Genomic DNA, 57671 nt, shown 5'->3' with positions numbered 1-57671 from the left:
AGTGCACGGTATTGGTGGCGGCGTACTAAAGCACAAAGTGCCTCAGTACTTAGTACAGCACCCTGACGTAATAGCGATGCACCAAGCCCCTCTCGAATATGGTGGTAGAGGCGCTGTACTTATTTTAATTAATTTACCGCAAAGTGATGAATTTAGACGCTAACTTTAGCTATTACTAGGATGTAACTACGTGCATATTTTTTCAATTATTTTTCCGCTCATTTTTATTGTTGCGCTTGGTTATAGCTGTTGCCGATTAAAATTTTTCGACAAGCAGCATATCGCAGGCCTGAGTAAGTTTACTTTTTATATTAGTTTGCCAGCTTTTTTATTATTAAATATGTCGCAAATTAACTTACAGCAAAGTATTAGCCTTTTTGCATTTTTGAGCTTTTACATACCTGTTTTGAGTGTATTTGGGGTGGGTATATTAATTGATCGCTTTTATTTAAGTAAAAAACATTTAAAAAACTACCAACAACACGGTGTATTTGGACTTGCTTCTAGCTATTCAAATATGGTGTTAGTGGGTATTCCTATTATTATTGCCTCGCTTGGCAAAGAGATGATAGCCATTGCATTTATGATCATTACTTTTCATAGCACATTGTTATTCGCACTTACATTTTTAATAGGCGCTAAAGGTAGCAGCGATAAATTTTCGTGGTCGCACTTTGGAAAAAGTATGGTACTAAATCCTATTGTACTGAGTATTGGGTGCGGGCTTATATTAAACATATTAGGAGTTACACTGTTTAGCGACTTAGCAAATAGTTTGGAGCTATTAGCTAAACCAGCAATTGCCTGTGCGCTATTTGTACTTGGTGCAAATTTAGCTTTTTATAAAATAGCTGCAAATTGGCAACCGGCTTTAATAGCATCAATTTTAAAAATATTTTTATTGCCTGCATTAGTTTTATTGGTAGGCACTTATGTATTTAAGCTAGACACGCAAATACTTAATGTATTGGTACTTTTAAGTGCGTCCCCTGTTGGCGTAAATGCTTATCTTATTGCGACTCAAATAAAGCAACATGAAGCTACTCTTGCTGGGGCTGTCGTACTTTCTACTATCTTAAGTGTTATTAGCTTTACGTTTTGGCTAGCTTTACTACTTTAGCTTACAAACCGCCGGCTACATCAACAAAGCTACCCGTTGTAAAAGAAGCGTGCTCTGAAGCTAAAAAGTAAATTGCTACAGCAACTTCCTCGGGTGTACCGCCTCTGCCAAGGGGTAATTTACTTTTAAGACGATCGACTCGATTTTTTTCACCGCCATCGCTATGCATATCAGTGTAAATAAGCCCAGGTCTAACCGAGTTAACTCGAATACCTTTACTTGCCACCTCTTTTGCCAAGCCAATAGTAAATGTGTCCATTGCACCTTTAGATGCTGCATAATCAATGTACTCATTAGGAGAGCCCGTTTTAGCGGCCCCCGATGAAACATTAACAATACTACCGCCATTTCCCATTCGCTTTATTGCCTCACGGCTACATAAAAAAGCACTGGTAATATTTGTAGTCAAAACTTCGTTTATGCGCTCAGCACTCATTTCTAACAAGGGCATTTGTGGTTTTAAAATACCGGCGTTATTTATTAGTACATCAAGTTGGCTAAATTCTTTATCAATAAAATCAAACAACGCCAAAACATCTGCCTCTTTCGATACATCTGCTTTTATAACTTGAGCTCTAACGCCAAAGCTTCTTACTTGATCGGCTACTAGCTTCGCACTAGCTAAATCAGCTTTATAATTAATGCAAACATCATAACCATGCTTTGCAAAATATAGTGCGGTAGCTGCGCCAATACCTCGGCTAGAGCCTGTGATAAGTACAACGGGGGGAGCGATTCATTAAAGCTATTATTCTTTTAAAGCTGCGACTACTGAAATTTCAACAAGTAGTGCTTCACGTGCCATTTTAGCTTCCACACAGGCACGTGCTGGTGCATAACCCTCGGGTACCCATGCATCCCATACTGCATTCATATCAGCAAAGTATTCCATGCTCTTTACATAAATAGTCGCGCTAAGCATATGTTCTTTTGAACTCCCTGCTTCATCAAGCAGCGCCTCTACTTTATCAAGCATAGTTTGAGTTTGCTCTTTAATACCTTTTTGCGCGTCGGCGCATACCTGCCCACATAAATACACAGTGCCATTATGTTTTACTATGCGGCTCATGCGCGCACCTGTTTGTAAGCGTTCTATCGTCATAATACTTTTCTCAATTATTTAAAGGTTTTCTGGGGCATTTATACTTATATAACTACTACGCTGGGTTTGCTCATCATAACTAATAACAGCAACAGCACCTGTATTAAAAATTGGCATATTACCAGGGCTTAATTGATCCACTAAATAACTTACAATAGGCATGTGTGCCACTATAAGCCATGTATTGCATTGGGGATGAGTAGCAATAAGCGTTTCAAGATAGTCAGCAGCAATTTGAGGTTTGCCTTCGGGGATAATATCGGACGTGGTTTCGCTAAATTTAAATACGTTATTTTTAGCCACACCTGCAGCTGTTTGCTGTGCACGAATGTAAGGACTAACTAACAGTGCATCAGGGCAATGTGCTTTACTGAGCCAAAGGCCCATTTTTTCAGCTTCATCGTGCCCTGTTTGGGTTAAATTTCTACCTGCATCATCAGCCTGCATGGGTGTTGCTTCGCCGTGGCGCATTATTAGGATTGTTTTCATAAAAAATCAACCGATTAAAGAATATAAAACAGTAGCCAGTTTGCCCATTTGTCAGCTATATTAACAACATAAATCTATTTATTTCTAAATAATTCTTTCATGAGATTCAGGTAAATCTTTAAGCTGTATTTCGCTTTCCTGAAGCCATCATCTGTTGTTAACAAGTAAACGTTTAGTTTCAGGAGCATCATTTGAATATCAGCCGCAATGATAACAGAGCATACCGCGCCTTTACACTGGACAATGGTCTAAAAGTACTATTAGTGCAAGATAAAGATTCTACAAAAGCGGCAGCATCAATGGCAGTTAACGCCGGGCATTTTGACGATCCTCTTGATAGGCAAGGCCTAGCACACTTTTTAGAGCACATGCTTTTTTTAGGCACTGACCAATACCCAGATTCAGGCAGTTTTAATAATTTTGTTTCGCAAGCTGGCGGGAACACTAATGCGTGGACTGGCACTGAGCATACCTGTTACTTTTTTGATGTTAATAACCAAGAATTTGAACAGGCGCTTACCCAATTTAGCCGTTTTTTTATTGCGCCACTTTTAAATTCAGCCGAAACAGAAAAAGAACGCAACGCAATTGAAGCCGAGTTTAAACTAAAAATAAAAGACGATGGTCGCCGTATTTATCAAGCCCACAAAGAAACGGTAAATCCAGCTCATCCATTTGCTAAATTTTCTGTAGGAAACCTACAAACCTTAGCTGACAGAGAGCGCTGTATTAGTGATGAGCTTCGCGACTTTTTTAATAGCCAGTACCAAGCTCAGTGGATGACTTTAGTTATTTGCGCAAACGAAACATTAGACACACTACAAAGCTGGGCACAAACTTACTTTGGCGCAATTAAGGGTAATAAAAACCTCAAAAAGCCAGAGATCAGTGAGCCCCTCTATCGCAAACAAGACATAGGAAAAATACTCCATATTGAGCCGCATAAGCATATGCAAAAACTTATCATAAGTTTTGCTATGCCTAATATTGACGACTTTTATCGCCACAAAACAGTGAGTTTTATTGCCCATTTACTTGGCTATGAAGGCGCGGGTTCTCTTTATTCTATTTTAAAAGAGCAAGGCTGGATAAACGCGCTTTCTGCTGGCGGTGGTATTAATGGCAGCAACTTTAAAGACTTTAATATTAGTTTAGCGCTTACCGATGAAGGTATTGAATACTTCGAAGACATTATTGAAATGGTGTTTGAATACATTTGCTTAATTAACGATAACACCGAAAAATTGCCGCGTTTATATCAAGATAAAAAAAATCTATTACAAATAGCATTCGATAACCAAGAAAAGTCACGCTTGATTGATTGGGTCAGTAATTTAAGCATTAATATGCAGCATTACGATGAAGCAAACTACGTGCAAGGCGACTATTTAATGGAAGGCTTTAAAAAAGCGACCCACGAAATGGCCATGCAGTGGTTAACGCCACATAATATGCGCATCGTACTTATACATCCAGATGTAGAGCCTGAACATAAAACCGCATGGTACAACACACCATATAAAGTAGAACATATTTCACCTAGTTGGCTTGATGCACTTAGCGAGATAAATAAACCGCTGAGCGAAATGCTGCTGCCTACCGCTAATCCTTATTTAACAAAAGAAGTGGTGTTATTTGATGTCATAAAACCACAAACAAAACCCGAGTTATTAGTAAAAGAACCCGGTTTTGATTTTTGGTTTAAACAAGACAACACATTTCGTGTTGCTAAAGGCCATTTTTATTTGGCCATGGATTCTGATTTTGCCGTAAAAGATGTAAAACATATGGCACTCACCCGCTTATTTACAGATTTATTTATGGATAGCGTGGGCGAGCAATTTTATCCTGCAGAACTTGCAGGTCTTAGTTACCACTTAACCTCGCATCAAGGTGGGTTAACTCTACATACCGCTGGGCTTTCATCTAGCCAGTTAGAGCTTGTTGATCAATTAATAGATGCTTTATTTAATGTAGAAATTTGTGCAAAACGCTTTGCTGAATATAAAAAACAGCTTGTAAGGCATTGGCGCAATAGCAACCAAAACAAACCAGTCAGTGAGTTGTTTAGTATTTTAGGCGCAAAAATAATGCCTTGGAACCCACAACCTGGGGAGCTTGCATCGGCATTAAAAAACACTTGTTTTCAGCAATTTAATGAGTTCAGAACAGACTTTTTTAAAGCACTACATGTTGAATCATTTTTACATGGTAACTGGCAGCAAAGTGATGCATTAGCCTTTCAAAAAAAGGTCGCCGAACACCTAAAAAACGCAGCCATAATTGAAGATTTAAGACGCCCTCTTTTTGAAATTAAAAAAGTAACTCGCTATGAGTTAGAACTTCCTTGTAGCGACCATGCCATGGTTGTTTACTATCAAGCGCAAACGGATTGCGTGGCCGAAAAAGTAAAAATGATGGCGTTAAATCATTTAATTAATCAAGATTACTTTAACGAGTTACGAACAACACAACAGCTAGGTTATTTAGTGGGCGCAGGTTATGCACCTTTTAACACACGTGCTGGAATAGCATTTTATGTGCAGTCACCTAAGTTTGATGCAAAAACATTATTGCATCGACATAACAGCTTTATTAAAAACTACCTTGATAACATCGATGCACTTGATGAAAACGATTGGCAACAGCAAAAGCATGGCCTTAGTACTCATATTGCAGAAAAAGATAAAAACTTGCGCCTGCGCTCACAACGGTTATGGCTTGCTATTGGTAATAGAGATCACGAATTTCATATGCAGCAGCGACTTTTAGATGCCCTAAACGCGCTAACACTAAGAGAAGTAAAAGTTTATGCACTAAGCCTATTTGATGATGATAGACCAAGATATGAGCTTTTAAGCTCGGCAAAAGTCACTAAATCTCAAAATATGCCCGTTTACTCTCAATCTCTTTGACTCTAGGTTTAGCTTGTTTTAAATTATCATTTGTAAATTAGAAGTAATCAAAAATGATAAAAACAATAATAAAACTAAGCATGCTTGTAGTACTTGCTTACTCATTTGAGCTTTTTGCCTTTGAGTCATCACTTAATTACAACTCTGACAATATACTTATACTAGCAAGCGCCATTATAGCGCTTGCTTTGCCCTACCTGTTATTTGTAATCCACAAACTTAGACGTTCACGCCGCCAACTTCGACTTTCGGAAAAACGCCTTAAAAGTACCGTAGAAGGTAGCGGCGATACACTTTGGGACTGGAACATAAAAACAGGCGAAGTTATTCGTATTAACGATAAGTACTTAATGGACTCAACTACCTTAATGGGGTTTCCACCAAATAAAGGCCTTATCCATCCTCACGATATTAATAACGTTGAGCACTTGTTAAAAGTGCACTTTGCAGAGCAGTCTGCTTTTTTTGAAGCCACCTACCGAATCAAAGATACTTTTGGTCGTTGGCACTGGGTGCTCGACCGCGGAAAAATAATTGAAAAAGACGCCAACTTATCACCCCTTAGAATGACAGGTACCGTTCGCGATATATCACAGTTAAAATCAACTGAAGAGCGCTTAAACCTTTTTGCAAAATGTGTTGAGTCGCTTACTGACGCCTTAGCAATTTACGATAAAAACTTTAAACTGGTTGATATAAACCAGTTTAAAGTTTTTTGAGTCGCTTACTGACGCCTTAGCAATTTACGATAAAAACTTTAAACTGGTTGATATAAACCCTAGCTTTTTAACCTTGTTTGGTGGCGTACGCGAACAATACTTAGGAAAAGAATTTAGCCTATCTGGGTATGAGCCAAGCTACACAAACAGAATTATTGAAATAGTAAAAGAGCGCGAACATATTCAACAAGAAGTGAAGCTTCGTAATAGTGAGCGTATTTTATTACCGATAGAAATATCCATAGATGAAATTAAAAACGATCAAAATCAAATAACTAATTATGTCGTTGTATATTCAGATTTAACAGAGCGTAAAAAAGCAGAATCGCAATTACATAACTTATCGAATCGAGATCGCACAACCAGTCTGCCTAACCGAAATTTATTTTTTACTGATTTGCATAAACTAGTAAAACTCAATTCGCATCACGCCTTGCTTGTATTCGATTTAGATAACTTTAAAAAAATAAATGACTCGTTAGGACATCAGCTAGGTGACAGCTTATTAGCTAAACTAGCAATGCGCTTAAATAAACTAACCCGCGAAAATGATGTGTTTTATCGTTTAGGCGGCGATGAGTTTGCTCTGGTAATGTCTGACACTAACGACATACATGTAATTACACGCATGGCTAAACAGTTTTTAGCGGCCATTGCTACACCATTTAAAATGGCAGGCCACGAACTGGCAATCACCTCAAGTGTAGGTATTGTATTATTCCCTGAAGACGGTAATACGCCTGAACTGCTTTTAAAAAATGCAGATACCGCCATGTATCATGCTAAAAAGAAAGGTAACAGCTACTTATTTTTTAACGACACGATGAACCGTCAAGCCGTTAAACGACTGCAAATTGAAAACCTCATGCGCTTTGGTTTAAAAGAAGATCACTTTGAAGTGTACTACCAACCAAAAATGAATATTCGCACAGGCAAGCTAACCGGAATGGAAGCATTAGTGCGCTTTATTACACCCAAAAAAGGCATTATTAGTCCGGGAGTTTTTATACCTATAGCCGAGGAAACGGGCCAAATAATTGAAATTGGTGAAGTGGTATTAAACAAAGCCTGCAGAGACGTAAAAGAATGGGTAGATAGCGGTTTATTTAGCGGCCGAGTAGCTGTCAATTTATCAGCAAAGCAATTTAGCCTCCCCGATTTAACCTCTCGTATTGACGTTATTTTGCAAAAAAATGAATTACCTTCTTACTTTTTAGAGCTTGAAATAACAGAAGGTACTGTAATGGATGACCCTAAAGAAGCCATTGCAATTATGCGTTCGTTAAGTGCCCGAGGTATTCATTTAGCAATGGATGATTTTGGTACTGGTTATTCATCATTAGCGTATTTAAAGCAATTTCCACTTAATACACTTAAAGTAGATAAAGCATTTATAGATGACATGACCAACGAACGTGGCCGTAATATGGTCGACTCAATAGTCACTATTGCACATAACCTTGATTTACATGTAGTGGCTGAAGGTGTAGAACAAGCTCATCAAATTGATATACTCAAAAAGCTTAATTGCGAAACAGTACAAGGTTATTACTATTCTAAGCCTCTATCAAAAAGTGAATTTACTGAATTTTTAAAGCAACAACAAACTAAAGCAGCCCCAAGCTTAATTAGAAAAAATAAAAATGTGGCGTCAATAAATTAAGGGCGCCATATACACGCATTTATTCCTACATTTCTTACTAAAGCACGACGATAATGTAGATTAAACAAGCACCAGGCTACAGGTCCAAGTAAACCGCCTAAAATCAGCCATCGCTTAATTGGCATGCCTTTTTTAATGGTTTCTAAATACATTAAAGCTATAAATGCACTGCTTAGTAAAAATATAAACAAAATCACCCTTTAAAGTTGCTCAAAAATACGGCGCTTATTCTAACGCTAACGTGATTAAATTTAAAGCAACAAATCCCCCGCGTGCACAAAAAAGCCGAAGCTGTTAAACACAGATTCGGCTTTTAAAATTATAATTTACAAGTTACTTTTCAGCACGACCCATAAATTTGTGTTCAACAGTATTAATACGGATACGGTCACCTGTTGAAATATGCTCTGGCACAGAAATATTTAAGCCAGTTGACATACGTGCAGGTTTTGAACGCGCACTCGCAGATGCACCTTTGATAGATGGGTCTGTTTCTTCAACAACAAGTTCAACACTTGACGGTAAATCAAGCCCTACTGGCGCGCCATCAATAACAATTACGTGTACGCCTTGCGTTTCTTCATTAACAAACTGAATTTCTTCGCTAATAGCATCTTTGTTTAAGTTGTAAGGCGTATAATCTTCATTATCCATAAACACATACTCGTCGCCATCAATGTACGATAGCATTACTTCACGGCGTGTTAAATCAGCCAGCGTTAGCATGTCACTGTCTTTGAATGTTTCGTCAACTTTACCACCGGTTACCACATCGTATAAACGCATACGGTATAAACTACCACCAGCACGACCTTGCGGCACAGAGCGCACAATATCTTTTACAACTAAAACGCGGCCATTGAAGTCAATAGCAGTACCTTTTTTAACATCACTCGCCTTTGGCATGTGTGAATTCCTATTATTTTTTTGATTGGCAGAAACATACCACGAACTGGATTTTGTTCAACTAAAATTACGTTGGTTTTACGCTACATGTTGTATTAGCTTGTAAAATTTTAATTTATACTAAAATACATATAATCAAATGTGAAAAAAACTGCTATGGTAGCTTTACCGAGTATGACTTCAAGGAATGGATCATGGACCAGAAAAAAGTACATGAGTATTTAGTTAAAAAACCACTTGTTCAGGTTACAAAACCATTTGCGCAAGAGGTTGATGTATATAAAGTGAATCATAAAATGTTTGCGACTCTTGCTATTGGCAATGACGGTCAAACTAATGATGATGGTGAGGTTATTTGGTGGCTTAACTTAAAGTGCGATCCTGATGAAGCAATATCATTGCGTGATACTTTCCCGGCAGTGATCCCTGGTTACCATATGAATAAACGCTTATGGAACACAGTAATTTTAGACGGCACAATTGCACAAAGTGAAATTGAGAGAATGATTGATAACTCATTTAATTTAGTCGTAGAAAACATGCCAGAAAAAGACCGCAAAGCTATCGCACTTCACTTGTAGCACTTTTTGGGCTAGGCTACTAGCCCATTAAAACCTTACACCTTAAGCGTATAAATTAAATCGTCGTATAACTTTTCGCCTATTGTATGCACTTTAAAAAGTGTATCGGTATGGGTTAAGCCGCACTTACTAAGCACCTTTTCAGAACCAACATTGCCACGCGTTACGACTGCTTTAAACTGCCTAATACCACATTCTTTCCAAGCCCAATCAATCACAGCTCTTAACGACTCTGTCGCGTAGCCTTTATTAAAATACTCTGGCAATAATAAATACCCAAGCTCTGCGGTTTCTCCGTCATAGGCAAAGCCTGTAACACCCACAGGTTGTTTTGTTTGATTATTAATAATGAGTAAACACAGTGGATGACGTGATTTAGCATTCCACTTAGGCAAGCGTATCTCAAAGCGGTTTCTTACCAGTGACTCCATTGGCATATCAAAACAATACTTAAGGACTTGAGGATCGCGATGAAGCGCTAGAAAAAGAGGCCAATCAGACTCTTCTATTTGGTACATGCTCAATCTTTGTGTAAATAATGTCATTAAGCTCCTCATTTAAATATTAAAAATCATAAAAAAACCGCATTTAAATGCGGTTTTTATAAACAGTAGAAACTTTATTCTTTCGTTTCAATCTCTTTAGTAACTTCAGGCTCAGTGACACTTTGCTCTTGTGGCTCAGTGCTTTGTACTTCAGGAGCTACAACCTCAACAGTTGCTGCATTATAAAAAGTAGTACCAGAGCTTGCCATTGTTACCAGTGACTCACATGGAGCAAAGTTAGCATCGCTGTTAGCTAATGTAGACATATCAGAGCTTATTTTACTTGCGCCTAATTTATCCATATAGCTAAACGGGCCACCTAAAAATGGTGGAAAACCAATACCAAATATTGCACCGATGTCGCCATCACGAGGGCTTGCAATAATACCATCATCTAAACAGCGTACTGCTTCGTTAAGCATTTGCGATACACAACGCTTAGCAATTTCGCTCTTGTTTAAACGTGGAGCCGAGGTAACACCCAATAGTTCGTAAACTGACTCATCAACCTTTTTGCCTTTTTTATCGTATTCATAAAAACCACGACCAGACTTACGGCCAAGGCGTTTTGAATCAATCATACGCATAAATGCATCAGGGCCTTTAAAACGCTCGCCTAATTCTTTTTCAAGAATTGGGGCAATTTTAGAGCCAATATCAATACCTACTTCATCAAGTAGAGCCAGCGGGCCTACCGGAAAACCAAACTCAACAAGCGCCGCATCAATCTTTTCAATTGGCTCGCCTGCTAACATTAAGTTAGCAGCTTCGTTCAAGTAAGGCGCTAAAATACGGTTGACGTAAAAACCGGCCATATCTTTTACAACAATTGGCGTTTTACCTTGCTTACGTGCAAAGTTAACAACGCGGGCAATGGTCTCTTGAGACGTACCTTCGTGTGGAATAATTTCCACTAATGGCATTTTTTCCACTGGTGAAAAGTAATGCAAGCCAATTACATTTTCAGGACGTGCTGCCTGCGCTGCAATTTGCGATATTGGTAATGATGACGTGTTACTTGCAAAAATTGTATTTGCTTGGCATTGCTGCTCTACGTCTGCAACCATACCTTGCTTAAGTGCAAGGTCTTCAAACACCGCTTCTATTACTAAATCAATGTGTTTAAAGCCACTGTAGTCAGTTGTACCTGTAATACGGTTCATCGTTAACTGCACATCAGCTTTAGACATAATACGACGCTTAAGACGCTTATCTAAAATTTTGTAGGTGTAGCTCATTGCATTACTAATGCCCTGCTCTGCTACATCTTTAATACGTACCGGTACTTTAGCTTTAACAGCACTTACGTGCGCAATGCCTGCGCCCATTAGTCCACCACCTAAAACAGCAGTTTTGCTTATTGCGGGTGCGTCATCATTGCGCCACTCTTTTTTCATTTCAGTGGTTGCAAAGAAAATACCGCGAAGCGCTTTCGATTCGTCACTCATTACAAGTGTTGCAAAGCTTTCAGCTTCTGTTTTATACGCTTTTAGCTCATCAAGCTCTACACTAGCTCGCACTGCTTTAATAATAGCTAGTGGTGCTGGGTAGTGCCCGCCCGTTTTTTTAAGTACGTTTTCTTTTGCTTTTTTAAAGATAAAGTTACGACCAAACGGGTTTGACTCTAGTAATTTACTAATATTGTCGAGCTTTGGCTCTTTTGCTTGTGGCTTTTTCTTAGTCGCAAATTCTTTTGCAACTTTTAGCAGCACACTGTGCGGTACACAGTCATCAAGCACACCTGCTTTTTTAGCTTGCTTAGGGCGAATCTGTTTACCTGTTAGCATCCACTCTAGTGCTTTTTGAATACCAACAATTTTAGTTAAGCGTTGGGTGCCGCCGCCACCAGGAAGTAAACCAAGTTGTACTTCTGGTAAGCCAATTTTTGTTAAATCACTGTCGGTACCAACACGGTAATCACATGCTAAAGCAAACTCTAAACCACCACCTAATGCAGCGCCATGAATCGCACTTACTGTTGTGTATGGCAATTTTGTCATATCAAAAAACGCTTGATGACATAGCTCGCTAATAGCTAAAGCATCTTCACGCTTTTGAACGCTATCGAGCATTTTTACATCGGCGCCCGCGATAAAGTTATCGCTTTTTCCGCTTATAAATACCATGCCTTTTACATTTTGCGACTTAGCGTCTTCTAGTAACGCTTTTAAATCATCGGCAAAACTGCTGCGCAGGGTATTCATTTTCTCACCCGGCACATCAATCGTTACCACGGCGATTTTATTTTCATCTACCGCTAAATTAAATACTGAATCTGTCATTACGCGCTCTCCAATACAAAGGCTGCACCTAAACCACCAGCAGCACACGCTGTTGTTAATGCTAAACCGCCACCACGACGTTTAAGCTCGTGTAAGCTTTGCGTAATTAAGCGTGCACCTGTTGCTGCAAATGGGTGACCATATGCTAAAGAGCCGCCGTTAACGTTAAACTTATCCATGTTAATTTCGCCAATTGCTTTGCTGCGACCTAAATGCTCTTGTGCAAATTTGTCTGAAGCAAACATTTTCATATTGGCAAGTGTTTGCGATGCAAACGCTTCGTGCATTTCAATTAAATCTAAATCAGCAAGCGTAATACCCGCTCTATCTAGTGCAATAGGCGTTGAATGAGCTGGGCCCATTAACATGTCTTTTTCTACGCCAATTGCCGAAAATGCAAAGCTACGTACGTAACCTAGTATTTCGTAGCCCAGTGCTTTTGCTTTGCTTTCGCTCATCATAAGTACGGCCGCCGCACCATCAGTTAATGGTGTTGCATTTGCCGCGGTAACAGTACCGTGCTGACGGTCAAAAACAGGTTTAAGCTTGGCGTAGCCTTCAACCGTTGAGTTTTTACGAATGTTGTTATCTTCTGAAATAAAGCTTTTATATGGCGGTAAATGCGCCGTCATTACTTCATCTTTTAACTTTCCATCAGCCCATGCTTGCGTTGCAAGTGAGTGAGAACGATGCGCTAACGCATCTTGATCTTCACGGCTAATATTATGTGTTTTAGCCATTTGCTCAGCAGTTTGCCCCATTGAAAGGCCTGTTGAGTACTCTGCAACTGCAGGAGGCACTGGTAATAAATCTTTTAAGCGCAGTTTTGAAAATATTTTTAAACGTTGACCAAGCGAACGCGCTTTATTTAAATCAACTAAGCTGCCTGCTAGCTTTTTACTAACACCAATTGGCAGTACTGATGACGAATCTGCGCCGCCTGCAATACCTACGCTTACAGATCCCGCCATAATAGACTCAGCTACATTAGCGATAGCCTGAAAGCTGGTAGCACATGCGCGCGATACAGAATATGCATCAACCGATACCGGCATACCTGTGCCCAATACAATTTCACGTGCAATATTTGGCGCTTCTGGCATTTGTACTACTTGACCAAATACAAGTTGATCAATTTCTGACTTATTGAAATTTAATCGTTCAAGCATTTCGTTAACCACCAATTTACCCATATCAAGTGCTGGTACATGGTGAAACGCTGTTGCTTGTTTTGCAAAAGGTGTACGTAAGCCGCTAACGATGGCAATACGGTCGCCCTTTGGTGTTTTTAGTATGTTTTGCTCAGACATTTATGCTCTCCCGCTGACAGGTCTGACCTGTTTGTTTTCCTCGATTCTAAACAACCCGTGCCCTAAAGCCAATAGATAAACACAAATTTATATAAACAGTGTTTAATTACGACTATCACAATAGGCTTTTTTAGACGCATTTACAAAGTTTTGTGGTACGCTAAAAATCGTTAAAAAATAACGAACTATTTTAAAAAATACAGTCTAACTCTTGAGTTACCCAATTATAAACCTTATAAATAGGTCAGTATTTATCACCTAACACTATTAGGTACAAACCCAGCTGACGAGGACAGTCCACTTATTATGGCAGCTAACGCATTTTCACAATTAAAAACGTACTTAGATACACAAATCATTGGCCAGCCAGAGCTTACACAAGCGCTACTTATTGCTATTTTAGCTGATGGTCACTTATTAGTAGAAGGCCCTCCTGGGCTTGCAAAAACACGTGCAGTTAATGCACTTGCTAAAGGTATTGAAGGCTCATTTCAGCGCGTACAGTTTACGCCAGACTTATTACCGGCTGATGTAACAGGCACCGATATTTACCGCCAACAAACTAGCGAGTTTGTATTTGAAAAAGGTCCTCTTTTTCACAACCTAATTTTAGCTGACGAAATTAACCGTGCACCAGCCAAAGTACAATCAGCACTATTAGAAGCCATGGCAGAGCGCCAAGTTACCGTGGGTAAAAATACTTATCCGCTTAGCGAACTGTTTTTAGTTATGGCAACGCAAAACCCGCTAGAGCAAGAAGGGACTTACCCGTTACCAGAAGCCCAGCTGGATCGCTTTTTACTGCACCTAAGTATTGGCTACCCTGGCGCAGAGCATGAGCTTGATATACTACGTTTAACACGTGGCGAAGCGCTTAACGAGCAACAACCAGTAATGCAAAAAATTAGTCAAAGCGATTTATTTGCAGCTCGTAAAGAAATATTAGGCCTTTATTTAGCAGAGCCGCTTGAGCAATATTTAGTACAACTTATTATTGCCACCCGTGAAGGCGCTAAATTAGATGCGCAACTAGGTAGCTGGATTGAGTTTGGTGCAAGTCCGCGTGCAACAATAGCACTTGATAAATGTGCTCGTGCTCATGCATGGCTTCAAGGCCGTGACTTTGTAGCACCTGATGATATTCAAGCTGTTGTGCATAACGTACTGCGTCATCGCATTATTTTAAGTTACGAAGCCCAAGCCGATGGCATTACTAAAGATCAAGTAATAAGCCGTATAGTTGAACTTGTAGCCGTACCATAAGTTATGCAAAAACAATTAGAAACCCAAGCATGGCTCAAACAGAGCCATAGCCACGGTGTTAATTTAGCACTCAAAGAGCTGATGTATTACAAAGCCAAAGCGCAATTGCTTGAACTTGCCCCTAAGGTAAAAATAAAAAATACCTTAACAGGACAATACCTTGCACCGCACAAAGGCCGAGGAATGGAATTTGCCGAAGTGCGACATTATCAGCAAGGTGACGATATTCGCTCTATTGATTGGCGAGTTACTGCGCGTACCGGCGAGACTCACACAAAGCTCTTTCAAGAAGAAAAAGAGCGCCCTGTGTTTGTGTTCACTGATTTTTCAAACTCAATGCTGTTTGGCTCAAAGTTACTGTTAAAGTCGGTGCAAGCTGCGCATATAAGCGCCCTTGTTGCATGGTCGGCGTGTCAGCGCGGCGATAGAATTGGCGGTATTGTGTTTAATCAGCACTCGCATTTAGAGCTAAAACCCAGCGCCCGTGAAAAAGCCGTGCTTAAGCTTTGTCATAATTTATGCGACAACCACCAGCAAGCGCTCAACAATATTGATAAAACAGCCCCTAACAACTTTAGCGATAACCTAAAGCGCCTTAATCATTTAGCAAAACCAGGTAGCTTAGTGTATTTAGTGTCTGATTTTAATGCTCTGGATGATGCCAGCTTTAAGCAACTTGAAATATTAAGCCGCCACTGCGAGCTCATTGGTTGCCACATAAGCGATCCGTTTGAGCATCAGTTACCTGCGTTTAAGCAAGCCGTTACTGTTAATGCAAATGGTCAAGACTTTGCCCTACCATTAATGGATAACAGCTTTAGAGAACGTTTTGCTAAAAATGCTGAGCAAGCATTTAGCGCACGCTTTAATCGCCTAACTAAATCGGGTCTTAATTTAATATCATTCAATGCAGCAACACCGCTTGAGCTGCAATTAGTGAGAAAATAACCATGCAAACCAATCCACTCGATGGCCTGCACGATATAATAGCGCCAAGCCAAGTTAATTGGTGGCCACTCGCCCCTGCTTGGTGGGTTATTATTGCACTGCTGTTTTTAGCACTGTGCGCAGCTATTTATATATTTTATAAAAAACATAAATTTAAAAAGCCTAAACGCTACGCAATACAATTGAGTCAAAGTGAGCAAAACCCTCAGCAACTGCATATTATTTTAAAACGTTTAGTGATTGAATATTACGACAAGCGACTTGCTGCGCAATCTACCTCTAAATGGTGCACAACACTTAATACACTCACCGGTTTAAGCTTTACAGAACAAGAAATACTAAGCTTGTATAACCCCAGCCAAAAAGATACAACACTGTGCGAAAAATTTCGCCAAGGTATTAAGCAATTTAAAATAAAGGAGTCAGTAAATGTTTGAATTTAGCTGGCCATGGTTATTTTTATTACTACCCTTGCCTTTATTACTTTTACTATTAAAACCCGCAGCAAGTAATGCCAGTACGCGTTTACGTATACCCAGTTTTGCAAAGCACAATTTAACCAGCCAATGCATCGAGCCACACGCACGACGTTTAAATCCCCTCGAGTGGGTAATTTGGTTATTACTTGTTACTGCTGCTGCCAATCCAATATGGTTAGATGAGCCAATCTCATTACCAAATGAAGGGCGCGATATAATGTTAGCGGTCGATTTATCGGGCTCGATGACCAAACAAGACATGGCTTACAATGGCCAATATGTTGACCGCCTTACCATGGTAAAAGCCGTACTCAGTGATTTTATAGAACAGCGTCAAGGCGACAGGCTTGGGCTGATATTATTTGGCGACACCGCGTTTTTACAAACCCCCCTCACGCGCGACGTTAAAACTGTAAGTAAAATGCTCAGCGAAGCCCAAATTGGTTTAGTAGGACGCGCAACAGCCATTGGTGATGCATTGGGTCTTTCGGTAAAACGCTTTGCCAATAAAGATGAAAGTAACCGTATTGTGGTGCTATTAACCGACGGACAAAATACCGCTGGTAACCTAAACCCAGAAGATGCCCTACTGCTAGCCCGCGAAGAAGGTATTAAAGTGTACACCATTGGTGTTGGCTCAGATAATCCGCGCGGCTTTAGTCTCTTTAATATGGGTGGCTCAAGTGGCAGTAATTTAGATGAAAGCCTACTTAAAAAGATTGCCGAGCAAACTGGCGGATTATACTTTAGAGCCAAAGATGTAGCTGGCCTTCAACAAATTTACGCAGAGCTTGATAAGCTTGAGCCTATTAGCGCTGATGAACAAACATTTCGCCCACAAAGCTCATTATTTTACTACCCGTTACTTATCGCTATTTTACTTATTAGCTTAAAAGTAATGCTTAGTACACTGCGTGCATTAAAGGAGCCAAACTAATGGATTTTGAATTTATTCGCCCCGCTCTTTTATGGTTACTCATACCTGCTGTGGCATTATTTTTTGTTGCCTTAATTAAGCATAAAATAACGACCAGTGAGCAGCTAATTGCACCTCATTTAGCACAATTTATAATGAGCGAAGCAAATACTAAAGCCAGCCAGCCACTTTGGTTAGTTGCTATGTTTTGCAGCCTTGGCATTTTATTTAGTGCTGGGCCTAGTTTTGAGAAAAAACAAGTTCCTGTATTTCAAAGTAAAAGTGCCCGTGTAATTGTTATGGATATGTCGTACTCAATGTACAGCACCGACATTTTGCCAAATCGTTTAATGCAATCACGCTTTAAAGCGCTTGATATGATTGAGCTATTTAAAGAAGGTGATACCGCGCTTGTAGCTTACGCAGGCACGGCCTATGTAATTTCACCACTAACAAACGATGCCACAACACTCAGTAATTTAATTCCAAGCTTAAGCCCTGAAATAATGCCAGACAAAGGCTCAAACGTTTTAGCGGGTCTTGATATGGCCAAAGAGCTATTAACGCAAGCGGGTTATATTGATGGCGACATTATTTTAGTGACCGACGGTATTGACCAACAAGAACAAAGCGACGTGAGTAGCTTTACCAGTAATACCCAATATAGATTAAATATATATGGTGTAGGTACCGCCCAAGGCGCACCAATTAAGTTACCTGAAGGCGGCTTTTTGAAAGACAGATACGGCCAAATTGTAGTACCTACAATTAATGCCTCTCAGCTTAAAAATTTAGCATCGAGCAGTGGTGGTAAATTTGCTAGTTACCAACCTAGCAATAGCGACATAAATACGTTTGCTCCAAATGCGCAGAGTGAATTATTGAAAGACGAAAAACAAAGCCACGCGCTTTGGCGAATAGATGCAGGTATTTACGGACTCTTGTTATTACTGCCATTTGGTTTGTATTTATTCAGACGCGCTGCCTTGCTAGGCGCATTTTTAGCTTTTGGTTTTTTACCGCAGCAAAATGCGTATGCCGTAGAGCTCCCTACTCTTTTGAAAAATGCAGATCAACGTGCATTAGAGGCTTACAATAATAAAGAATACGATGCAGCAACACAGGCGCAATCGAGTGAGTTAAAAGGCGCTGCGCTTTACCAGCAAGGTAATTTTGATGCTGCACTTAATGAGTTTAGTAATGATAAGTCGGCTACCGGTTTATACAACTACGGTAATGCCCTTGCCAAAGCTGGTAAACTTGAGGACGCAATTGAAGCGTACAAACAAGCCCAAAGCTTACAAGATGACTTTACGCAAGCAGCCGATAACCAAGCCTTAGTTGAGCAATTACTAAATCAACAAGAGCAACAAAACCAACAAGATCAGCAAAGCGACGGCGACGACTCTCAAGACCAAGATGAGAGTCAGAAAAAAGATGAGCAAAACCAAGGGCAAAATTCTGATGAGTCAAAACAGGATCAGCAACAAAATGGTGATAAAAGCGATTCTGAAAAAGGCGAAAACGAAAGTCAAAGTTCAAGCGATGAAAAATCTGATAAAGAATCAGATAAAGAGTCTGAACAATCAAAAGATCAACAAGGTGAGTCTGGCGAGCAATCAGATAAGCAAAATGAACCTGATATGCAAGCCCAGCCACAAAGCGAACAAAGGCAAAATAAAGACGCTGATCAGCCTAAAGAGGATGAGCAGCAACAAAGTAAGCCACAAGCAATAAGTGAGCAACCTGCCACTGATGAGCAAAAACAAAATGCTCAGCAACAAGCGATGCAAGCCCAAGCAAGTGAGCTCACTAATGAAGAAAAAGAAAAAGCACAACAGCTTAATCAACTACTTAGAAAAGTCCCGGACGATCCGGCTATTTTATTACGGAATAAAATGCAATTAGAAGCCCAAAAAAGACAATACAAACGTCGCCCTACAGGAGTCGAAAAATCATGGTAATGCGATTATTTTGCTGTTTATTGCTATTAAGTGCGATGCCTTCGTGGGCTGCCACCAAATTAGAAGCCAGCGTAGATAAAAATCCTGTATTAGCGGGTGAATTTTTTATGCTTAATATATCGGTAGACGATACAGTTAAAGGCGAGCAACCAGACACCTCATCGCTGTTAAAAGACTTTGTTGTAGGCCCAACAAGCTTAAGCTCTCGTACCAACATTATTAATGGCAGCATTAATAAACAAACTACGTGGTCAGTTAAACTAATGACCCGCACAGAGGGTGATTACACGATACCGGCATTTAGCGTTGCAGGGTTAACCTCACAACCTATTAAATTAAAAGTGGCAAAACGCTCAGTTGATGCAGATAAAAATAACGAAATATTTTTAAAAACGTCGCTCTCAAGTAATTCATTATTTGTCCAAGAAGCCGGTGTTTACACTGTTAAGCTCTACCTTGCTAAAGAACTGCTTGATGGCAGCTTAAGCACACCAAGTATGGAAGATGCTCAGCTAACCCAATTAGGTAAACAAACTGAAAGTTATGAGCTAGTTGATGGCAAACGCTACCTTGTTATTACTCGTGAGTATTTGATTCAGCCACAAAAAAGTGGTGCCTACACGATTGCAGGCCCTGCGTTTCAAGGGCGAGTACAGCAAAATTACCGCCAACTGGAGGTATCTGCTCTTGGCGATGATCAGCAAGTAGAAATAAAACCAATCCCGAGTGACTATAAAGGTGCATGGTTACCAAGCGAATTGGTTAACCTTGATGAAGAATGGCAACCTAACGACAACACAGTAGAAGTAGGTACGCCTATAACTCGTACTATTACACTTACCGCGCTTGGAGTTACAAAAGAGCAATTACCTGAAATCTCTATGCCTACTATTGATGGCATACGCAGCTACCCTGATAAAAAAGAAAATAACAATGCAGTGCGAGACGGACGCGTTGTGTCGCAGCAAACGGCATCATATGCCTTACTGCCGCAAAAACCAGGTACTTATACTTTGCCTGAAATAAAGCTGCCTTGGTTTAATACCAAAATGAACCGTATTAGCTTAGCCACATTACCAAAGCGTACTATTACAGTAACGCCAAGTACTACCGCGCCTAATACAGCCATAGCAAACCCACAACCCAGCACAAATAATTCACCTACTCTTGAAAATATTTCGAATCAAGCAACTGGCACACAACCTATTGAAACTAAAAGTGATACTCCTCTTTGGTTAATAGTTGTTGCCGCTTTAGGGTATATTTTATGGATTGGTACTGTAATTTTTTACTTAATAAGCCGTTCTACTAAAAATACGACTGAAAAATTACAGCTAAACACCCGTGGTACTTCTCAGCCAAGCTTAAATGAGCTTAAAGCATTAGCCAAAACACACGATGTGAAAGCCTTTTACACCGCATTAAATAACTTTTCTGTAAAGGTGACCCATAAAAATGTTGGCGCGATTGATGAGCTCTGCATCCGCGTAAACAGCAGCGAGCTTAATGGTCTCATTAGCCAATTGCAGGCACAACTTTATAGTAATAAAGGCGCAAACACGGATCTTAATGCTATTATTAAAATCCTTGAGATCTATCAAACTCAGGCATCAAAGTCGCAACAAGCTGTATTAAAAGACCTTTATGATTAATAACTACGAACCTTAGGTCTTTTTTTGCAATAACTAATAATTTTTAATTAAAAAAGTGCTTATGCTTGGAAAGAAAAAATCAAACAATCAGGTCTTAATCGATATGGCAGAGAAACAAAAGCGTTATGAAGCCTTGGTCCACGTTTACAATAAAGAGCTTTATCGCTTTGCTTATTGGTTATGCCGTGATCCGCACATAGCAGATGATTTAGTACAGGAAACGTTTTTACGCGCATGGCGTTCACTCGACTCTTTACTTGATCAAAAGGCAGCTAAACCTTGGCTGCTTACTATATTACGAAGAGAAAACGCACGCCGATTTGAACGTAAACAGTTTGATTGCAGCGACGTAGAAAACGATACGCTTGTTGATGAAACCAGCCATTCATTAGACGATGAAATGGAACAAACGGTAATTCAACGCCAGATTGCACTGCTATCTGATGAATACCGAGAGCCATTATTACTGCAAGTTGTAATGGGCTGCTCTGGTGAAGAAATTGCAGGCATACTTAATTTAAATAAAAACACGGTAATGACTCGTTTATACCGTGCCAGAAATCAACTTAAAGAGGCTTTAAGCCGTGATGATGAACAACTTAAAGGGGCATCAAAATAATGGATGAACTTGAGTTTCGTCGCCGCACTATTGCGCAGCCAAACGACATTGACAAGGAGCTTATGGAGTTTGCTGACAATAACCCAGAGCGACAAAGTTTTATTAACGATATGAAAGGTTTTGATAAATTCATTCGAGATTCTTTAGATATACCTGTGCCTGAAAATCTTGCAGACCGCATTCTTTTAAACACATCGTTAAAAGAAAAAGCACTCCAAGAAGAACAAGCAACTGGTAAAAACGTGGTTGATGCTCGATCGCGTTTTAAGTTTGATCGTGTACATCTTGCGTTAGCAGCGTCTTTTGTAGTGGCGATTAGTGCCTTCTTTTTTAGTACAGAGCAAAATATTGCACACGAAGCAGGTGAGCATGCGCTTGCCCATGTGTACTACGAAATTAATGCGCTTGATAAAAAAGAGCCCATTAGCCTACAAAGCGTTAACGACAAGCTTGCAGTATTAGGTGGTCACCTTGATGAGCTTCCTGGCGCTGTAACTTATGCCATGTTTTGTGATTTTAAAGGCGAAAAAGGACTGCATTTAATATTTGAGTCTGATTTTGGTCCAATGACGGTATTTATAGTGCCTTCTGAAAATAAATCATTTGGTTTTGGAGATGACAGCTTCCGCGATGAGCGCTTTGAAGGTCACATTAATCGTGGCTCACAAGCTGATACTATTTTAGTAGCAAGTCTTGGAGCACCTCTAGATACTTATAACGAACGCGTTACTGGCGCTATTCGTTGGCTTTAAAATAGACAAATTTACCGCTTAGTTTCTACTGAGCGGTTTTTTTATTAAATACCCTCTAATAAACCCTCCCTTTATACCCAAAACCTCTGATTTTTAAAGTAATTAATTAAATTTCTAAAGAAAGTAAATTATAATCGCGGCTCGATTTTAATTAGGGTATTTCATGAAGAACATCATCGTTATTTTTTCATTATTGGCATTATTATGTACTGCCAGTTTTGATGCACACGCACGTAAAAAGTTTGGCAGTAGTAAACGCGGACAGACACCTGCAACACAACAAACAGCGCAAAAACAGCAAACAGATACAACAACACCTAAAGCCACATCAAATAAAAAAGGCATTATGGCAAGCGTTTTTGGAGGGCTTTTAGCGGGTGGCTTAATTGCAGCAATGTTAGGCGACGATTTTGAAGGTTTTCAGCTATTAGAAATTATTTTATTAGCTGGCGGACTCTTTATTTTATTTAAGCTAGTAACGGGCTTTTTACGTGCTAATCGTGCCCCACAACTTGCCAGTGCAAGTACAAGTGCTCAGCAAAATGCTTTTAAACAAGCACCTATCGAGCAACCAACAAGTACAGGCTTTGCAAGCAGCGCCCCACAAGGTGAAAGTGTGCCTTTTAATTTACCACCTAACTTTGACGTTAATGGCTTTTTGCAAGGTGCCCGTAGTCATTACCATACGCTACAAACTGCATGGAACAATGCCGATTACTCCACAATGGCTGAATACTTAAGCCCTGCACTTGTTGCCGAGTTTAAAGCTGAACGTGAAGCTATACAAAGCGTAGAAACAGAAGTGATGTTTATTGATGCCGAACTTGTGCGCGCAGATACAAACACGCAATCGTGGCAAGTTAGTGTTCGCTTTAAAGGTAAGTACCGTGATTTAGGCGATAAAAAAGAAGAGCCTATTTTAGAAATTTGGCACTTAGAGCGTCTAATTTCAGACGACGCTCCATGGCTAATAGTGGGTGTTGAAGATTTAATTGATACTCAATAATTTTATATTGTTTAAAACACCGCGCTCTTAACGCGGTGTTTTTTATTTAAAAAACAATTGATTTACCACGTCCTGATGCTTCAGAAGCGGCATCTAATTGGCCCTCTTTATTAATAATAACGTGTAAGTCACCAAAGTGGTTCTCATCTATGGTGTAACCCATTTTTGTAAGCTCTGCTTTTACGCTATCGGTTAAACCTATGTGTGTTCTAATTATATTTTTAGGCCACAGTTGATGATGAAAACGAGGGCTATTTACAACCTGCTCTGCAGTCATATCAAACTCTACCGCATTTAAAATAGATTCGTACACAGAGCTAATAATTGTTGTGCCACCTGGCGAGCCTGTCACCATTTTAACGGTGTTGTCTTTAAGGAGTATTGTAGGCGTCATAGAGCTAAGCATACGCTTGTGCGGCTGTATTTCGTTAGCTTTGCCGCCTATTGCACCAAACACATTCATAACGCCTGGTTTGGCACTAAAATCGTCCATTTCATCATTTAAAATAAACCCTGCACCTTCAACAACTACACCGCTACCAAACCCTAAGTTTATTGTGGTGGTATTTGCGACAGCGTTACCCATTTTATCAACGATTGAAAAGTGTGTAGTTTGCTCACTTTCTTTAAGGCCCGGTTTAATATTTTCGGTAGTCGAGATAGCGGTTAACGAAATGCCATTACTGCGCTCTTTGAGGTAGTTAATATTAGTTAATGCGTTGACTGGTACATCAAAAAAATCAGGATCGCCTAAATACTCCGCCCTATCTGCAAATACACGTTTACCTATTTCAGAAAGTAAGTGTACATACTGAGTAGAGTTATGCGCTAAGCCCGCATCTGGTTTTTGTAGCTCATACATTTTAAGCCACTGTAAAATAGCAATACCACCTGAGCTCGGCGGTGGAGAAGTAAGTACTTCATAACCATTCCAACTCGCTTTAATAGGTGTACGTGATTTAGCGGTGTAACCTTTTAAATCATCTTGATTAATTATACCGCCATGTTGGTGCATAAATTTAGCAATAATATTTGCAGTTTCGCCTTTATAAAACCCATCTTGGCCGTTATCACGGATACGCTTTAGCGTTGCCGCTAACTCGGGTTGCTTAAATACTTTATTAGCTTTTACATCAGCAAAGTATTTTTCGAAGTTTACATTTATTTTTTGCTCTTTTAGGTGGGCTATATAATTGCTCACACCTTTTGCTAACTTAGGCGGAACTACAAACCCTTGCTCAGCCAACGTTACCGCTGGTTGTACTAATTCTTCCCACTTTAAAGTGCCATGTTTTTGATGGGCAAGCCACATGCCCGCTACGCTGCCAGGTACACCGCTTGCGTGAATACCATATATTGATTTGTTTGCAATAACATTACCTTGCTCATCTAAATACATATCACGATGAGCCGCTGTTGGCGCTGTTTCGCGATAATCTATAAAATCGCCCTTGCCATCTTTTTGAATAAGCATAAATCCCCCGCCGCCAATATTGCCGGCTTCAGGAAGCGTTACTGCAAGTACAAATTGTGCCGTAATAGCCGCATCAACAGCATTACCGCCTTGCTCTAATATACTTTTAGCAGCATCGGCACTGAACGAGTCAGGCATTGCTACCGCGCTTTGCGATAAAGGCTGCGCTAAAACACTAAAAGCAGCGAACTGTAAAACCAGCACACTTTTGACAATTAATTTACTTGGTGCAAAAAACAATCCCATACAACATCCTTAATTTATTATTTTTTAGTTACGCATTCTTATTAATGCACGTCACTTAAGGACAGGTCAATCTTTATACTGTTGATATTTAATCATCTTTAAACATTTTTTGAATAAAGCACCGCAGGTAAGTCGCCTTGCTCGTCTGTATGTGTATAATTTTTCATAAATTGCAGACCTAGCTTTTTCATTATATTTATAGAGGCCGTATTATCTTTTAGTGCCGTTGCACTTATCGCCTTAATGTCATCTTGCTTTATAAGTTCATCACATAATGCTAAAGCCGCCTCGGTTGCATAACCATGCCCCCAACTTGCTTGCTTAAAGCGCCAGCCTATTTCAATATCACTGTAGTTTGGTGCATCAGTAAAAAAGCACATAGGCCTTATTAATATCCAACCTATAAATGTATTGGTTTGCTTTATAGTGATACTCCACAGCCCCCAGCCTTTAAGCTCATTTCGATATGCGAGCATACGAGGCACTCCCTCATTTTTGATTTGCTCTAAAGAGGTAGGTTCACCTCGTGTTAAATACTGCATTACAGCTGGGTCTTGATCGAGTTCAAATAGTTGAGGCCAATCATGCTCATTCATTAATTTAAAATTTAATCGTTTTGTTACGGGGGCGTTCATTTTCATTGTTGTATAGTCTGCCTCGAATTAATTATCAGTCTCTAAAGGAGATAGCACATGAATAAATTAGCAGGTTTAGCTTTATTAGGCACTTTAATTACATTAACTGGTTGTGAAGATGCCAACGAAGTAAAAGAAGATGCAAAAGATAAAAGCGCACAAATGCAAGAAAAGCTTGGTGATGCATGGAACGACGTTAAAGAGACAACTAACGATCTTAAAAATGACGAGTCTTTAAACGAGCTATTAGAGCAAAGTAAAGCAATGGGCTTAGACATGTACGACGACGGCAAAGAGATTGCGGTTGACGCATGGATTAAAAGCAAAGAAGCTGCTGGCGAGTTAACTGAAAAAACTAAGCAAAAAGCGCAAGAAATTGCTGACGAAATTGAGCAAGCGCGTCAAGAACATAACGAAGGTTAATTAAACTTTCGATAATAAAAAAGGAAAGCCTAGGCTTTCCTTTTTTGTTTTGGGCTATTTAATCCAGATATGCGTTTGCATATAGGACTTATAAGCTCAAATTAATCTTTGTACTTACTCATAACTAAAGTCGCGTTTGTGCCACCAAAGCCAAAGCTATTAGACATTACAGTATTTAACTCAACGTCACGACGCTCAGTAATAATATCTAAACCTGCTGCTTGCTCATCTAACTCATCAATATTAATTGAAGGTGCTACAAAGCTGTGCTCTAGCATTAATAATGAGAAAATAGCTTCGTGAACACCTGCAGCACCTAATGCATGACCTGTCATTGCTTTAGTTGCACTGATCATTGGTGATTTACCACCAAACACTTCTTGTATCGCACCTAACTCTTTAACATCGCCTACAGGCGTTGATGTGCCGTGCGTATTTAGGTAATCAATACTATCTACATCTTGCATAGCTTGGCGCATACAACGTGCTGCACCTTCGCCCGATGGAGCAACCATGTCGTAGCCATCTGATGTTGCACCGTAGCCAACAATTTCAGCGTAAATGTGCGCGCCACGTGCAAGTGCATGTTCAAGTTCTTCAACGACAACAATACCGCCACCACCAGAAATAACAAAACCATCGCGATTAGCATCGTATGTACGAGATGCTTTTTCAGGTGTTTCATTGTATTTAGTAGAAAGTGCGCCCATAGCGTCAAATTCCATTGCTAATGTCCAGTGTAGCTCTTCACCGCCACCAGCAAAAATTACATCTTGCTTACCAAGTTGGATTTGCTCTACAGCGTGGCCAATACAGTGCGCAGATGTTGCACAAGCAGAGCTAATTGAATAGTTAACACCTTTAATTTTAAATGGTGTTGCTAAACATGCTGATGTAGTGCTTGCCATAGTACGTGGCACCATATAAGGCCCTACGCGTTTTACGCCTTTTTCACGTAAAATGTCAGCAGCTTCTACTTGCCATTTAGACGAACCACCACCTGAGCCAACTAATAAACCAGTACGTTCGTTAGACACTTGATCGTCAGATAAGCCTGCATCTTCAATTGCTTGCTGCATTGAAATATAAGAGTAAGCAGCAGCATCTCCCATAAAGCGCATTGCTTTACGGTCAACGTGTGCTTTAACGTCAATATCAATTTTACCCGATACGTTACTACGTAACTTATAATCGGCAAATTCTTGATTAAAAGCGATGCCGCTTTTACCCGTTTTTAACGATTCTAATACTTCTTCTTTGTTGTTACCTATACTTGATACAACACCGATACCTGTAATTACAGCTCTTCTCATGGGTAATTCCCTTAGCTTAATACTTAATTGCATTCTATTTTACGCGAATTTAATCACCTAAGTGGTCAGCTTTCTAGCGTACACTTGTACTCTGAACTGCTAGCTTATAAATAACGCCAGACTATTTCAAAGAAAACCCGTAAAATAATTAAAAAATATATCTATAAAATTAAAAAATTATGATCAAAAATGCACATATACACTTTAATAACTTAGGTACACCTTTCGCTAATGACTTCGGTGATATTTATTTTTCTAATGACGATGGCTTAGCTGAATCGCATTATGTGTATTATGAGCAAAATAATATAGATGCACGATTACAAAATCATGACCAGCCACATTTTGTTATTGCCGAAACCGGCTTTGGTACAGGTTTAAACTTTTTAAATACATGGCAACGCTTTACTGACCACGTTGCACGTCAACAAGTTCAAAATCAATTAGATAATGGTGTTAAACGCTTACACTTTATTTCATTTGAAAAATATCCACTGCACATAGATGATTTAAACAAAGCGCTACTGGCATGGCCTTCATTAAGCGACTTTAGTAACAAATTATCTAAACAATACCCGATTAATTTAGAAGGATGCCACAGACTCGAGTTTGACAATGGACTTGTTGTTCTCGATTTATACTTTGGTGATGCACTTGAATCAATACAAGCAATGAGCTATCCGCAATCAGGAATTGTTGATGCTTGGTATTTAGATGGTTTTGCACCAAGTAAAAACCCCGAAATGTGGCAGCAAAGTTTATTTAATTCTATGGTCAATATATCAAGGACAGGCGCCACCTTATCAACATTTACTTCAGCAGGTTTTGTTCGCCGTGGATTAATTGATGCAGGCTTTAATACTAAAAAAGCCAAAGGCTTTGGCCAAAAAAGAGATATGCTTGTTGGCCAACTAGAGTGCGTAGATGATGCTCAATCAGCTCCTGCATATTTTCATCAAGATAGCAGCGCTTTAAAAAATGTAGCGGTCATTGGCGGCGGTATAGCCAGTAGCTGCATTTTATATAGTTTGGCTAAACGAGGTATAGCAAGCCAATTACTCTGCCAAGATGAAAAACCAGCTATGGGGGCATCGCACAATGTACAAGGTGCTATTTACCCTCACCTACAAGCAAAAAACTCGCCGCACAGCGAATTGTTTGCACATAGCTTTTTATACGCCAAACGCCTGTATAACAACTTACTTAGCAGTGGTTTTAATTTTGATTACGATTGGTGCGGCGTATTACAACACGCAGTAAAAAAGCCTCTAGCTGATAAGCACGAAAACCTAGCACAAAAACAACTGTGGCCAACCCAGCTAATGCGTAACGTAACCGCAGAGCAAGGCGACGAAATAGCAGGCGTAAAAACAGGTTATTCGGGCATGTTTTTTGAACAAGGCGGCTGGGTTAACCCGCCACAATTAGTAAACGCCATGTTAAGCGCTGCAAATAGCATAAGCCCATTTAAAAGCGTATTTAACTGCAATATAAAGCAGCTTAAAAAAACTGATAGCGGTTGGTTTTTATTAACGAATGATGAGCAGCTAGGCCCTTTTAGCGATGTAATTATTTGTGCAGGCGAGCACAGTGATGCATTTGAGCAAACAAAAGCGCTACCTATAGTAGGCGTGCGCGGTCAGGTTTCACATATTGAGGCAAGTGAGCAATCACGCAAACTTAAAACAGTGCTATGCCATAAAGGGTATTTTACCCCGGCTTATTTAGATCATCACTGCATGGGTGCCACATTTGAAAAAAACACTAAAAGCCGTCAAGTTACAGCGCTCGACAACCAATTAAACCAAGAGCAACTACTTAGCTTTTATCAGCAAAGTGAATTTGCCTCTACCCTTGGCAATATAACCTCGGCAAAAGCAGCTGTTCGCTGCACATTTATAGATCACCTACCAATGGCTGGGCAATGGTGTGAACAAAGTGATTACACTATGGCTTTTGCTAACCTACGTTTAGGTAAACGCTATCAATATGAGAAACTTAATAAGCCACAACAAGGCCTACATATATTTACCGGCTTTGGCGCCCGCGCTTTATGTAGCGCACCGCTAAGTGCAGAACATCTCGTAAGTTGTTTAAATAACGAGCCTCGCCCATTAAGCGAACGTGTGAGCCAAGCTATTCACCCTGCTCGGTTTCTAGTGCGAGACTTAATTCGTAATAAAATTTAAATGAGGTATGCACATTAAAACAATAGGTCTAATGTGCATATAAATTAAAAACATAAATTATTTCGAACTAGACAACCTTTCAACTAATTCAACACGGCGATTTAGTTCACGACCTAAATCATTTTTATTAGTTGCAACGGGTGAGTAAGGACCTGCGCCTTGAGCTAATAACCTTGCTTTAGCTACCCCATAATCAGCAATTAATGCGTTAACAACCGCATCAGCACGGCGCTTTGAAAGGTTTAAATTATAATCAGGCGAGCCTTTATCATCAGTATGTCCAACAACATATAAACTCAACTTTTTATTTTTTTCCATTACTTGAGCAATAACATCTAACGCCTCTTTAGATTCAGCTTTAATAGTGGCTTTATCATAATCAAATAAAATACCGTAAATAGACGCCTTTCCTTTTTGCTCTAACTGCTCAAGAACTTTATCACTATTCGTTTCTATTAAGCCTGTCACTAAGGGCTCTGTACGAGCAACAACAAGCTGAATACGAGAATCGCCATTATAGTTACCTATAAAAAAGGCAACGTAGGTAGTTTGCTCATTTAGAGTGTTTTTCATAACTTGATATCTAGGTCCGCGAAAGTAATTACTAACAGATTTAATTGCCAGCTTATCGCCTAATGCTTGAATCTCTTTTCTTTTTGTACCGCATTTATCTTTTTGACAAGAAAATACGGTTTCAAAACCTTCTTTGGTTAAAGCACTCACATAGTTATGATAAATTTTTAGCGTCGATACTTTATTCGCAATATAAGTAATTCGCGTTAAATCACCTGTAACATCAAGTATAGGAAAAGCATTCGCTTTTTTATCAAATTTTCCAGTTGGAATGCTAAACTCTTCATAGTCAACATTTTGATAATCCTCAATATAGCTACCGGGATAACGACTTAATAAAGGATGATCTGCAGAACCTTTAAGATCTTCATGTGTAGATTTTTTTATTTTATCACTAACTTTTTTCTTGAATGCTTCAAAATCAGCTTTTATTAGCCCAGTTTCAATTTCTTTAATATTAACTGTCGTCAAAAGCGCTTGTGTCGTATTTTTATATTGTCCAACAAATAACGAAATGGCAGCCTCAGGAACCTCTCCTTTTGTTGCGTAAATATAATGTGGCTGTCCGTAATAACTAGACACGTTGAAATAGCTCGACTCTTCGGCTAGCAATTTATCCTCTCGCTTTTCATAACAATCGTTTAAAGAACATGTATACAAAACTTTAAATCCAGCGTCACTTAAAGCGTTTTTGTAGTTTTCCATTACCTTTAAAGAAGCAACATTCTTTATTTGATAAGAAAAATGACTTACATCTCCAACAAATGTCTTATATTCACATTGCTGAGATTTTTTTAGCGCAGGGTTAAAGGCTGATACAAGTTGTGTTTCTTCACCCGATAAAGTGACTTTTCTCTCTAATTTCGCATCGGGGTAAGCCGTTAATAATGGCTTTGCTTGCAGGTTAAATATGCAGCACAGGTAGGTAGTACAAATTAAAAGTACTTTGATAATATTATTTTTCATAAAAATTCCTTTTAAAGTATTAGTTTACATTAGCACTATGCCTAATGAGCAAACTTAATTCAACGATCCTTATTTGCGTAACTTTTTCAAACTTCAACGTGTAACTGGAGTGCAGCCATATTAAGAGTTGTATAATGCGTCGGTTAATAAGTTGTTTAAATAATGAACCCCGCCCATTAAGCGAACGTGTAAGCCAAGCTATTCACCCTGCTCGGTTTATAGTACGAGATTTAATTCGTAATAAAATTTAAATGACAAAGGTGCTTATTGAGGTAAAATGAGTACCAATAAATGGAATTTATTATTTAAAGGACTTTAATGAAAACTTTAGCATTTTTAATAATACTGCTATGCACTCTATCGTTTAATGTACTTAGCCAAAACGTCACTGAAATCCCACTTCCTGAAGAGTTTGTTACAACAATGGATGTAGCAGGTGAATACCCAATGGTTCGCACTGGTTATTTAACAGATTCAATTTCTGATATCGCTCGCTTTTATCAGCAAAAATTAGGTGAGCCGTTAAAAACAAACGGCAATAATACATATCGCACTTTGTTTTATAATTACCAAGAACATAAAGTTCGTATTAGTCTATATCGCCGTAGTTATGTGACCGAAGTAAGTATAATGGTTGAATAAAAAGTTCTAAAAAACACGCCAAAAGTAGCTAATTTTAATGCTCAGTTAAGTATTTAATTTTAATTAAAGTATTTTTTGAAATTAGCTCATTTAAACTCTTTTTTACCCTTTAAAAATTATCCCCTACCCCAAGGTATATTTGTAAGCACATTACTTTTACTATTTATTGGAAGGAGTTAATTATGAGTAAGACCCTAATTATTGGCGCAAGCGGACAAATAGGTAAAATGGCAACTGAGCTACTTTTAAAAAATGAGCAAAATGTTGTGGCATTAGTGCGTGACAAAAATAAGCTAAGTGATTTAAACAGCTCTTTTTTAACTATTGTTGAGCAAGATCTTGAAGGCGATTTTGGCGAAGCAATAAAAGGCTGTGACCAAGTGATTTTTGCTGCAGGTTCTGGCGGAAATACGGGCGATGATAAAACTGTACTTATTGATTTATGGGCTGCAACTAAAGCAGCTACCTTTGCTAAAGAACATGGCGTTAAACACTTTATTATGGTCAGCTCAATCGGTGCAGACGACCCAGATTCGATTCAAGGTGATTTAAAACCTTACTTAGTTGCTAAGCACATGGCTGACGAGCACTTAATCAATAGTGGTTTAAATTACACCATTGTTCGCCCTGGTACATTGACTGATGATAGCGCTTCAATGCAAGTAACGACGCAGCGCCCAAGTGATCGTTCTGAGGCTAAAATTAGCCGTGAAAACGTAGCCAATGCATTATTACATATTGCGACTAACTCATTTATTAGTAACCGCATTTTTGAGTTATTTGATGGCGACAAACCAATTAAAGCCGCTGTTAAATAAGCTTTAATACCAATTTATTTAAACGTATAAACAATTATTTCAGATTAGTATAGTTCATCGATAAGGCAAAAAATTACAGTGTAGTCGCTCTGCATCGGTAGTTTTTAGGCAATGAGTTATTTAATTCGCTTAAGTGATTTATGTTTAATAAAATTAAATTTACTCCACTAAGTAAATTAGTGGAGTAATATTTTAATACCTTGCCAACCGAGTTGTAGCGTTAATAACGTTAAAACGACTCTAAAAATACGCTTAAATTTATCCCCAGCCATCCTTTTAAGTAATTTAATTCCAAACCAAGTACCTACAGCACCACTTATTACCATAGCAATTACAAGCGGCATCCATTGCCAAAAGCTAAAGCCAACAGCACCATAAATTACCGCTTTTAATAAATGCTGCACACTCATAATGCTCGAAAACGTTGCCGTAAATTTTAACTTTTCGTAATTATTTATATATAAACAGCTACCAACTAATGGCCCGCTCGCTCCCACAAACATAGAAATAAAAGTCGTTATGCCACCGGCGACCATACGCCATAACTTAGAGGTTAATTTTACTGGCGGTGTTTTACCCCACAGTAAATAAATAACAAAAATAGCGACCACTAACTTCATAGCATCAAGCGATATATCATTAATAACAAAACTTGATAACCCCGTCCCTACTAAGCCGCCTAACGCAAAATATACAAACATGCTTTTATCAATATGCTTAAAGCTGAGTAATAACCTATTTGCATTAGAGCCAAGCTGTACTAAACCATGCACAGGCACAACAACTGCCATAGGCATAAACGACGCCATAACAACAAGCAGCATTAATCCGCCACCCGCACCAAATGCAGCAGATACAAAAGAAGTAAACCCAGCTGTAATTATCAACGATAAAAGCAAAAATAAAGACATACTGTCGGGAAATAAAAAGTCCATAAAACTCCACTGCCTATTTAGGTACTTTAAAGTCGCAGTATCTTAAACAATTAAAGGTACAACATACACTTATAGCTAGCGCTGTCAGCCTCTATTTCAGGCAATGTATTATGTTGCGTTGTTTTTGCACTTTGTTTGCACATTTAACAAATATTATACATTCAACTTCATTACCGGATATTTCTGATGAGAAAACTTAACGCACCAATTTTAGCACCGCTTGCTGTTTGTATACTTGCACTGAGTTTAGCTGCCTGTAACGGTAGCGATACTCAAAGTAGCGTCGTAACTGAAACAACCACCGATGAGGGAACTACAACAGATACTTCAACCGATTTTGTTGTAGAAGTTGACCCTTTTAACTTTGAAAGCGATGCACTCATTTCATCTATTACCACTCAAACATGTACGCTAAGTAATGGCGATGAAGCATCATGCTACAAAATTGATATTGCCGGTGCACCTTCAAATTACGAGATTGGTGTATTCTGCCCTCAAAATATCACCTCAACAGCAGACGAAGCCGGTATTTGGTTTGATGGCACCGGTGAGGTTTACGATATAACTGGTGACTTTATTTTAAATCTTCCTACATTATATAACGATAGTCATTGGCAGCTATACGACGAAGGTACAGGCCTTGTAAATGTAACAGACACACAAGAATCGTGTGATGGCGCTGCACGTCCAAACGTAGAAGAACAATACCAAAACCACTGCGTAGAATGCTCTATTGATTATGTTGATGGCGGTATATCAGAATCATTTTTAATACCAATAACGCCCGTTGCAACCACTCAAAACAGCAGTATTGGTAACGCTAATGTAGGTGTTGCTCTCAATGGTGTTGTACTTGCTGCACCAGCCCCTGTTGAGGCTATTTTAGGCGCATACACTATTGCAGCCTTTGATGATTGCGCTGGCCATATTAACTTAGTAGCAGGTTATCACTATCACGGTGAAGCAGGCTGTAGCCAAACACAAATTCAATCAGACGGTCATGCCGCCATGATGGGTTATGCACTCGATGGATTTGGTATATTTGGCATGCTTAACGAAGATGGATTAGAACCCACTGATTTAGACGAATGTAGAGGCCACACCGACGATACACGCGGTTACCACTACCATGCAGCCGACGTATCTGAAAACATGTTTATTGGTTGCTTTAAAGGTGCTACCGCAAGATAACGCACATTTTGGCCAAATAATTAACTGAGATACTAATGAAAATATTTAACGTAATAAAAGCACTAACCACTGGCTTATTACTTGCTGCCTCATGCTCTACGCTAAGTCATGCAGGCCACGGCTCAAATGCGCCTTGGGAAGCATGTGAAGCAAAAGCCATTAATGAAGATTGCAGCTACACAAGCCATGATAAAAAAGCGACAGGCACATGCCAAGCAATGAACAAAGTACTTATGTGCGTTCGAAATAAACCACTTGAAACATTAATAGACAAAGCAACCCAACCAGCAAGTGACCAAAAGCAATCTGTAAAATCACTCGCTAAACGATAAAGTAACAGCTACACGCCAAAGCCTTAACGCTGTTTGTTAAGGCTTTTTTAATCGCAAATCATTAGAAAGCATACCCTTTATCTGTTAAGTTAGCTTTGTGTATCAAATAATAAAAATAAAATTCCAAAAATGGAATTACACAAGCAAGGTACTAACGTGAGCGCCACATTTAAAATTGTTTTTAATGGTCAGTTATATCAAAATACTGACATTACCTCTGCCCAAGAAAAACTTAGCCAACTTCTTAATATTCCTCATAATATTGTTATTCAGTTATTTGATGGAAAAGCTTACGCTTTAAAAAAAGACTTATCGAGTATTGATGCTGTTAAAACAGAATCCTCACTAAAAAAGCTAGGTTTGATTACTAATGTAGAACCTCAACCCTCTACTGTAACCTCTAAGTCTCAAAATAATCAAATAGCACTCACTGAGCACAGTAAAAATACAGATAAACACATTAGTGAAAGCACTAGCGGCAAAAATATCTCAATACAAAATGAACGCCTAGATACAGGTGAAGCCCCAAATACAGCTGCAGCTATTAAGCAAAGTTATAATAAATATAAATTACTGCGTAACACTTTAAAAAGCGCATTGTACTTTTGCTATTGCGCACTTTGTATTATTACCATAATAGGCGTAGTGATCAGTGTTAATGCACTTAAAAATAACTTTGGCACCCTAAATAACACAACAACAAATAACTTAAGTTACCAAAACTATAAACAATATTTGATTGATCAAAATAGCCTAAATAAACCAACACAAAAAGTAACAAACGATCAAACAGTTAACCTTACACAACAAAAAAGTAATGAGTACTTTAGTCGCTTTTCATCGCTGATAAATAGCTACGCGCAAAGTACAGGACAAGCTGATATAAAAACGATGGGGGGCGATAAATTACAACAGCACCTGCAAGAAATAGATGACCTAGGCCCTAAAAATAAATTTTGGCAGCAACTGGTACAACTTTCAAAAGGCTTAGATAACGATAAACATGCAATAGGGATGCTAAACAATACTGATCCCGGCAAAGTACAATGGATAAACGCGGTAGATTGGATCAGCCAAAGCTATATTAGGCAATATCAAAACTCGCAAACTACAAACAACTCCCCTGTCACTACCTACGAGCCAAGTAACCCCATACTTAACCTAACGTTATTAATAAGTATGCTGTCGTTATTCAGCCTGCTTGTGATTGCAATAAAAATGAAGCTACGCGCAATAAGACATTCTTAAACTTTATTTTATAAATTCCATAAAAAAACCCGCAAATTTGGATTAACAAATTTGCGGGTTTCTTATGGTTTTCGAATAACGAATTCAAAAACCTTTATTGGTGGAGCTGGGGGGATTTGAACCCCCGCCTAGTTATTTAAAAACAACAACTTAAAATCATTTGTGTATAAATGGTGTATTTTTGAATTTCTACTCTTAGTGTGACTCGTATTTACAGCCATAGAGTTGTAGTAACCAGCTAATTTATCCCCAGTTTTAAAACCTTGCCATTCCGACGAATCGGGGAATTTAAAAATAATTTCAATTTGGACTCGCTTCCCCCGCCCATTGTCAATGTGACTCATCCATAATTCATTTCGTTGGCATAGAAGTCTGCCTGTTACTTTTAAACCTAATGAAGAAAAAGAAATGAGTCACAAAAAGGTCCCAATGACACCAGATGCAGCCAGTCGTATTGTTAGCAATGAGGCAAAAAACAATGGTGGCAGAATTGCTAACAATGGATTTGCAGCAAAGGCTATGAGTGCGGCAGAAAAAACGCTAACAAAGGAGTGAAATAGTATGGATAAGCATGACGCAGATAACCACTCTAACCAATTAAACCCTGAAAATGATGCTTACTGGCAAAGCCGTGGTGAAGACGAAAGACCTGATGATTGGCAAGAGCAGCTAGATGATTAATTGATGTCAGTATGGAATTAAGCTTGTGATGAAGTACTGACTATATATAAAAGGGCTGTAAGGCCCTTTTATATATTTTGTATTTAAATTTTTATTGGAAAGCAGTAACTTAGTAAAATATTTTAATATGAATAGTTAGATTAGCTCAACTAAAATACATCTATTGTGAGATGTAGACAATCTGACTATTACGGTCTAAAGCGCTTTTAGTATGAGAAGCTGTGTAAGTCATAAAATGTATCATCATGCACGCATGCAAAAGTTTCATAAACACCTACGCGACGTGCCACTTCAATATTTGCTTCTACGGATTTTAATAGCTCAGAGTTATTTCTTTCTATCAAGAAAGATTTAAATCCTTCTAGATCTTCAAGTGTCTGCCTCTTTTTTAAAATTAGTATTTGATCATATTCTTCAATTAAATGTTCTATGTTTTCATAAAATTCCAAAATTTCACCATCGTCACATTTGACCTTATCATCAATTACAGCTTTAACCTCACATTGATGATAAAACTCAAACCCTACGAGATCATCAAACAATAAGTCCGTATCAATTAGCATTTTTAACACTCCTAGTTATTTTAAATTTGAACTTCATCTTCAGCGATTATGCCTATTACTTTTTCTAAATATTTACCGTGTTCTTTAGAGGTAGCAGAGCGAAGATAAGGGGGCACCTTTTCTAAAAACTCACTTTTCGATATCGGCTTAAACTCGCATAAAGCATCAATCATTGAGGGTCTTAGAAGCCTATTTGCCATAGGCACATCATCATCGTTTGGTATGACACATTCATCAAATTTTTGTAGTTTTGCTTCTAGTTTTTCATCATTGTAACTAAATGCATCAATGCTATTAACTATCTGATTTTCGTGTTCAATAACACTTTCAATCCTTTCTACTTCAGAGATCGAAGTATCGAGCGTTGTAACTTCTGTTTTCAATTTATGGAGAGCTTCAATAATAGGTTTTAACTGAGCTTGTGGGTTTTTAAACCAATCTGTTGACCAAATTCGTTTGATATTCCAACCTAACCCTTCTAGAACAGACTGACGAAGTCTATCTCTATCTCGCGCTGATTTTGCAGAATGGTATGTTGCTCCATCACACTCAATACCCATTAAATATCTTCCAGGTTGGCCGGGATCTCGTACGGCTAAATCTATAAAATATCCAGCTACTCCAACTTGAGGTACACAGTTAAAACCCTCTAATCTTAGTGCATTCATAACAGATATCTCAAAATCACTGTCGGGCTGTTTTCCGGTGACTTTTTGTTGTTGAAGCTTTCCGGTTTGTGCGTAGCTTAAGAAGTTTTTTAAAGCATGAACGCCCGCACTAGATGTTTCTGATGCAACAATGTGTCCTTCAGTCATTGAACTAAAAACATGCATGCGCTTTTTAGAGCGCGTAAATAAAACATTTAACCTTCTACCACCGGCTGCTGAATTAATTGGTCCAAAACGTTGAGGCATATGCGCCGCACCAGCTTCTTGAGGGCCATAAGTGCAGGAAATATAAATAACATCTCTTTCATCACCCTGAACATTTTCAAGGTTCTTAAGAAAGAGCGCTTCTTCATTGTTAGCGTTTTCGGCTAGAGCGTCTCTGAACTGAATATCATCTTTAGACAACTCCTCAACACAGCGCTCTATTTGCTCCCGTTGCTTTGAGCTCATTGCCACGACACCTAATGATTCGTGAGGTCGATGTAATAAATGGCTTCTAACAGCTTCGGCAATAACTTTAGCTTCTTCTATGTTATGTTGATTTACGAACCGGCCGCTTTTTACATGAGTGAACTTTATACCAAACTCATCACTTTCACTCGATGGCGATGGAAATACCACTAAGTTACTGTCATAAAACGCTTGGTTTGAAAATGCAATTAAGCTTTCATGGCGCGAGCGGTAGTGCCAACGTAATCTGCGGGCATTAAACATTGGAAAAGTTACATCAAGAATACTTTCAGATTGCTCAATAGCTGTTACATCCTCTTCGTCATTTTCAATCGCTTTATCAAAGAAACTTGTTGGAGGTAATTGTTTAGGATCACCAACAACAACTAACTGCTTACCTCTAGCGATTGTACCCAGTGCATCTTCAGGCTTTATTTGTGATGCTTCGTCCATTACAACCAAGTCGAATTCTAATTGTCCGGGGGCCAAATATTGAGCCACTGAATGAGGTCCCATCATGAAGCATGGCTTCAGAGCTAAAAGCGATTGGCTAGATCTTCGTATGAGTTGACGAATTGGCGCATGACGAGTCTTTTTATTAACTTCATTGTTTATAAGCCCCATTTCTGTATATGAAGCTACTTTACCGCTAGAAACACCGCTTTCAGTATTAGAAAATCCATTATTAGCCACTTGGTAGGCTATTTTTTCTTGTTGTAGGGTTTTTAGCTTATTGTCGTACTCCTTAAACTGTTTACGAATTGCATTTTGATCGGCTCCAGAGAAGTAAGCTAATTGTTGATTCTCATTAATAATTTCTCTAGCCAGAATATCAAATACTGAATAGACATATATTTGTTCAATCTCATCTAAATTTAAAGCGCCTGCTTCAGTGTAACGTAATAAATTTTCTAGGCCTTTATCAGATAAGGAAGTTCTAACTCTAATGAAGTCTACCCAAGTGCTTAACCACCTTGGTTGACTGATTGCTTTATTATTACGCTCTTTTAATAGTTCAAACTTTCTGGAAGTGCCTTTAAACCAAGCCGTTTCATCTAGTTCTACTCTATCAGCAAACTTCAAAAGGCTTTGCTTATAATTATTGTAGGAAGCAGAGATGTTATCGATATTTGATTTTATTAGTGAGAGTGAGTGAGCACTAATATTATCTAGTAAATATCTTTTCAAAAGTTCAGACTCAAGAGCGGATATCGCTTTACTTAACTCTAAAGTTGATTCAATTTTTGATAATTGTGCTTTACTGCAAGCTCTGACTGTCAGTAAGATGTTTTCACCAAATATTTCTTGGCTGACTAAGTTGTTATCAAGCGAAGCTTCATCATTTATAAAAACAGATATTTTTTGTATAGCATGAGAAAGATCTCTCAGAATAAAATCTTTTTTACAGAGTGACTGTAAAGCTTTGATATTACCTTCTATTTCATTAGTAAACGAGGAAATACCAATGTCAGTAGATAAATCTAAATTTTTATTTTCAAATAACTGGTGGGAAAATACACGTTCTAACTGAGGAAATAGTCCAAAAAATTGCTCAAATTCCGATAGTGTTTTAGACGCTGCTAAGTGCTTTAACCCTTTAAATAATTCGTTTTCGATAGAAAATAACGAGTTAGCAAACGCAACTCTTTGTCCGAAACCAACTCCATATGAAGCTCGAATACCTTTGTACCAGAGCCGAATACTCACTAACTCAGATACAGGAGTCTCAATACCTTTAAACTCATGTTTAAGTAAATCTTGGTAAGCTGGCTCTTTATGTAGTTCTTCTACTAATTTACGGTAACAGATTAAATTAGTAAGCAATGGCTTTAAACTTTTAACTTTTGGCTTCAGCCCTTTTGCACATAAAAATAATTTAGATTTTGCAGCCCGCCATTCACTACTTAACCAACAAAAAAGCCCTGCATTTTTAATTATGCTATTTATCTCTTCGAGCTCATTTGCTGTAGGTAAACTATCTAATTGAAAGTGCGACTCTAATTCTTTGTGTAATGAATTAATCTTAGGCAGTAACTCCTCTAAATTAGCGAGGTGTATATCTAAAAGCTCATTATCAAATAACTCATGCCGTCTTGATACTAACGTTACATCTAAAGAGTTAACATGTTCTAGGTACTTTTTACACTCTACAAACCCATTAAATGATGGTGTCAATAACTCAGACAAATTACAGTCTTGCTCTATTAAAGTACGTAAATCATCAGCAATTGATAGGCTAACATCTTTTAATGTTGTAAGTGATAAAAGCTGTTGGTATAGGTTTGTTAGCTGCAAATCATTATTTTTACACTTCTGGAGTAAATTATTGCAAGAAGTTTCTAAAAGCTGAAATTTCTCATTATTATTGAATGCAGCAGACTCAAATAAATTATCTAATGTTTCAAGCTGTGTTTTCACTAGTTTGAATTGTTTTACATATTCCTTTAAAGCAATTTCTTTTTCGGTCGTTATAAGCGTTAATGCGGTAAGATCTTCAGTACCTTTTAGCTCGGGTATCTTATGATTATCTGCTAAAACTTGTTTCACTGCGGTTATATCAGAAATTACAGCGCTTCCTATCTGCTCATGTAATGGCTGAATAGATTGCTCTAATAAACAAATATCATTGTTCCATGCTGCGAGTAGGGCACATATATCCTCACAATCAAAGAGCTGAATGGATTTATTATATAACCCAAACCAAGGATGATCTGAGAGTTCTGACTCTGCTCCAAGCTGCATTTTCACTTCAGAATATACATCAGCATACTTTTTAAGTTCATCGGTTGTTCTTCTTGATGATATTTCATCAAAACTCTGGCCATTAATATGGTCTGGCTTGATATCTTGTAAAGCAATGCTGGCAAATTCTTCACGGTACCTTGTCGCGGTCGAAAAGATTTGATGGATAGTTCTACCTGTATTCTTCCATGTACTATTAATTAAATTGGCATAACTACTTAATATTTCTTTCTTTTCTTCATACATTTGTATATCAATGTCAATTGAAGATGGATAACGATATTTACTTTGATTATTAATTCTTTGAGCTAAGTTCTCGTAAACCTGCTTTTTTTGTGTTTTATGGCTATGTAACTCTAAACAAAAGTCACCAAGTCCAGCTCTAGATAATCGAGATTTTACAACTTGAAGTGCTGCCATTTTCTCTGCAACAAATAATACTTTTTTTCCTTGGGCTATTGCAGCGGCAATTAAGTTTGTGATTGTTTGAGACTTGCCTGAGCCGGGAGGTCCTTCAATAACTAAGTTTTTACCCTGAATTGCATCAACTAAAGCACTATGCTGAGAGCTATCCGCATCATCAATTAAAGGGTAGTTATTATGGACTTCATCTAGCTTATCTATTAAATACTCTTCACCAAAACTTGTATTATTTTCACCATCTGCAGTTCCGTGTTTTGCAAAAAACTTCTGAAGAATGGAATGGTTTTGAATATTGCTTGAGCCTTGAGGCCAACGGCTTGGATCTAAATCCAAATACATTAATAGTTTGCCAAAATCAAACATGGATAAGGTCGAATAACGCTTAACTTTCCATGCTGGTTTGTGGCGCTTTAGCTGGCTTTCAACCTTTTTAAGATACTCTTCTGGCAACACATCTTCGATTAGCTCTGGTAATTCAAGATGAAAATCGTGCTTAAGTTTTTCTCTTAAGGATAGGTTTGAAATAATATCCTCACCAGTGTACTCAATAGTATAAGTGTATGTACCTAAATCTTTATTTAATGATGCCCTGTCAATTTTAACCGGTATTAAATACAAAGGTGCTTGTCTTTTAACATCAGACTTTTCATCTTCAAACCACTCTAAAAAACCAAAGGCAAGATAAAGAATATTGGCTCCTGTTTCTTCGATTGCTGTGTTTGCTTTGGTTCGAATATTTCGTAATTGGGCCTCTAGCTCTCGAGGAAAGAGGAGAGATTGTATATTAGTGTCATTATGCTTAGAGTCTTTTGACTTAGTACTTAATGGCAGTTCATAGCTTGTGTTAAAACCTTTAACTTTAGCCCAATCTTTAGAGCTAGGGTCTGCTTTTACTTTTACTTCTTGTCCATCCTCTTTAATGACGATATATCCATGCTTAATTAACTCTTCACGCAAAGGCTCGTCGATAGGAATAAAAGTAAATTCATTACCTTCGAGAATATTTGAAGCCAACTGATCTGGCATCTCATCTATAACTCTTATAAAACCTGTTTTTCCATGCTTAAAATTTAACAGGCGGTTTCTTCCTGTCAGGTCTAACAAACGATTTCTAATAGCTTGCAAAGAGTCAAATGCAAAATTATTATTTAACTGGCTTTTAGTTGAACTGTCCATTTTATAACCTATCTCTTTTCCGTTCGTTTCAGTTAAACACCATGAATAATCATCACTTTGCTGTACTTTATTCTTTAAGTCGATATGCAAAGCATGATTAATTGCTTTCTTATCCACACCAAGCTTTTTAGCAATCGCTTTTGCTTTTTGATTAGGGGTGTTCTTTAGCTCACTAATAATTAAATTAGATAACTCACTCATTTTTCAAACCTATTATTCTGCACTCAAGAGGGAGCGTTCTCCCAAACTCATATTCATTAACTAAAGTTAAGTACGTCGCTCATCGCTCTTACCCGCAACACCTTTCATTAGCATGTCGAACACTAAGCTCGCTATACCTTTAGACACTAAATCGCTTGAAAGTGCTTTCATGGCCATTGCGTTGTGAGTATCCATGCTTTCAATAATCGCGTTTTGGATTGCTTCAGGGAATTGGCCAAGCATGGCTTGCTCTTTGGTATTGTGCTTAACCTGGTCCATTGCGGTTTCGTTTTCGGCTACTTTACCCATTATTGCATTAGCGTAATTAACCATATCGTTTTCAGATAGGCCATCTTCAGCAAACAGGTCGTTCATGCGCTCAATGATTTCGTTTAAAAGCTCAGTTTTAGGATCCTTTGGTACTGCCCCCGAGCCTTCTTTGCTTGGTGGTAAGTAGCTTTTAGGTTCTTCACCAATTTTATGACCTAACTGTAAATCAGCTTCGCGTTGTTCATGCAGCCGATAATGCGTCATTACTACATCGGTTAGGTCAACGTCGTCTTCTATTACATCCATGCGTAAGAGTGGGTGTAAGTTTTTAGCAAACACGCTGAGCTTTTCTAAGTCAGTGTCGTTAAAGTCAACAATTTGAGAGCTAAACTCGTAGTAACGATAAAACGAGATTAAATCTTTTCTAAACACATCTAAAATATCTCTGGCTTCTTTAGCGTGCTTAACACTGTTCTCACTGTACTTAATCGCTTTGTCGTTGTTCTCATCTTTCGCTTTTGAAAGCTCTTTTTGAGCTGATTGCAGTACAGTCGTAGCTTCTTTGTAGCGCAGCTTAAATCGCTCTACAGGCGCTTTCATAATATTGGTGAGTTTGTCTTGCTTGGCATGTTTACTGTTATAAGCGGTTACAAAAGTTTCTACTTCAAACCATTGGTAAATACCCACCTCAGCTAGCTTCTCCATTATGTCGTAAACAATATTAGGATCAGATACGTCTGAAAGCTCAGCGGTTTGAAAGTAAACTTTAAACTCTTCTAAAATTTCTTCAGGGTCGTTTACAAAATCCAGCACAAAGGTTTTATCTTTACCTTTGCAAGTACGGTTTAACCTAGAGAGCGTTTGAATACATTCAACACCCTTTAATGGCTTATCAACATACATAGCCACTAACTTAGGTTGGTCAAACCCTGTTTGAAACTTATTCGCGACTAACATTACTTGGTAGTCGTTAGTGTCAAAGGCTTTGCGCATATCGCGGCCACGCAAATTAGGGTTCATCGCTTTTTCAGTAAAAGCATGATCAGGAATATCTGGGTCGTTTACTTCACCAGAAAACGCCACCATTGCATTTACGTTTTCATAGCCTTTATCCATTACATACTTTTCAAAGGCAAGCTTGTAACGTACAGCTTCTAAACGGCTACTCGTCACCACCATTGCTTTGGCTTCTCCGCCTAATAAGTGTTTAATTTTGGCATTAAAGTGCTCAACAATTGTTTCAACTTTTTGTGCAATATTGTATGGGTGTAATCTTACCCATTTAGCCATTTTAGACGCCGCTTTTTTGCTATCTACTTCTTGATCAGACTGCGGGTTATCATGAGCTAATTGATAAGCCACGCGATAACTGGTGTAGTTTTGCAGCACATCTAAAATAAAGCCTTCTTCAATGGCTTGGCGCATTGAATACACATGAAAGGGTAATGGCTTATTAGTATCGCTTAGCGGTGCGTCTAAATCTTCAGGGCGGCCAAATAGCTCTAAGGTTTTCGCTTTTGGTGTTGCTGTAAAGGCAAAATAGCTAATATTGTTAGAGCCTTTACGGGCCTCTAGCGATAAACGCAGCATATCTTCACTGTCTAGCTCGTCATCGCCTTCAAGTTGTTCCGCCATAAGCACTTCACGTAACTTACGTGCTGTTGTTCCCGTTTGGCTAGAGTGCGCTTCATCGGCTATTACCGCAAAACTTCGCCCAGCTAGGGTAGAATCTTTTCGTATTGCCTCTAAAACATGAGGAAAGGTTTGAATGGTCACAATAATAATCGAGGTACTGGCTTTAAGCTCACCGGCTAGCTGGCTCGACTTACTGCCTTGTGCCTCTTCGCGGTTAACCCGCGCTATCATCCCTTCGTTATGATCAAACTGATAAATGGTATCTTGTAGTTGGCTATCTAAAACGGTTCTATCGGTAATGACTATTACTGAATCAAATACTTTGTCGCCTGCTTGTTTTTGTAATTCGGGGTGCTCAGTTAAGTAATGTTTAGAGGCCAGCTGGTGCGACAACCACGCAATAGAGTTCGACTTACCCGAGCCCGCACTGTGTTGAATAAGGTACTTTTTACCCGTACCTTCAAAATCAACTGTATTTATAAGCTTAGAAACCACAGCCCATTGATGATAACGCGGGAATATCATGGTTTCTTTTACTTTTATTGGGCCATCAAGTTGCTCTTCGTCTTTTACTTCTAAGTGAATATAGCGGCTTAAAATAAGTAACAAGTTATCTTTTTGAAAAATCTCGTTCCAAAGGTACGAGGTCGCATAGCTGCCATCAGCCGGAATATCATTTCCCGCAGCGCCTTCGGCTGTACCTTGGTCAAACGGTAAAAAGAAGGTTTTATTCCCCGCTAAACGGGTCGTCATTGCCACGTTATATTGGCTTACTGCAAAATGAACTAACGCACCACGTTTAAAGGTCAATAATGGCTCTGCCTTTTTAGTGATTGGATCTTTTGGCTGGCGGTCTTTCATGTATTGCACTTTGGCATTATTGAGCGACTGCTTAAATTCAGACTTTAACTCACAAGTTGCAACCGGTAACCCGTTTACAAACAGGGTTAAATCTAACCGGCCATCATAACCATTCGGTGAGTATTTAAGCTCAGGCACCACGCGTAAAATATTTTTATTATAGCGTTTACTCGCATCAGGGTTTAAATCGTGATCAGGCTTAAAGCTACATAAACTAAATTTAGCGCCACGGTCTTTAATCGCATTACGTAATACCCAAAGCGTGCCTTTGTTTTTTAAGTTACGTTCTAGGCTTTTAAGTAAAGCATCAGCGGTTGCTGTAGGGCTTCGGTCAGTCTCTGGGGAATGTTTTTGCAGCTTATCCCATTGCTCAGGCTGCGAGTCTTTTACAAAGGTAACAACATCTTCTGGGTAAAGAGCTAACTCTTTATTATATTTATTCGACTCACCCAGTAACCAGCCTTGTGCAAGCATTTGGTCAATAATGTCATTTTGAAATTGCAACTCTCTTACTGTTTTTGCTTGGCTCATTTACTCATCCTTTTGATTTAATCGTTGCTTTGCCTTGGCAATAGAATGCTGTAATTTTTGTTCGAGTAGTTCAACATCCATCAAATGCGTTAGGTATTCTGCAACATGAATATCGCTGCCTTCCATTTCAAGTAACTCAATTTGTTCTTGTTTTTTACTGGAGCACAAAATGATCCCAAGTGGTGGGTTTTCACCCTCTTCGGTTTCATATTTTTTTAGCCAGTTGAGGTATAGCTCCATCTGGCTTTTGTGGCTGTGTTTAAACTTTTCGAGCTTTAAATCAATTGCCACCAAACGCTTTAACTTACGGTTGTAAAATAGCAAGTCGATATAAAAATCATCGTTGTCAATTTGGATACGCTTTTGACGCGCCACAAAACTAAAGCCGGCACCCAGCTCTAATAAAAACTGCTCAATGTCTCTTAAAATGGCATCTTCTAAATCTTTCTCTAAGTAGCGGTCATTCAGTTCTAAAAAATCGAGAATATAGGGGTCTTTAAGCAGCAGTTCCTGCTTATACTGGCCTGAATTTCGCAGCTCAGAGAGTTCAGCCACAATGGTATCGTCTGGCTTTTTAGAAATAGCCGTGCGCTCAAACAACAAGGCACCTATGCGCTCATCCAAGGTGCGGGTTGACCAGCGTTCCTGAATGGCCATTGTGGTGTAAAAGTCTCGCTTTATGGGTTCATCAATAGCAATTAACTGGCGAATATGGGTCCAACTCAATTGTGTACGCAGTGCGTGCACAATCTCTATATCCCAAAAAACCTCTGCAAACTTAACCATTTGCGCAAGGTTGCGTTTGCTCCAGCCTTTGCCAAATTGCACCGTTAGCTCATTAGAAAGCGTGGCAATCACTCGTTTGCCATAATCGGCTCGCTCACCGCCCAGCACTGCTTGATTAATGCGATTACCCACTTGCCAATACAACAAAGTAATTTCGCTGTTCACTGCGACCGCAGCGCGCTGCTTGGCACTGTGGATCAGGGCGCTCAGCTCTTGGCTCAAGGGAGCTAGGCTTGTTAGATTACTCATCCTTAAATTCCTTGTGGCTGCCCCTGTTCTGAAACAAAGTCACGCACGTCAATCTTACCTGTTACTGCTGCGGAGATAAGGGCGGTTTTACGCTCTTGCATAAGTTTAATTGCGGATTCAGATTTTAGAGTTAAATCATCAAATCTTTTTAAACTTTTGAATAAAAAGTCAATAATTTCTCTACTTTCATCTTTTGATGGGATCGCTATTTCAAAATTATTATATTTATCTGCACTGACATTTTGTATTGTTGCTTGTATTTGGGAGCTTTTTATCCAGTCCCAGTAAAAGTTCGTCAAGGTATTAAAGTAAACCCAATCAGCATCAATGATACCTTCATTAATACTCGCTTTAATTAAGTAACCTGCAAAGCAACAGCTTCCCCACGAATTACGATATATAAAGCTCTTACCTACTGTTCCTCCACTCCTTGCGAGTAAGATATCTCCGTCTTTTAGCATATAAGGTAAAGCTATTTCTTGTGGTAGAGATCTAAAAGTATCATCCCTCAACGTTCCGTCTTCATCAACATCTGTTATTCTTACAAATCTAGGTTGTGATTTGTCAATATCTTCAGCCGCTTCATTTGCACCATAAAGCAAAGGCTCTTTAACTATATATTTTATTTTTTTAACTTCCCAATGCTCTGGCACTTCACCTAGCCATTCTACGCCTGAGTCGCGCATTGGGGCATTGGGGTTTAGTCCTTTTGTCACTGCGTGAGAAATGACCGCTTGGCGTTTTTCTTTTAACAGCTCAATTAGCTTTTCTTGCTTAGCGATTAAGGTGTCGATTTTAGCGGTTTCGTGATCGAGAAAACTGGCGATTTTTTGTTGTTCATTGTATTCAGGTAGCCAAATACTTATGTTCTTTAATATTGCTTGGGTAACACTGAATACCTTAACTCCTTTTACCGCATCTCTAACCTGAGTTCTAAATTCAGTCGAGTCAAAAAGATAAGCTAAAAATCGATAGTAGTTTGTTATATTAGGTCGGATGACTACTGTATGATAACCAGCAAATAAAACCTCATCACTAATAAGTTGTGTAAAGTTACCTGACCCCTCGATATCTTCAGATGTGTCAGCAAATATAAAATCACCTTTGGATAAAATCGCATATGGTGAAGACTCCAGATACTCTTTATCAACACATTTTAATTGATGCTTTAGTGGATCTATTTCAAACCCATATTTTGAATGTACTTCACCATAACTAACACAGGGAACACCCGTATCCTTTAGGTTAGCTTTTGTAATCGTTAAACCACGACCAAAAGATGAAATAAACCGAACCTTACTCGTTGACCAAGCTTTTGGTATCTTCTCAAGAAAACGTAACTCAGTATCTCTATACTCAGGATATGCTTTATACTTTCTTGCGCTCAAGGCTGTACCTGCCATTATGAATGTACCTCGTTAAGCAGCTGCATAATATCACTCGATACTTTATCTAAATCCGCATCAATTTCGATGAGTGATCTTGGTGGTACGTATTCATAAAAATGGCGATTAAATGGTATTTCGTAGCCAACTATACCTACTTCACCGTCTTGCTCATCCGTTTTTTTAGTATCAATCCACGCGTTTGGCACATGTGGTAGTACTTCACGGGCAAAGTAGTTATCAACAGATTCAGTGAGTGGTACGTTTTCATTATCACGCAAGTCTGGGTTGGCTTCTACCTTGCCCTTTACTTTACATACTTCTGCTTCGTCATCGTGTTCGCTCAAGTGCTTAACAATCAGTTTAAGCTGGGCAGCGCTTAGCTTAACGGCTACTAGTCTAGCTTTGAGTTGTTTGAGGAACTTATCACGCGATAAATATTTCTCTTGTTCAAAAGAAGCAAGCGCATCCAGAATGGCTTGTTGAGTCGTTTCATCCATTTTCGCCCAAGCGTTATCGGCTTGCAGGGCTTCAAGGCGCAGTTCATCTTTTGGGTAAACAGCTAGTTGTAATGGGCGCTCTACTGTAATACGGCGATAACCAAACGCTTGGTAATCGAATATTTTACTAAAGTCGTTCTCTACAAATTGGCCGTATGTTTTAACAATGGTTTCTATCGCGTCTTCTGTTAGTTCTTTACGTTTGCTACCCAGTGATTTACGCATTGCTGCATAAAATACATTCTCATCATTTCCTTCAACTTCACCGCCACCACTACGGCCTCTGCCGCCTGTTTTAGCGCGCTCTTTTGCCGCATTTATAAGTTGTACTTTGCCTTTACGGTTAGCAGGTTTATGGCTTGAAAGCACCCACACATAAGTTGATATGCCGGTGTTATAAAACATATCCGTAGGTAGGGCTACAATGGCCTCTAGCAGGTCGTTTTCAAGAATATAACGGCGAATTTCACTCTCACCACTCCCCGCACCACCGGTAAATAACGGTGAGCCATTTAAAATAATACCAATGCGCGAACCACCTTCGTGTTGTGGGCGCATTTTGCTAACTAAGTGCATTAAAAACAGTAACGAGCCGTCAGACACGCGCGGTAAACCCGCACCAAAGCGGCCTTCAAAGCCTTTTTCGGTGTGTTCGTCGTTAATTTGTTTTTGTATTTTTTTCCAGTCCACACCGAATGGCGGGTTTGATAACATGTAATCAAACTTTTCGGTGCGTAACTGGTCATTCGATAAGGTATTGCCGAGCTTAATGTTATCGACCTTTTGGCCTTTAATAAGCATATCGGCTTTACATATAGCGTATGACTCTGGGTTTAGCTCTTGGCCAAATGCTGAAAGCGATGCTTTATTGTTAAGTTCTAGTACGTATTCCATACCCGATGATAAAAACCCGCCCGTACCCGCTGTTGGGTCGTAAATTGAGCGAACTAAGCCCGATTGCGTAAGCGCATCGTCGTCATTGGTAAACACTAAAGAGGTGGTTAAACGTACAATGTCGCGCGGGGTAAAGTGCTCACCCGCGGTTTCGTTAGAGCTTTCAGCAAAGCGCCTTATTAGCTCTTCAAACACTAAACCCATGCCATAGTTATTAATAACATTTGGGTGTAGGTCGGTTGTAGCAAAGCGTTTAGCTACTTTATAAAGTAGGTCGGCTTCAGCAAGCTTATCTAGGGTGTTAAAAAAGTCAAAATGCTCAAAAATTTCACGCGCATTAGGGCTAAACGATTGAATGTAACTCTCTAGGTTACTGGCTACATCGGTTTCGCCGAGGCGGTTTAAATCCATTTTTGAGGTATTGTAAAAACTTAACTGCGCTGCGTGAGTAAGGAGCTTGTCTTGCGCTTCAATTGGCATGGCTTTTACGGTTTCGTACTTTTCAAGCACAGCAGGTTTAGTGGCTTCAAGCACACACTCTAAACGCCTTAACAGTGTAAAAGGTAGGATTATACGGCCATACTGAGATTGTTTAAAATCACCGCGAAGCAAGTCAGCGACTGACCATAAAAAAGCAGCGGTTGAAGAGAAGTTGTTATCTGTCATTTTGACCCTTTATTATTTTGTTTTCCGTAACTTAACTTACCATATCATTAGATATGCTATTTTTTAAGCAAGATTTAAAGATTATTTACCAGCACTGAAGGCAGTATTTTTTATTAAGGGTATTGTAACCTTTATTATGTTGTATGGTAGAGAAGCTTTATCAAATTAAGGTAATATTCATAATTAACAAAATAGTAATCTATAAATAACTCATAGCTTTAAAACGGAATTAAATTATGAAAAAGGAAGAAGTAGACGCACATGTAAGAGGTGTTGTAGACAAGCTAATTGAGCAAATGCAGGAGAACTTGGGGGAATGGATAGCACCTTGGCATAATGGCTTTTTAGAACCTAAAAATGCCATTACACACCACCTTTTTAGTGGCATGAATGCAACGCTACTTTGGGCGTCTACCCTTGAGAATACTTTTCAATCGGATGAGTGGGCTACACTTAAACAATGGAATACAAAAAAAGCGAAGGTAAAAATTCGCTCAAAAGGGACACGTTTATTTCGCCCTATTTACGCTAAGAAAAATAACCCCAGTGATGAAGATTATATTATTTATTTTAAACCTTATACGGTATTCAACGCTGACCAAGTAAATAATTACAATTCAGCACACCCTGACTTATTTGCAGATGATATGCCGATAGATCCGAGTGCTGATAAATTTATAGCCCGATGCAAAGCCAATATTACTCATGGCAATACCGATGCATTTTATAGAGTATACGAAGATAAAATATACCTGCCATTCCCCACTAACTTTGTAGATAGTTCTCATGGGAGCAAAAAGCATAATTATTATGCTACTGCTATCCATGAGTTAATTCATTGGAGTGGGCATGACTCTAGAATGAAGCGCAACTTAGCTAACAATAGTACTGAGCAGTATGCATATGAAGAGCTTGTTGCTGAACTTGGTGCTGCAATTATATGTACGCGGCTTGAAAATACAATTACACCAAGAACAGATCATGCAGCTTATTTGAAGTCTTGGATAAAGCATTTAAAAGATGACTTTCGTTACTTATTTAAAGCCGTAGATGACGCAAAAAAAGCAGTACATTTTTTGTATGAGTTAACAGGCATTGAAAACGCTGATGTGGATTGTGAAGATAAAGAGTTTGAACAACTTAATGATAGTGAAGCAGTAGAACCAGAGAAAATAATTCTTACAGGTTTTGTAAGTACGCTAAAAGTTAGTACGTGCTGTAACCATTGCCATGAAAGTTATAGTGTTACGTTAACCCGTTATGAAAATTTATCGTTTTGTGAGCAATGCTCAAAGCCAAACAAGCATCATATTGAGTGGTAATTACTAGCTTTATTGGCGTAGCGACATTGAATAAAGAAAAAAACAGATAAATAAAATAATAATTTGTAATTAACATTTTCTATTTCAGCTACGCTTTGTTAGAGAGCTGAGAGGAATTTATATGTCCCATCAAGTTATTTGTTTAGAGGTGCAATTATTTAATAAAGAACAGCGGAATGAGCATTACAGATTAACTTTGCCTACTTATTGCTTAGTTGAGTTTGCCGAAAGACTCATTAATGAAATGCTTAATGCTCGCAAACTGCTAGAAGAAAATAATCTTTATGAAGTTGTTGTCAAAACAACTGAGGTCAATTGGTTTTATCAGCTAACTAACCGGTATCATCATTCGATGACTTCATACCTACATGTAACAAGCACAAAAATTGCGTTTTCTGGGCTGTTACCCCCAAATAAAGAACCTCACTTCATTACCCCATATGTAGATATTAACGATATAGCTTTGCCTGAGCGGAATATTAAAAGCGTTATATTAGATAAAAAACGTGTGCCATTAGTTTTATCGTTAATTCGTGAGCTGGAAGCTAAACAAGAGGCGTTTGAAAACACCTCTGACCTATACTGGCAGCTTGAAAATATAGTTTCGCCGATTCGAGATTTAGATGACAAGTGCACTAATGTGCTAACGACAGAACGTGACGAATTACTATCTAACTTAAATGAAGAGTCGAACACGCTAAGTGTACAAACTGAACGGCTTGAACTTGAGATTGAGCAAATAGTATTAAGAGTCATAAAGCGTATTTTTGGTGTGGTTTATGGTGACTTAATTACTCATATTGACACTAAAAATAGAACCACTAGCTTACGGTTTGAACATGCTTATTACTACGACAAGAAAATTACATTTAGTGGTACAGGCATTACAAAGCAGGGAAAGGTTGGTAAGCGACATCAGTCTTTTAGCATAAAGATTATGGCTGAGCGTGAGTCTGTATGAATATTCAAACTTTGCTATCAGAAATCAAACAGGCTAAAAAGCGCAGGGTAATTTTTGATTATCACCCATCACCTGTTAGTGGTGTAGATGTAATGGCAAAAGATTGGAAACCAAGCTTAGTACTATTACATGGTTTATTTAAATCACTTAAAGCAAAGAACTGTTCTATTACAATTACCTGGTGGGGCCAAATATTCATTACCCCTGAGAATAGCAACACTGCATTTGAGTTAGCACTTGGCTACAAATTAGTAAATGTTGAAATGCACGATGTACGCACTTTAATGAGAGAGCAAGATTTCACTATTTTGAGGCTGGCAACGGCCACCCCTTATTACACAGTAAGTTTGAGAGCTCACCGAAATAGTACTAAGTGGAAGGACATACCTTTTGATATAGGCCGTGACTCTGCTGAAAAACTCGCTACAGCCCTTCACTTAGACATGCTTATTAAGATTAAAAGTTATAGTAGCTCAGGCTTACAAGTTGAAAAATTTAGCTTATCTGACGATGATTTACTGGCGGCGTTACATTATGGTGCTGCAAAATTTGGTATTAATTCGCAGTTTTACAGCATCTCTTCAGTAATACTTAATTCTATGAGGAGGTGGGAAATTGAGTTGATGGAAAATCAAATAACAGTACAAACCCAGTACCCAATAAAAAGCAGAACTTTTCAATTAAATGATAAAGAAGTTATGTTTTTAAGATCTTTTTTACCACCCATAGTTTGTAAACCTGAGTGTTTTAAAAGCACTTAAATACTTATAAAACTAAAAAAGCGCCCTGATTAACTCGGAGCGCTTTGCGTTTCGGACAAATAAACAAGAGGGTTATACAAATTTAAATAACAAATATTTGAGCGCTACCTTCATACTACGCTTATTACTTTGGCAATATTTCTCATAGTTGATTATGCCAATAGCCATCTTGGTACAGAATAAGGTCAGTGTAATAAACCAGGCAAAATTTTGAGTTGATTGGTACTGTAAAAACAGTAACCCTGAGCCACTAAAAGCAATAGTCGAATAGACAATTTCTATTCGATAACCACGGATAGCTTTTAAGATTTTGAGCATTAAAAGCCGTCATCAGATGCATCAAAATAATCGTCTTCTATTGACCCTTCTATTTCGTGCACTGTCATTACTCTGTCTGGCTGGCCTATCACATTGCCACCAACATCTACGATATTAGCGCTCGCATTTGTGATAGGTAATCCTGTTGTTGGATTAATAGCAATATCATTAGCGTCGTTTTTCATTTTTAAACCTTAATAATCATTAATTAATGCTTTCAAATTTAATGATTTCGTGATAAAAATCAAACATGTTTGACTGCGCAGCTCAGCAACAAACGGTTTGAATTAAGTAATTAACCTTTCCCTTATTCCACCTAATTTTATTAAGTAAAAACCTTTTATTCTTTTCTAAAAAATTCATTAATAAGTTTAATTTGGAGGCGGCTTTTGTCTGCAAGACAGGTTTTTAGATCGCATTTTTCGGCACGAAAAACTGCAAAAAAAGCGTCTCAGAATGAGACCAATAGCTCGCGTAATACGTTGGAGGCGAAGCCGGAAATGTATGGAGTCGCGCGAATGTACAGCTGGTCTGTACCAACCGCGATAGTGTTTCGCATCAGCGAAATTCGATTAAAATTTGGCACAAATTGATATCGAACCATCTATTTTCGTCAGAAAATAAAAGCGAAGAAAAATGCGGATAATGGGGCACCCATCGCATTGTCTGTAGCGGCGGTATGGCGGTTGGTACAGAGCGTAGCGAGGTGCATTCGCGCTGGGTCTACAACGCTAGCGCGATAGCGCGTCGAGTCAGCTCGTTGCGGAGCAACACCAGAGCTGGCGGGCGTTTTAGACCCTATGGTTGAACAACGAAGTTGAGAAGCCATCCGCTGAAGGCGGTTTTTGTTGCGATAATTATCGCGACAATCATTCCGTACATGCTGTAAGAGCATCTCGGAATGAAAAACGGAAATACATTTATAAAATGATGATAATTTTTGTGTTGCGGTACTAGTTAATTTTACTAATTAACTCACTAAAAGGATTTTGTGAATTGACTCAGCAGCCATCAAAAAATTTAGAAATAAACAGCTCATTACTACTTAACTACCCTCGCTATTTTGATATAGATATGCGGTATTATCCAGGCGCAAATAACTATCAAAAAGGCGTTAACCGAACTAGATTAACCGTTTTAATTGCTATTCGATTTTCTATTGTTACACCAGGGATTATTCGTTGGTTATATTGCATCAACCATCGGTTAGCACTAGAGCATTTAAACCGGCTAGAAAACGATGGGCTATTGCGTGTGGTAAAAACACACCGAAGCCCAGACGGTCGAGTCTATGTACCTACCTACACTGCAGCCAAATTTGCAGAGGAGTTAATGGGCATCGATATACATTTTAGAGCGAATAGAAACCCTGCTCTGCAGTTCAATCAAAACAATGTAATGCATAACCTGATTAATGCATTTGTCATGCTGCGCGGTATACATAATTACCACAGTGATGAAACGTACGCACCAATGTGGAATGGGTTTATTACCGAGCCTGAATTTAAACGTATCAATAACCTATCTGATACACGAACTGTGGATGGTGCTGTGCGACTCCTAGATGGCTCTGTTGCAGCAATTGAAATTGAGCATTCATTTAAAAATAAAACGGCACGACAGGTCATTTTACTAAAATATTTGGCCTCGTTAAGAAATAGCGATTACAGTAAGATTTTTTTATTCTCTCAATCGGTCAAAATTTTTGATGACATTAAACGACTCCACGAACAACTATTTGAGGAAATGCCGCAACGTTTTGACAAGAAGACACGAGCACCACTTCTCAGTGAGAGCGATGCTGAGCTGCTGCGTGCCTCAATAATATACCGAACTAAATTGTGCTCTGAAATTGAAAAAATGTTTTACTCGTAATGCAGTAGTATAAACATTAAGGCGTTATGGTTGTTTTTTATTCAATTGTTTAGAGTAAAAAATCTTAGATTCATCGTCACCAAGGATTTTTGCATATTCCACGCAACGCCTTACATCTGCTTTTTTCAGCTTAAAAGTAGGATTTTGATTCTGTTTTAACAACTCATAAGTTCTTAATAACGTGAGGTTTGCACGAGCCCACTCGCCCTCTTTAGCTGACCCTTTTTTAACTCTAGGGCGGCGAAATAGATTTGGCCTAGCTATATGTTCACTTTTACTAGGGCATTGAGTGCTGTACGCAAACTCAATCGCAGTAATACAATTGCCCATTTTTTTTGGCTTAAACTTTACGCATATATCTGTGTGGGCATTGATTTTTTCAATAGCAGGTAGCAGTACGCGATTTTTAAAATCCCGCCATGCTCCATATGATTCGGATAAAAATAATTTCTGTTTCATCTCTGGCAACTGAAAATTCACAACTACCTCGCCCTTCCGTTTGTAATTTTTATAATTTCGCACCCTATTTAGAAGTGCGTAGAGCCGAAATGATGCTAGGTTGTTTAATTTTACTGTGTTATGAAAAAATAACTCTGTGAAATCACCCTTTATATTAAAAATATACGGCTCGATGGCTTCTGAAAACTCCAGTGTAATAAACGACCCTTGGTTTTTCAGCTTTTCGTATGTGGTATTGCTCACCCAAGGGATTGAAAACGCTTCATCTTTATCATCTAAAATAGTGACAAATTTATCTCTTAGTGACTCTGCAGCTGCGCTCAGCTGCTCATAGACACTGCTTTTATTGAGGCCGAAACACTTGGCATATTCCGTTGGATAAATCACAATTTTTCCTGGGTTAGGCTTTTTTGAATTAACCTTAGACAGCGCGAGATTTATTAATCGCTGCTCATTAATCTCTAGCGAATATCCCGCATGTAATAGCTTATTGGCGAAAACAATTTTTGGAGAATTTTTACTGCTCATGTCACTACCTTATTTCTAGTTGATGCAGTTATGCTAACCGCGGCTCAACCAATAAAAGAAATTTCGGTAAGTTTTTTGGTAAATAAAATTTTTATTTATTCACGGTAAAGTGTCCTCCTAAACCGTATAAATTGCCCACTCATTTCGTATAAAGCGCCACAACAAACATATAAACTGCCCACAAACACAGTAAATATTTCATTTAATTTCAATAAGATAACACCCTCTAAAAGTATTAAAATAGAAAAAATAAAAATAAAGGCACATTTGCCACTTTCTATTTTTTATTAATTTATTTCTGACGGTTAAAAAATAAATCGCGGATTCAAATCTGAAGTGCATAACGTTTAGGCGGCTTTAGCCGCCAAGTGATCCTGCATCAATTTTGCAGGCGTTTCAAATCCAAGTGTCTTCCTCGGACGATTATTAAGTTGCTCAAGTACTGGTATAACCTGCGCTGGTGTTACCGCCTTAAAATCTGTGCTCTTCGGCCAATACTGGCGTAGTAATCCATTCGTGTTTTCATTCAATCCGCGCTCCCATGAGTGAT

The 57671-nt window shown here is 38.7% G+C and carries 46 protein-coding genes and 2 pseudogenes (1 of these 48 running past the window's edge); 26 read left to right on the top strand and 22 right to left on the bottom strand.

Going from position 1 to position 57671, the window contains the following annotated elements; translation table 11 throughout:
• Together smrB and GQR53_RS08885 are read left to right on the top strand one after the other, a co-directional pair.
• A protein-coding gene (smrB, locus tag GQR53_RS08890; protein ID WP_007377742.1) for an endonuclease SmrB crosses the window boundary here: on the top strand, positions 1–163 show its final stretch. 395 nt of this gene lie to the left of the window's left edge; only the last 163 of its 558 coding nucleotides appear in the window; its start codon lies beyond the left edge, outside the window; it ends in the stop codon at positions 161–163.
• 27 nt (positions 164–190) lie between these two features.
• Entirely contained in the window at positions 191–1120 is a 930-nt protein-coding gene (locus GQR53_RS08885; protein ID WP_165743675.1) for an AEC family transporter, read from the top strand.
• A 1-nt stretch (position 1121) separates the two neighbouring features.
• On the opposite strand, the gene GQR53_RS08880 is transcribed toward GQR53_RS08885, so the two are convergent.
• From GQR53_RS08880 to sixA, 3 genes are read right to left on the bottom strand one after another with little or no spacing between them, the layout of a single operon-like run.
• A complete protein-coding gene (locus tag GQR53_RS08880; RefSeq protein WP_165743691.1) occupies positions 1122–1856 on the bottom strand; it encodes an SDR family oxidoreductase in 735 nt (244 codons plus the stop codon).
• Positions 1857–1868: 12 nt separating this feature from the next.
• Positions 1869–2222 carry a RidA family protein gene (locus GQR53_RS08875; protein WP_165743672.1) on the bottom strand — a complete coding sequence of 118 codons (354 nt, stop codon included), beginning with the start codon at positions 2220–2222 and terminating at the stop codon, positions 1869–1871.
• A gap of 18 nt (positions 2223–2240) precedes the next feature.
• On the bottom strand, positions 2241–2711 hold the full coding sequence (gene sixA, locus GQR53_RS08870) for a phosphohistidine phosphatase SixA (RefSeq protein ID WP_165743671.1): 471 nt from the start codon (positions 2709–2711) through the stop codon (positions 2241–2243).
• Positions 2712–2902: 191 nt separating this feature from the next.
• Here sixA and GQR53_RS08865 point away from each other — a divergent pair, with 191 nt between their 5' ends.
• Positions 2903–5626 carry an insulinase family protein gene (locus GQR53_RS08865; RefSeq protein ID WP_165743669.1) on the top strand — a complete coding sequence of 908 codons (2724 nt, stop codon included), beginning with the start codon at positions 2903–2905 and terminating at the stop codon, positions 5624–5626.
• A gap of 53 nt (positions 5627–5679) precedes the next feature.
• Positions 5680–8008 (top strand): annotated as a pseudogene (locus tag GQR53_RS08860) (EAL domain-containing protein).
• Here GQR53_RS08860 and GQR53_RS20850 read toward each other — a convergent pair.
• Both GQR53_RS20850 and yeiP read right to left on the bottom strand, forming a co-directional pair.
• On the bottom strand, positions 8005–8199 hold the full coding sequence (locus GQR53_RS20850; protein WP_231619956.1) for a hypothetical protein: 195 nt from the start codon (positions 8197–8199) through the stop codon (positions 8005–8007). The pseudogene GQR53_RS08860 and the gene GQR53_RS20850 overlap by 4 nt on opposite strands.
• A 142-nt stretch (positions 8200–8341) precedes the next feature.
• Positions 8342–8914 carry an elongation factor P-like protein YeiP gene (yeiP, locus tag GQR53_RS08855; protein WP_165743667.1) on the bottom strand — a complete coding sequence of 191 codons (573 nt, stop codon included), beginning with the start codon at positions 8912–8914 and terminating at the stop codon, positions 8342–8344.
• 194 nt (positions 8915–9108) lie between these two features.
• Here yeiP and GQR53_RS08850 point away from each other — a divergent pair, with 194 nt between their 5' ends.
• Positions 9109–9495, top strand: a complete 387-nt coding sequence (locus GQR53_RS08850; RefSeq protein WP_024596739.1) for an MmcQ/YjbR family DNA-binding protein — start codon at positions 9109–9111, stop codon at positions 9493–9495.
• Positions 9496–9530: 35 nt separating this feature from the next.
• Here GQR53_RS08850 and GQR53_RS08845 read toward each other — a convergent pair whose 3' ends face one another.
• The 3 genes from GQR53_RS08845 to fadI all read right to left on the bottom strand — a co-directional run bounded on the left by GQR53_RS08845 (position 9531) and on the right by fadI (position 13632).
• Positions 9531–10040: a GNAT family N-acetyltransferase gene (locus GQR53_RS08845; protein ID WP_165743665.1), complete on the bottom strand. Its 510-nt coding sequence runs from the start codon at positions 10038–10040 to the stop codon at positions 9531–9533.
• Positions 10041–10114: 74 nt separating this feature from the next.
• Positions 10115–12322: a fatty acid oxidation complex subunit alpha FadJ gene (gene fadJ / locus GQR53_RS08840; protein WP_165743664.1), complete on the bottom strand. Its 2208-nt coding sequence runs from the start codon at positions 12320–12322 to the stop codon at positions 10115–10117.
• The gene (gene fadI / locus GQR53_RS08835; RefSeq protein ID WP_165743662.1) at positions 12322–13632 is read right to left on the bottom strand and encodes an acetyl-CoA C-acyltransferase FadI; all 1311 of its coding nucleotides are present in this window, start codon (positions 13630–13632) and stop codon (positions 12322–12324) included. Before fadI ends, fadJ begins: the two co-directional genes overlap by 1 nt.
• A gap of 306 nt (positions 13633–13938) precedes the next feature.
• Between fadI and GQR53_RS08830 the strand changes: the two genes are divergently transcribed.
• The 9 genes from GQR53_RS08830 (at position 13939) to GQR53_RS08790 (ending at position 23231) form a co-directional block, all read left to right on the top strand.
• Positions 13939–14895, top strand: a complete 957-nt coding sequence (locus tag GQR53_RS08830) for a MoxR family ATPase (RefSeq protein ID WP_004335627.1) — start codon at positions 13939–13941, stop codon at positions 14893–14895.
• A gap of 3 nt (positions 14896–14898) precedes the next feature.
• Entirely contained in the window at positions 14899–15843 is a 945-nt protein-coding gene (locus GQR53_RS08825) for a DUF58 domain-containing protein (RefSeq protein ID WP_007377763.1), read from the top strand.
• Positions 15844–15845: 2 nt separating this feature from the next.
• Positions 15846–16280, top strand: coding sequence for a DUF4381 domain-containing protein (locus tag GQR53_RS08820; protein WP_004335624.1), 435 nt, complete (start codon positions 15846–15848; stop codon positions 16278–16280).
• Positions 16273–17259, top strand: coding sequence for a VWA domain-containing protein (locus tag GQR53_RS08815; protein WP_165743660.1), 987 nt, complete (start codon positions 16273–16275; stop codon positions 17257–17259). The genes GQR53_RS08820 and GQR53_RS08815 overlap by 8 nt, the downstream gene beginning before the upstream one ends.
• Entirely contained in the window at positions 17259–19202 is a 1944-nt protein-coding gene (locus GQR53_RS08810) for a VWA domain-containing protein (protein WP_165743658.1), read from the top strand. Before GQR53_RS08815 ends, GQR53_RS08810 begins: the two co-directional genes overlap by 1 nt.
• On the top strand, positions 19196–20854 hold the full coding sequence (locus GQR53_RS08805; protein WP_165743656.1) for a BatD family protein: 1659 nt from the start codon (positions 19196–19198) through the stop codon (positions 20852–20854). Before GQR53_RS08810 ends, GQR53_RS08805 begins: the two co-directional genes overlap by 7 nt.
• A gap of 61 nt (positions 20855–20915) precedes the next feature.
• Positions 20916–21473 carry a sigma-70 family RNA polymerase sigma factor gene (locus GQR53_RS08800; protein ID WP_033011540.1) on the top strand — a complete coding sequence of 186 codons (558 nt, stop codon included), beginning with the start codon at positions 20916–20918 and terminating at the stop codon, positions 21471–21473.
• Positions 21473–22225, top strand: coding sequence for a DUF3379 family protein (locus tag GQR53_RS08795; RefSeq protein WP_165743654.1), 753 nt, complete (start codon positions 21473–21475; stop codon positions 22223–22225). Before GQR53_RS08800 ends, GQR53_RS08795 begins: the two co-directional genes overlap by 1 nt.
• Positions 22226–22388: 163 nt before the next feature.
• Positions 22389–23231, top strand: a complete 843-nt coding sequence (locus GQR53_RS08790; protein ID WP_165743652.1) for a Tim44-like domain-containing protein — start codon at positions 22389–22391, stop codon at positions 23229–23231.
• Positions 23232–23277: 46 nt separating this feature from the next.
• Here the strand turns inward: GQR53_RS08790 and ggt are convergent, their stop codons facing one another.
• Together ggt and GQR53_RS08780 are read right to left on the bottom strand one after the other, a co-directional pair.
• Positions 23278–24951 carry a gamma-glutamyltransferase gene (ggt, locus tag GQR53_RS08785; protein ID WP_004335612.1) on the bottom strand — a complete coding sequence of 558 codons (1674 nt, stop codon included), beginning with the start codon at positions 24949–24951 and terminating at the stop codon, positions 23278–23280.
• A gap of 98 nt (positions 24952–25049) precedes the next feature.
• Positions 25050–25592 carry a GNAT family N-acetyltransferase gene (locus tag GQR53_RS08780; RefSeq protein WP_165743650.1) on the bottom strand — a complete coding sequence of 181 codons (543 nt, stop codon included), beginning with the start codon at positions 25590–25592 and terminating at the stop codon, positions 25050–25052.
• 51 nt (positions 25593–25643) lie between these two features.
• On the opposite strand from GQR53_RS08780, the gene GQR53_RS08775 reads away from it, so the two are divergent.
• On the top strand, positions 25644–26009 hold the full coding sequence (locus tag GQR53_RS08775; protein ID WP_024596750.1) for a hypothetical protein: 366 nt from the start codon (positions 25644–25646) through the stop codon (positions 26007–26009).
• Between the two features lie 101 nt (positions 26010–26110).
• Here GQR53_RS08775 and fabB read toward each other — a convergent pair whose 3' ends face one another.
• Positions 26111–27322: a beta-ketoacyl-ACP synthase I gene (fabB, locus tag GQR53_RS08770; protein WP_165743648.1), complete on the bottom strand. Its 1212-nt coding sequence runs from the start codon at positions 27320–27322 to the stop codon at positions 26111–26113.
• A 179-nt stretch (positions 27323–27501) separates the two neighbouring features.
• Here fabB and mnmC point away from each other — a divergent pair, with 179 nt between their 5' ends.
• Positions 27502–29511: a bifunctional tRNA (5-methylaminomethyl-2-thiouridine)(34)-methyltransferase MnmD/FAD-dependent 5-carboxymethylaminomethyl-2-thiouridine(34) oxidoreductase MnmC gene (gene mnmC, locus GQR53_RS08765; RefSeq protein WP_165743646.1), complete on the top strand. Its 2010-nt coding sequence runs from the start codon at positions 27502–27504 to the stop codon at positions 29509–29511.
• 57 nt (positions 29512–29568) lie between these two features.
• Here mnmC and GQR53_RS08760 read toward each other — a convergent pair whose 3' ends face one another.
• Positions 29569–31050 (bottom strand): OmpA family protein, encoded by a 1482-nt coding sequence (locus tag GQR53_RS08760; protein WP_165743644.1) that lies wholly within the window; start codon positions 31048–31050, stop codon positions 29569–29571.
• Positions 31051–31368: 318 nt separating this feature from the next.
• On the opposite strand from GQR53_RS08760, the gene GQR53_RS08755 reads away from it, so the two are divergent.
• Positions 31369–31692 (top strand): hypothetical protein, encoded by a 324-nt coding sequence (locus tag GQR53_RS08755; RefSeq protein WP_004335602.1) that lies wholly within the window; start codon positions 31369–31371, stop codon positions 31690–31692.
• Between the two features lie 182 nt (positions 31693–31874).
• A complete protein-coding gene (locus GQR53_RS08750; RefSeq protein WP_165743642.1) occupies positions 31875–32510 on the top strand; it encodes an NAD(P)-binding oxidoreductase in 636 nt (211 codons plus the stop codon).
• A gap of 176 nt (positions 32511–32686) precedes the next feature.
• On the opposite strand, the gene GQR53_RS08745 is transcribed toward GQR53_RS08750, so the two are convergent.
• Positions 32687–33445, bottom strand: a complete 759-nt coding sequence (locus GQR53_RS08745) for a sulfite exporter TauE/SafE family protein (protein WP_165743640.1) — start codon at positions 33443–33445, stop codon at positions 32687–32689.
• A 186-nt stretch (positions 33446–33631) separates the two neighbouring features.
• Between GQR53_RS08745 and GQR53_RS08740 the strand changes: the two genes are divergently transcribed.
• The 4 genes from GQR53_RS08740 (at position 33632) to GQR53_RS08725 (ending at position 36771) form a co-directional block, all read left to right on the top strand.
• Positions 33632–34636, top strand: coding sequence for a YHYH protein (locus GQR53_RS08740; RefSeq protein WP_165743639.1), 1005 nt, complete (start codon positions 33632–33634; stop codon positions 34634–34636).
• 35 nt (positions 34637–34671) lie between these two features.
• Positions 34672–34968 (top strand): hypothetical protein, encoded by a 297-nt coding sequence (locus GQR53_RS08735; RefSeq protein WP_165743637.1) that lies wholly within the window; start codon positions 34672–34674, stop codon positions 34966–34968.
• A 156-nt stretch (positions 34969–35124) separates the two neighbouring features.
• Positions 35125–36216: a hypothetical protein gene (locus tag GQR53_RS08730; RefSeq protein ID WP_331461830.1), complete on the top strand. Its 1092-nt coding sequence runs from the start codon at positions 35125–35127 to the stop codon at positions 36214–36216.
• A 408-nt stretch (positions 36217–36624) separates the two neighbouring features.
• On the top strand, positions 36625–36771 hold the full coding sequence (locus GQR53_RS08725) for a hypothetical protein (RefSeq protein ID WP_165743633.1): 147 nt from the start codon (positions 36625–36627) through the stop codon (positions 36769–36771).
• Positions 36772–37103: 332 nt separating this feature from the next.
• On the opposite strand, the gene GQR53_RS08720 is transcribed toward GQR53_RS08725, so the two are convergent.
• The 6 genes from GQR53_RS08720 to GQR53_RS08695 all read right to left on the bottom strand — a co-directional run bounded on the left by GQR53_RS08720 (position 37104) and on the right by GQR53_RS08695 (position 50897).
• The gene (locus GQR53_RS08720; protein ID WP_165743631.1) at positions 37104–37460 is read right to left on the bottom strand and encodes a hypothetical protein; all 357 of its coding nucleotides are present in this window, start codon (positions 37458–37460) and stop codon (positions 37104–37106) included.
• A 20-nt stretch (positions 37461–37480) separates the two neighbouring features.
• Entirely contained in the window at positions 37481–43120 is a 5640-nt protein-coding gene (hhe, locus tag GQR53_RS08715; RefSeq protein ID WP_165743629.1) for a DUF4011 domain-containing anti-phage protein Hhe, read from the bottom strand.
• A gap of 66 nt (positions 43121–43186) precedes the next feature.
• Complete coding sequence (locus tag GQR53_RS08710) at positions 43187–46417, bottom strand: DEAD/DEAH box helicase family protein (RefSeq protein WP_165743628.1); 3231 nt, start codon at positions 46415–46417, stop codon at positions 43187–43189.
• A complete protein-coding gene (locus tag GQR53_RS08705) occupies positions 46418–47452 on the bottom strand; it encodes a PDDEXK nuclease domain-containing protein (protein WP_165743625.1) in 1035 nt (344 codons plus the stop codon).
• 2 nt (positions 47453–47454) lie between these two features.
• Complete coding sequence (locus tag GQR53_RS08700) at positions 47455–48855, bottom strand: restriction endonuclease subunit S (protein ID WP_165743624.1); 1401 nt, start codon at positions 48853–48855, stop codon at positions 47455–47457.
• Positions 48855–50897: a class I SAM-dependent DNA methyltransferase gene (locus tag GQR53_RS08695; RefSeq protein WP_165743622.1), complete on the bottom strand. Its 2043-nt coding sequence runs from the start codon at positions 50895–50897 to the stop codon at positions 48855–48857. Before GQR53_RS08695 ends, GQR53_RS08700 begins: the two co-directional genes overlap by 1 nt.
• Positions 50898–51133: 236 nt before the next feature.
• On the opposite strand from GQR53_RS08695, the gene GQR53_RS08690 reads away from it, so the two are divergent.
• The 3 genes from GQR53_RS08690 to GQR53_RS08680 all read left to right on the top strand — a co-directional run bounded on the left by GQR53_RS08690 (position 51134) and on the right by GQR53_RS08680 (position 53941).
• Positions 51134–52219 carry a zincin-like metallopeptidase domain-containing protein gene (locus GQR53_RS08690; protein ID WP_165743620.1) on the top strand — a complete coding sequence of 362 codons (1086 nt, stop codon included), beginning with the start codon at positions 51134–51136 and terminating at the stop codon, positions 52217–52219.
• A gap of 121 nt (positions 52220–52340) precedes the next feature.
• On the top strand, positions 52341–53180 hold the full coding sequence (locus GQR53_RS08685; RefSeq protein ID WP_165743618.1) for a hypothetical protein: 840 nt from the start codon (positions 52341–52343) through the stop codon (positions 53178–53180).
• Positions 53177–53941, top strand: a complete 765-nt coding sequence (locus GQR53_RS08680; protein WP_165743616.1) for a hypothetical protein — start codon at positions 53177–53179, stop codon at positions 53939–53941. The genes GQR53_RS08685 and GQR53_RS08680 overlap by 4 nt, the downstream gene beginning before the upstream one ends.
• Before the next feature lie 317 nt (positions 53942–54258).
• On the opposite strand, the gene GQR53_RS08675 is transcribed toward GQR53_RS08680, so the two are convergent.
• Complete coding sequence (locus GQR53_RS08675; RefSeq protein ID WP_165743614.1) at positions 54259–54444, bottom strand: hypothetical protein; 186 nt, start codon at positions 54442–54444, stop codon at positions 54259–54261.
• An 811-nt stretch (positions 54445–55255) separates the two neighbouring features.
• Between GQR53_RS08675 and GQR53_RS08670 the strand changes: the two genes are divergently transcribed.
• Positions 55256–56134, top strand: coding sequence for a hypothetical protein (locus GQR53_RS08670; RefSeq protein WP_165743612.1), 879 nt, complete (start codon positions 55256–55258; stop codon positions 56132–56134).
• Between the two features lie 24 nt (positions 56135–56158).
• Here the strand turns inward: GQR53_RS08670 and GQR53_RS08665 are convergent, their stop codons facing one another.
• Entirely contained in the window at positions 56159–57121 is a 963-nt protein-coding gene (locus GQR53_RS08665) for a replication initiation protein (protein WP_165743609.1), read from the bottom strand.
• 347 nt (positions 57122–57468) lie between these two features.
• Positions 57469–57671: pseudogene (locus GQR53_RS08660) on the bottom strand (IS30 family transposase); the annotation flags it as partial.

The organism is Pseudoalteromonas sp. Z9A6 (assembly GCF_011378805.1).
GTDB classification, from domain to species: Bacteria; Pseudomonadota; Gammaproteobacteria; order Enterobacterales; family Alteromonadaceae; genus Pseudoalteromonas; species Pseudoalteromonas distincta.
The sequence above is the reverse complement of the archived record's forward strand: the minus strand, read 5'-3'. Positions and strand labels throughout refer to the sequence as shown.

What these genes read in the sequence shown, in the direction of transcription:
- GQR53_RS08750 (WP_165743642.1), top strand. Translation starts at nt 31,875, where the DNA reads ATGAGTAAGACCCTAATTATTGGCGCAAGCGGACAAATAGGTAAAATG.
- GQR53_RS08820 (WP_004335624.1), top strand. Translation starts at nt 15,846, where the DNA reads ATGCAAACCAATCCACTCGATGGCCTGCACGATATAATAGCGCCAAGC.
- GQR53_RS08720 (WP_165743631.1), bottom strand. Translation starts at nt 37,460, where the DNA reads ATGCTAATTGATACGGACTTATTGTTTGATGATCTCGTAGGGTTTGAG.
- GQR53_RS08705 (WP_165743625.1), bottom strand. Translation starts at nt 47,452, where the DNA reads ATGAGTAATCTAACAAGCCTAGCTCCCTTGAGCCAAGAGCTGAGCGCC.
- GQR53_RS08800 (WP_033011540.1), top strand. Translation starts at nt 20,916, where the DNA reads ATGCTTGGAAAGAAAAAATCAAACAATCAGGTCTTAATCGATATGGCA.
- GQR53_RS08780 (WP_165743650.1), bottom strand. Translation starts at nt 25,592, where the DNA reads ATGAAAATGAACGCCCCCGTAACAAAACGATTAAATTTTAAATTAATG.
- fadJ (WP_165743664.1), bottom strand. Translation starts at nt 12,322, where the DNA reads ATGACAGATTCAGTATTTAATTTAGCGGTAGATGAAAATAAAATCGCC.
- GQR53_RS08675 (WP_165743614.1), bottom strand. Translation starts at nt 54,444, where the DNA reads ATGAAAAACGACGCTAATGATATTGCTATTAATCCAACAACAGGATTA.
- GQR53_RS08815 (WP_165743660.1), top strand. Translation starts at nt 16,273, where the DNA reads ATGTTTGAATTTAGCTGGCCATGGTTATTTTTATTACTACCCTTGCCT.
- GQR53_RS08740 (WP_165743639.1), top strand. Translation starts at nt 33,632, where the DNA reads ATGAGAAAACTTAACGCACCAATTTTAGCACCGCTTGCTGTTTGTATA.
- GQR53_RS08725 (WP_165743633.1), top strand. Translation starts at nt 36,625, where the DNA reads ATGAGTCACAAAAAGGTCCCAATGACACCAGATGCAGCCAGTCGTATT.
- GQR53_RS08755 (WP_004335602.1), top strand. Translation starts at nt 31,369, where the DNA reads ATGAAAACTTTAGCATTTTTAATAATACTGCTATGCACTCTATCGTTT.
- GQR53_RS08700 (WP_165743624.1), bottom strand. Translation starts at nt 48,855, where the DNA reads ATGGCAGGTACAGCCTTGAGCGCAAGAAAGTATAAAGCATATCCTGAG.
- GQR53_RS08875 (WP_165743672.1), bottom strand. Translation starts at nt 2,222, where the DNA reads ATGACGATAGAACGCTTACAAACAGGTGCGCGCATGAGCCGCATAGTA.
- hhe (WP_165743629.1), bottom strand. Translation starts at nt 43,120, where the DNA reads ATGAGTGAGTTATCTAATTTAATTATTAGTGAGCTAAAGAACACCCCT.
- GQR53_RS08845 (WP_165743665.1), bottom strand. Translation starts at nt 10,040, where the DNA reads ATGACATTATTTACACAAAGATTGAGCATGTACCAAATAGAAGAGTCT.
- GQR53_RS08680 (WP_165743616.1), top strand. Translation starts at nt 53,177, where the DNA reads ATGAATATTCAAACTTTGCTATCAGAAATCAAACAGGCTAAAAAGCGC.
- GQR53_RS08775 (WP_024596750.1), top strand. Translation starts at nt 25,644, where the DNA reads ATGAATAAATTAGCAGGTTTAGCTTTATTAGGCACTTTAATTACATTA.
- GQR53_RS08665 (WP_165743609.1), bottom strand. Translation starts at nt 57,121, where the DNA reads ATGAGCAGTAAAAATTCTCCAAAAATTGTTTTCGCCAATAAGCTATTA.
- GQR53_RS08810 (WP_165743658.1), top strand. Translation starts at nt 17,259, where the DNA reads ATGGATTTTGAATTTATTCGCCCCGCTCTTTTATGGTTACTCATACCT.
- GQR53_RS08710 (WP_165743628.1), bottom strand. Translation starts at nt 46,417, where the DNA reads ATGAGCCAAGCAAAAACAGTAAGAGAGTTGCAATTTCAAAATGACATT.
- GQR53_RS08685 (WP_165743618.1), top strand. Translation starts at nt 52,341, where the DNA reads ATGTCCCATCAAGTTATTTGTTTAGAGGTGCAATTATTTAATAAAGAA.
- GQR53_RS08830 (WP_004335627.1), top strand. Translation starts at nt 13,939, where the DNA reads ATGGCAGCTAACGCATTTTCACAATTAAAAACGTACTTAGATACACAA.
- yeiP (WP_165743667.1), bottom strand. Translation starts at nt 8,914, where the DNA reads ATGCCAAAGGCGAGTGATGTTAAAAAAGGTACTGCTATTGACTTCAAT.
- fadI (WP_165743662.1), bottom strand. Translation starts at nt 13,632, where the DNA reads ATGTCTGAGCAAAACATACTAAAAACACCAAAGGGCGACCGTATTGCC.
- GQR53_RS08695 (WP_165743622.1), bottom strand. Translation starts at nt 50,897, where the DNA reads ATGACAGATAACAACTTCTCTTCAACCGCTGCTTTTTTATGGTCAGTC.
- fabB (WP_165743648.1), bottom strand. Translation starts at nt 27,322, where the DNA reads ATGAGAAGAGCTGTAATTACAGGTATCGGTGTTGTATCAAGTATAGGT.
- ggt (WP_004335612.1), bottom strand. Translation starts at nt 24,951, where the DNA reads ATGGGATTGTTTTTTGCACCAAGTAAATTAATTGTCAAAAGTGTGCTG.
- GQR53_RS08850 (WP_024596739.1), top strand. Translation starts at nt 9,109, where the DNA reads ATGGACCAGAAAAAAGTACATGAGTATTTAGTTAAAAAACCACTTGTT.
- mnmC (WP_165743646.1), top strand. Translation starts at nt 27,502, where the DNA reads ATGATCAAAAATGCACATATACACTTTAATAACTTAGGTACACCTTTC.
- GQR53_RS08745 (WP_165743640.1), bottom strand. Translation starts at nt 33,445, where the DNA reads ATGGACTTTTTATTTCCCGACAGTATGTCTTTATTTTTGCTTTTATCG.
- GQR53_RS08790 (WP_165743652.1), top strand. Translation starts at nt 22,389, where the DNA reads ATGAAGAACATCATCGTTATTTTTTCATTATTGGCATTATTATGTACT.
- GQR53_RS08795 (WP_165743654.1), top strand. Translation starts at nt 21,473, where the DNA reads ATGGATGAACTTGAGTTTCGTCGCCGCACTATTGCGCAGCCAAACGAC.
- GQR53_RS08805 (WP_165743656.1), top strand. Translation starts at nt 19,196, where the DNA reads ATGGTAATGCGATTATTTTGCTGTTTATTGCTATTAAGTGCGATGCCT.
- GQR53_RS08825 (WP_007377763.1), top strand. Translation starts at nt 14,899, where the DNA reads ATGCAAAAACAATTAGAAACCCAAGCATGGCTCAAACAGAGCCATAGC.
- sixA (WP_165743671.1), bottom strand. Translation starts at nt 2,711, where the DNA reads ATGAAAACAATCCTAATAATGCGCCACGGCGAAGCAACACCCATGCAG.
- GQR53_RS08735 (WP_165743637.1), top strand. Translation starts at nt 34,672, where the DNA reads ATGAAAATATTTAACGTAATAAAAGCACTAACCACTGGCTTATTACTT.
- GQR53_RS08760 (WP_165743644.1), bottom strand. Translation starts at nt 31,050, where the DNA reads ATGAAAAATAATATTATCAAAGTACTTTTAATTTGTACTACCTACCTG.
- GQR53_RS08690 (WP_165743620.1), top strand. Translation starts at nt 51,134, where the DNA reads ATGAAAAAGGAAGAAGTAGACGCACATGTAAGAGGTGTTGTAGACAAG.